The following is a 57,671-nucleotide window of genomic DNA, read 5'->3' on the forward strand; positions in this document are numbered from 1 at the left end:
CCGGCATCTTCCACCACCTGATCACCCTGCCGACGTACCACACCGCCGCGCTGTCCACCGACAACCTGGCCAAAGGTTACTTCGCCGACCAGGGCATGCTGGCCTACGTGAAGGGCGTTCAGCGTCAGGAGCTGCGTCAGGGTATCGCCTGCGTCAAGCACCAGAACATGGCTGGCTCCGACATCGGTGACAACCATAAGGAGTACTTCGCTGGCGAAGCTGCTCTGAAGGCCAGCGGTAAAGACAACACCATGAACCAGTTCCACTAAGAACGGTTCCCTGCTGCGGGCCACGCACCCGCAGCAGACGCTTGCCTAATCCGCCCCGGCTTGCCGGGGCTTTTTTTGCCTGAGACTTTCCTGGCCAGACAAAGCCTCGCCATTGAAGAACGCCACGACTGCGCCTCTGGGCGACCTCATGCACCTCCTCCCATGGGCGCACCTGGAATTTCGCCTGTGCCACGCAGAGCTGATCGAGACACCGATAAACACATCGCACAGGCGCAAGAACCGAGCGAAGTGCCAAATGCTACGAAATACCAGCAACAGCAGGCTGACACCTCATGCGCGGAGGTAACTTGCGCACATCGGCATACTGCTTTCGCCTTAACACCAAAGTGGCAGCGAAATGCTCATCTTGCCGAGGCTAATCACCTGACGAAATGAGGCAAATTAGTCAGCTGAATAGGTGTGCGAATTGCACAGCGTTCGCACTAGGCTATAGTCCTGAAGGCGCATGCCAGATGCCTGGCTCAAGATCGGCATCATCGAAAGAAGTCAATAACAAGCTCGACAGAAATGATCAGACTGCAAGAATAATTTTTCTTTGAAAAATTTACTTACAGATTCCCTGCACATAGTATTGTATACACACTTTGCGTCAGCACCCCTTGGTGGTGCTTGTCAGCTAAATCAATTAAAAGCCGTTCCTTAGTTCAAGGAGTACCGGCATGCCTGATGCGGTAACGACCATGTCCCATAACTGGGCCTTCGCTGTGTTTTTGCTAGGTGTCTGCGGGCTCATCGCCTTCATGCTCGGCCTTTCCAGCCTGCTCGGCAGCAAAGCCTGGGGGCGCAGCAAGAACGAACCCTTCGAATCCGGCATGCTCCCTACCGGCAGCGCACGCCTGCGCCTGTCAGCCAAGTTCTATCTGGTCGCGATGCTCTTCGTGATCTTCGACGTTGAAGCCCTCTATCTCTTCGCTTGGGCGGTCTCGGTGCGCGAAAGCGGCTGGGCGGGCCTGATCGAAGCTACAGTTTTCATAGCAATTCTGTTGGCAGGTCTTGTCTATCTTTGGCGTATCGGGGCGCTCGACTGGGCTCCCCAGGGACGTCGTGAACGGCAGGCGAAGCTAAAACAATGAGGCTTTGGCGATGCAATACAAACTTACTCGGGTCGACCCGGATGCGCCCAACGAGGCGTATCCGATCGGCCAGCGGGAGGTCGTTTCCGACCCGCTGCTAGAGGACCAGGTTCACAAGAACATCTACATGGGCAAGCTCTCGGACGCGCTCAACGGCGCGGTCAACTGGGGGCGTAAGAATTCCTTGTGGCCGTACAACTTCGGCCTGTCCTGCTGCTATGTGGAAATGACCACGGCCTTCACCGCCCCGCACGACGTCGCGCGTTTCGGTGCGGAAGTCATTCGCGCATCACCGCGCCAGGCTGACTTCATGGTCATCGCCGGCACCTGTTTCATCAAGATGGCGCCGGTCATCCAGCGTCTCTATGAGCAGATGCTGGAACCCAAGTGGGTCATCTCCATGGGTTCATGCGCCAATTCCGGCGGCATGTACGACATCTACTCGGTCGTTCAGGGCGTGGACAAGTTCCTCCCCGTGGACGTCTACATTCCCGGCTGCCCGCCCCGCCCCGAGGCGTTCCTGCAAGGCTTGATGCTGCTGCAGGAATCCATCGGCCAGGAGCGCCGCCCGCTATCCTGGGTCGTAGGCGACCAAGGCATCTACCGTGCCGAAATGCCTTCGCAGAAGGAACAGCGCCGCGAGCAGCGAATCGCCGTTACCAACCTGCGTAGCCCCGACGAAGTCTGAGCCGATGCTTGCCTACGCAAGCATCACGCCTACTTTCTACGTTGATCGACAGCGACCGAGACCATGACTCAAGACACCGTTGTGTCCATACCGCCTTACAAGGCTGACGACCAGGACGTCGTCGCCGAACTGCACGCCCGCTTTGGCGACGACAGTTTCACCCTGCAAGCCACCCGCACCGGCATGCCGGTACTCTGGGTCGCCCGTGAGCGCCTGATTGAAGTGCTCACCTGCCTGCGCAACCTGCCGCGCCCCTACGTGATGCTTTACGACCTGCACGGCGTCGACGAGCGCCTGCGTACCCAGCGTCGTGGCTTGCCGGATGCCGATTTCACGGTGTTCTATCACCTGATGTCGCTGGAGCGTAATAGTGACGTAATGATCAAGGTCGCCTTATCCGAGCGCGACCTCAACCTGCCCACCGCCACCGGCATCTGGCCCAACGCCAACTGGTACGAGCGCGAAGTCTGGGATCTGTACGGCATCACCTTCACCGGCCACCCGCACCTGAGCCGCATCATGATGCCGCCGACCTGGGAAGGTCACCCGCTGCGCAAGGACTACCCGGCGCGCGCCACCGAGTTCGATCCGTTCAGCCTGACCCTGGCCAAGCAGCAACTGGAAGAGGAAGCTGCGCGCTTCCGCCCCGAAGACTGGGGCATGAAGCGCGGCGGTGAGCACGAGGACTATATGTTCCTCAACCTCGGCCCCAACCACCCCTCTGCCCACGGCGCCTTCCGCATCATCCTGCAGCTCGACGGTGAAGAGATTGTCGATTGCGTGCCGGAGATCGGCTACCACCACCGTGGTGCCGAGAAGATGGCCGAACGCCAGAGCTGGCACAGCTTCATCCCCTACACCGACCGCATCGACTACCTCGGCGGGGTGATGAATAACCTGCCCTACGTGCTTTCGGTGGAGAAACTCGCTGGCATCAAGGTGCCGGCCCGTGTCGACTTCATCCGCGTGATGATGGCCGAGTTCTTCCGTATCACCAGCCACCTGCTGTTCCTGGGTACCTACATCCAGGACGTCGGCGCCATGACGCCGGTGTTCTTCACCTTCACCGACCGCCAGCGTGCCTACAAGGTGATCGAGGCCATCACCGGCTTCCGCCTGCACCCGGCCTGGTATCGCATCGGTGGCGTCGCCCACGACCTGCCACGTGGCTGGGACAAGCTGGTCAAGGAGTTCGTCGACTGGCTGCCCAAGCGCCTCGACGAATACGAGAAAGCGGCGCTGAAGAACAGCATCCTCAAGGCCCGCACCATCGGTGTGGCGCAGTACAACACCAAGGAAGCGCTGGAATGGGGCACCACCGGTGCCGGCCTGCGCGCCACTGGCTGCGACTTCGACCTACGCAAGGCTCGTCCCTACTCCGGCTACGAGCACTTCGACTTCGAGGTGCCGCTGGCGGCTAATGGCGATGCCTATGACCGCTGCATAGTGCGCGTCGAGGAGATGCGCCAGAGCATTCGCATTATCGACCAATGCCTGAAGAACATGCCGGAAGGCCCGTACAAGGCCGATCACCCGCTGACCACGCCGCCGCCGAAAGAGCGCACGCTGCAGCACATCGAAACCCTGATCACCCACTTCCTGCAGGTTTCCTGGGGCCCGGTCATGCCGGCCAACGAAGCCTTCCAGATGATCGAGGCGACCAAGGGCATCAACAGCTATTACCTGACGAGCGACGGCAGCACCATGAGCTACCGCACCCGGATTCGCACCCCCAGCTTCCCCCACTTGCAGCAGATCCCCTCGGTGATCCGCGGCAGCATGGTGGCGGACCTGATCGCCTATCTGGGCAGTATCGACTTCGTCATGGCCGACGTGGACCGCTGATCATGAAGACGCTAATTCAGACCGACCGTTTCACCCTCAGCGAAACCGAGCGCTCGGCCATCGAGCACGAGATGCACCACTACGAAGACCCGCGCGCGGCCAGCATCGAAGCGCTGAAGATCGTGCAGAAAGAGCGTGGCTGGGTGCCGGACGGCGCCGCTGACGCCATTGGCGCGATCCTTGGCATCCCGGCCAGCGACGTCGAGGGTGTGGCTACCTTCTACAGCCAGATCTTCCGCCAGCCGGTGGGCCGTCACGTGATTCGCGTATGCGACAGCATGACCTGCTACATCGGTGGCCATGAGCCGGTGCTCAGTGAAATGCAGAAGCAGCTCGGTATCGGCCTTGGCCAGACCACCAGCGATGAGCGCTTCACCCTGTTGCCGGTGTGTTGCCTGGGCAACTGCGACAAGGCCCCGGCGCTGATGATCGACGACGACACCTTCGGCGACGTTCAACCAGGCGGCGTCGCCAAGCTGCTGGAGGACTACAAATGAAAACCCTGACCTCCATCGGCCCAGCCAACCGCATTGCCCGCAGTGAAGAAACCCACCCGCTGACCTGGCGCCTGCGTGACGACGCCCAGCCGGTATGGCTGGAGGAGTACCAGCAGAAGAACGGCTACGCGGCCGCACGCAAGGCACTGACCGAGATGGCCCAGGCCGAGATCGTGCAGACCGTCAAGGAATCCGGCCTCAAGGGCCGTGGCGGCGCAGGCTTCCCCACGGGCGTGAAGTGGGGCCTGATGCCGGCCGACGAATCCATGAACATCCGCTACCTGCTGTGCAATGCGGATGAAATGGAGCCCAACACCTGGAAAGACCGCATGCTCATGGAGCAGCTGCCGCACCTGCTGGTGGAAGGCATGCTGATCTCGGCACGCGCGCTCAAGGCCTATCGCGGCTACATCTTCCTGCGTGGCGAGTACGTCGATGCGGCCGCCAACCTCAACCGCGCCATCGAGGAAGCCAAGGCCGCCGGTCTGCTGGGCAAGAACATCTTTGGCAGCGGCTTCGATTTCGAGCTGTTCGTGCACACCGGTGCCGGCCGCTATATCTGCGGCGAAGAAACCGCGCTGATCAACTCGCTGGAAGGCCGCCGCGCCAATCCGCGCGCCAAGCCGCCCTTCCCCGCTGCCGTCGGCGTATGGGGCAAGCCCACCTGCGTCAATAACGTCGAGACCCTGTGCAACGTGCCGGCCATCATTGGCCAGGGCGTGGACTGGTACAAGAGCCTCGCCCTCCCCGGCAGCGAAGACCACGGCACCAAGCTGATGGGCTTCTCCGGCAAGGTGAAGAACCCCGGCTTGTGGGAACTGCCGTTCGGCATCACCGCCCGCGAGCTGTTCGAGGACTATGCCGGTGGCATGCGTGATGGCTTCAAGCTCAAGTGCTGGCAGCCTGGCGGCGCCGGTACCGGCTTCCTGCTGCCCGAACACCTCGAGGCGCAGATGTACGCCGGCGGCATCGCCAAGGTCGGCACGCGCATGGGCACCGGCCTGGCGCTGGCGGTGGACGACTCGATCAACATGGTCTCCCTGCTGCGCAACATGGAAGAGTTCTTCGCTCGCGAGTCCTGCGGCTGGTGCACGCCGTGCCGCGACGGCCTGCCGTGGAGCGTGAAGATTCTCCGTGCCCTGGAGCGCAAGCAAGGCAGCGCCGAGGACATCCAGACCCTGCTTGGCTTGGTCAATTTCCTCGGCCCGGGCAAGACCTTCTGTGCGCATGCGCCGGGTGCCGTGGAGCCGTTGGGCAGTGCCATCAAGTATTTCCGTGAAGAGTTCGAGGCTGGTGTAGCCCAGGTGGCGACTACGCCCCGCACGCCAGCGACCGCGAGCTGAACAGACGAATTCCCTTAGCCAGCCGCCTTAACCAGCGGGTAAACGAAGACTTAAAGAAATGGCCACTATCCACGTAGACGGCAAAGATTTCGAAGTCGATGGAGCAGACAACCTCCTGCAGGCCTGCCTGTCCCTCGGACTCGATATCCCCTACTTCTGCTGGCACCCGGCGCTTGGCAGCGTCGGCGCGTGCCGCCAGTGTGCGGTCAAGCAGTACAGCGATGAGAACGACACCCGTGGTCGTATCGTCATGTCCTGCATGACGCCAGCCACTGACAACACCTGGATCAGCATCGACGACGAGGAGTCCAAGGCGTTTCGCGCCAGCGTCGTCGAATGGCTGATGACCAACCACCCGCACGACTGCCCCGTGTGCGAGGAAGGCGGTCACTGCCACCTGCAGGACATGACGGTGATGACCGGGCACAACGCCCGTCGTTATCGCTTCACCAAGCGTACCCACCAGAACCAGGAACTCGGCCCCTTCATCGCCCACGAGATGAACCGCTGCATCGCCTGCTACCGTTGCGTGCGCTACTACAAGGACTACGCCGGCGGCACCGACCTGGGCGTCTACGGCGCGCACGACAACGTGTACTTCGGTCGCGTCGAGGACGGCACGCTGGAAAGCGAGTTCTCCGGCAACCTGGTCGAGGTCTGCCCGACTGGCGTGTTCACCGACAAGACCCACTCCGAACGCTACAACCGCAAGTGGGACATGCAGTTCGCCCCGAGCATCTGCCATGGCTGCTCCAGCGGCTGCAACATCAGCCCCGGTGAGCGCTACGGCGAACTGCGCCGCATCGAGAACCGCTTCAACGGCTCGGTGAACCAGTACTTCCTCTGCGACCGTGGCCGCTTCGGCTATGGCTACGTCAACAACGCGGATCGCCCGCGTCAACCGCTGCTGGCCGGCCAGGCCATCGGCATCGATGCCGCGCTGGACAAGGCCGCCGAGCTGCTCAAGGGCAAGCGTGTGATCGGCATTGGCTCGCCGCGTGCCGGCCTGGAATCCAACTTCGCCCTGCGCGAACTGGTGGGCGCCAGCAACTTCTATAGCGGCATCGCCGCTGGCGAACTGGCCAATATCCGCCTGATCCGCGACATCCTGCAAAACGGCCCGCTGCCGACGCCGACCCTGCGCGATGTCGAGTTGCATGACGCCATCTTCGTCCTCGGCGAAGACCTGACCCAGACCGCCGCGCGCCTGGCCCTGGCCCTGCGCCAGGCGGTCAAGGGCAAAGCCACCGAGATCGCTGCCGGTGCACGCATTCAGGACTGGCACATGGCGGCGGTGCAGAACGTCGCCCAGCACGCCCTGCACCCGCTGTTTATCGCCAGCGTAACGGAAACCCGCCTGGACGATGTAGCCGTCGAAAGCGTACACGCCGCGCCGGCCGACCTGGCTCGTATCGGCTTCGCCGTGGCTCACGCCATCGACCCCAGCGCACCGGCCGTCGGCGGCCTGGATGCAGAAGCCGGCGAACTGGTGCAGCGCATCGCCGACGCCCTGCTGGCAGCCCAACGCCCGCTGATCGTCTCTGGTGCTTCGCTGGGCGACAAAGCCCTGATCGAAGCTGCCGCCAATATCGCCAGCGCACTGAAGAACCGTGAGAAGAATGGCTCGCTGAGCCTGGTGGTGCCCGAAGCCAATAGCCTGGGCCTGGCACTTCTTCTGGATAAAGAGCAGGGCGGCGACTCCGTTGATGCCGCACTCGATGCTCTGAGTGGCGGCCAGGCCGATGCCGTGATCGTGCTGGAGAACGACCTGTACCGCCGCGCCGATGCGGCCAAGGTCGATGCCGCGCTCAGCGCCGCGCAGGTGGTGATCGTCGCCGATCACCAGCGCACCGCCACCAGCGAACGCGCCCAGCTGTTGCTGCCAGTGGCCAGTTTCGCCGAAGGCGACGGCACCCTGGTCAGCCTCGAAGGCCGCGCCCAGCGCTTCTTCCAGGTTTATGAGCCAAGCTACTACGACAGCAATATTCTGATCCGCGAAGGTTGGCGCTGGCTGCACGCGCTGCACAGCACCCTGCAGGGCAAGGCCCTGGACTGGACGCAGCTGGATCAGGTCACCGCAGCCTGCGCCGCCAGCAATCCGCAGCTGGCCGGCATCAAGGACGCCGCGCCGAGCGCCTCGTTCCGCATCAAGGGCCTCAAGCTGGCGCGCGAGCCGCATCGCTACAGCGGCCGCACCGCCATGCGCGCCAACATCAGCGTGCACGAACCGCGTCAGCCACAGGATCAGGACACTGCCTTCGCCTTCTCCATGGAAGGCTACGCCGGCAGCAAGGAAGACCGTCAGCAGATTCCGTTCGCCTGGTCGCCGGGCTGGAACTCGCCACAGGCCTGGAACAAGTTCCAGGACGAGGTCGGTGGTCATCTGCGTGCTGGCGACCCTGGCGTGCGCCTGCTCGAAGCCGCTGGCAGCGCCCTACCCTGGTTCCCGGTGAATGCAGCGTTCAACCCGGCAGCCGGCACCTGGCAGGTGGCGCCGCTGCACCACCTGTTCGGCAGCGAGGAAAATTCCGCACGCGCCAAACCGATCCAGGAACGCATGCCCGAGCCCTACGTGGCCCTGGCCCGTGAGGAAGCGGCACGCCTGGGCGTGAACGACGGTGCGCTGCTGACCCTGCGCGTCAACGGCCAGGCACTGCGCCTGCCGCTGCAGGTACGTGACGATCTGGCCGTCGGCCTGGTCGGCCTGCCGCTTGGCTTGCCGGGCATTGCCGCAACGCTCGCCGGTGCCAGCGTCACCCTACTGCAGGAGGCCGCGCAATGAGCTGGTTGACGCCCGAACTGATCGAGATCGTCATCGCGGTACTCAAGGCCATCGTCATCCTGCTGGTGGTGGTGGTCTGCGGCGCGCTGCTGAGCTTCATCGAGCGCCGTCTGCTCGGCTGGTGGCAGGATCGTTACGGCCCCAACCGTGTGGGGCCGTTCGGCATGTTCCAGATCGCCGCCGACATGATCAAGATGTTCTTCAAGGAGGACTGGACGCCGCCGTTCGCCGACAAGTTCATCTTCACCCTGGCGCCGATGATCGCCTTCGCCGCGATGCTGATGGCCTTCGCCATCATCCCCATCACCCCGAACTGGGGCGTGGCGGACCTGAACATCGGCATCCTGTTCTTCTTCGCCATGGCGGGCCTGTCGGTCTACGCGGTGCTGTTCGCCGGCTGGTCGAGCAACAACAAGTTTGCCCTGCTCGGCAGCCTGCGCGCCTCGGCCCAGACCATCTCCTACGAGGTGTTCCTGGCCCTGGCGCTGATGGGCGTGGTGGCACAGGTCGGCTCGTTCAACATGCGCGACATCGTCGATTACCAGGCGCAGAACCTGTGGTTCATCATTCCGCAGTTCTTCGGCTTCTGTACCTTCTTCATCGCAGCGGTGGCCGTGACTCACCGTCACCCGTTCGACCAGCCGGAAGCCGAGCAGGAGCTGGCCGATGGTTACCACATCGAATACGCCGGGATGAAATGGGGCATGTTCTTCGTCGGCGAGTACGTGGCCATCGTCACCGTATCGGCGCTGTTGGTGACCCTGTTCTTCGGCGGCTGGCACGGCCCGTTCGGCATCCTGCCGCAGATCCCGTTCTTCTGGTTCGCGCTGAAAACGGCCTTCTTCATCATGATCTTCATCCTGCTGCGCGCGTCGATCCCACGCCCGCGTTATGACCAGGTCATGGCATTCAGCTGGAAGTTCTGCCTGCCGCTGACTTTGATCAACCTGCTGGTGACCGGCGCCGTCGTGCTGGCCATGGCCCAGTAAGGAGAACCACAGAATGTTCAAATACATATGGGACGTGCTGGTTGGTACCGGCACCCAATTGCGCAGCCTGGCCATGGTCTTCAGCCATGGCTTTCGCAAACGCGACACCCTGCAATACCCGGAAGAGGCGGTCTATTTGCCGCCGCGCTACCGTGGCCGCATCGTCCTCACCCGCGATCCCGACGGCGAGGAACGCTGCGTAGCCTGCAACCTGTGCGCCGTAGCCTGCCCGGTGGGTTGTATCTCGCTGCAGAAGGCCGAAACCGATGACGGTCGCTGGTACCCGGAGTTCTTCCGCATCAACTTCTCGCGCTGCATCTTCTGCGGCCTGTGCGAGGAAGCCTGCCCGACCACCGCGATCCAGCTCACCCCGGATTTCGAGATGGGCGAGTTCAAGCGTCAGGATCTGGTGTACGAGAAGGAAGACCTGCTGATCAGCGGCCCCGGCAAAAACCCGGACTACAACTTCTACCGCGTTGCCGGTATGGCCATCGCCGGCAAGCCCAAGGGCGCCGCGCAGAACGAGGCCGAGCCGATCAACGTCAAGGGGCTGTTGCCATGACTCGTTCTTACTCTCTCCCCCAGCCTCTCTCCCTCAAGCGGGAGAGAGGTGCAATGAGGAGCTTCTGATGGAATTCGCGTTCTACTTCGCCGCCGGTGTGGCGGTGGCAGCGACGGTGGGGGTGGTCACCAACACCAACCCGGTGCATGCCTTGCTCTACCTCATCGTCTCGCTGCTGGCGGTGTCGATGGTGTTCTTCGCCCTCGGCGCGCCCTTCGCTGGCGCGCTGGAAATCATCGTCTACGCCGGCGCCATCATGGTGCTGTTCGTCTTCGTGGTGATGATGCTCAACCTCGGCCCGGCTGCCGCCGAGCAGGAGCGCAAGTGGCTGACGCCTGGCATCTGGGTCGGCCCGGCGATTCTCAGCGCCCTGCTGCTCGGGCAGTTGCTCTACGTACTGCTCAACCACGTCAGCGACGCCCACATCGGCCACACCACGGTCGAAGCCAAGGCCGTCGGCATCAGCCTGTTCGGCCCCTACCTGCTGGCCGTGGAGCTGGCCTCCATGCTGCTGCTCGCCGCACTGGTCGCTGCCTACCACTTGGGCCGCCACGACGCCAAGGAGCCAACCGCATGATCGGCATCCCACTCGAACATGGCCTGGCCCTGGCCGGCGTACTGTTCTGCATCGGCCTGGTCGGCCTGATGGTGCGGCGCAACATCCTGTTCATCCTGATGAGCCTGGAAGTGATGATGAACGCGGCTGCGCTGGCCTTCGTCGTGGCCGGTGCCCGCTGGGGCGCGGCTGACGGCCAGGTGATGTTCATTCTGGTGATCACCCTGGCAGCCGCCGAGGCCAGCATCGGCCTGGCGATCCTGCTGCAGCTGTATCGCCGCTTCAACACTCTGGATATCGACGCTGCCAGCGAGATGCGCGGATGAACCTTCTAGCCCTGACTCTATTCTTCCCGCTGCTCGGCTGGCTGCTGCTGGCCTTCGCGCGCGGACGCTTCTCGGAAAACACCAGTGCGGTGATCGGTGTCGGCTCCATCGGCCTGGCGGCTGCCAGCGCTGCCTGGGTCATTGCCGCGTTCCTCGGCAGCACGCCGTCCGGCGGCGCCTACAGCCTGACCCTGTGGCAGTGGATGAGCGTCGAAGGCCTGGCGCCGAGCTTCACCCTGCACCTGGATGGCCTGTCGGCCACCATGCTCGGCGTGGTCACCGGCGTGGGTTTCCTGATCCACCTGTTCGCCAGCTGGTACATGCGCGGTGAAGAAGGCTATTCGCGCTTCTTCGCCTACACCAACCTGTTCATCTTCAGCATGTTGCTGCTGGTACTCGGCGACAATCTGCTGGTGCTGTTCTTCGGCTGGGAAGGCGTGGGCCTGTGCTCGTACCTGCTGATCGGCTTCTACTACAAGCACGTGCCCAACGGTAACGCGGCGCTCAAGGCGTTCATCGTCACCCGCGTCGGCGACGTGTTCCTGATGATTGGCATGTTCCTGCTGTTCATCAACCTCGGCACCCTGAACATTCAGGAGCTGATGGTGTTGGCGCCGCAGCAATACGTGGCCGGCGACGCCTGGCTGTGGGTCGCCACGCTGATGCTGCTGGGCGGCGCGGTGGGCAAATCCGCCCAGTTGCCGCTGCAGACCTGGCTGGCCGATGCCATGGCAGGCCCGACGCCGGTGTCGGCGCTGATCCACGCGGCGACCATGGTCACCGCTGGCGTGTACCTGATCGCCCGCACCCATGGCCTGTTCCTGCTGACCCCGGAGATTCTCGAACTGGTCGGCATCGTCGGCGGCGTGACTCTGGTGCTGGCCGGCTTCGCCGCGCTGGTACAGACCGACATCAAGCGCATCCTCGCCTACTCGACCATGAGCCAGATCGGCTACATGTTCCTCGCCCTGGGCGTTGGTGCCTGGGACGCGGCGATCTTCCACCTGATGACCCATGCCTTCTTCAAGGCCTTGCTGTTCCTCGCTTCCGGCGCGGTGATCAATGCCTGCCACCACGAGCAGAACATCTTCAAGATGGGCGGCCTGTGGAAGAAGCTGCCGCTGGCCTACGCCAGCTTCATCGTCGGCGGTGCGGCGCTGGCCGCCCTGCCGCTGCTGACCGCCGGTTTCTACTCCAAAGACGAAATCCTCTGGGAAGCCTTCGCCAGCGGCCATAGCGAGCTGCTCTACGCCGGTCTGGTCGGTGCCTTCCTGACCTCGATCTACACCTTCCGCCTGATCTTCATCGCCTTCCACGGCAAGCAGAAGACCGAGGCGCACGCTGGTCATGGCATCGCCCACAACCTGCCGCTGCTGGTGCTGATCGTGCTGTCGACTTTCATCGGCGCCTGGATCACCCCGCCGCTGGCCGGCGTGCTGCCGGAAAGCGCCGGGCATGCCGGTGGCGAGGCCAAGCACAGCCTGGAACTGCTGTCGGGGCTGATCGCAGTGAGCGGCATCGTCATTGCCGCCCTGCTCTTCCTCGGCCAGCGCCGCGTCGCCTCCGCCGTAGCGCAGAGCGTGCCGGGTCGCCTGCTGAGCGCCCTGTGGTTCGCCGCCTGGGGCTTCGACTGGCTCTACGACAAGCTGTTCGTGCGCCCTTACCTGCTGCTCTGCCACCTGCTACGCCGCGACCCCATCGACCGCAGCATCGGCCTGATCCCGCTGCTCGTACGCGGCGGCAACGCCGCACTGGTGCGCAGCGAAACCGGCCAGGTGCGCTGGTACGCCGCTTCGATCGCCGGGGGCGCCGTGCTGGTGCTCGCCGCCATCCTATTTTTGAGTTAAGGAAAACAGCCTGATGATTCTGCCCTGGCTAATCCTGATCCCCTTCATCGGCGGCCTGTTGTGCTGGCAAGGCGAGCGCTTCGGCCATGTTCTGCCACGCTGGATCGCCTTGATCACCATGGCTCTGCTGTTCGGCCTGAGCCTGTGGCTGTGGGTCAGTGGTGATTTCACCCTGGCGCCCGCCCCGGACGGCGGCCCGCGCTGGGCCCACGAGTTCGTCATCGACTGGATCCCGCGGATGGGCATCACCATCCACCTGGCGATGGACGGCCTGTCGGTACTGATGGTGACGCTCACCGGTCTGCTCGGCGTGCTCTCGGTACTGTGCTCGTGGAACGAGATCCAGAACCGCGTCGGCTTCTTCCACCTCAACCTGATGTGGATTCTCGGTGGCGTGGTCGGCGTATTCCTCGCGGTCGACCTGTTCCTGTTCTTCTTCTTCTGGGAAATGATGCTGGTGCCGATGTACTTCCTCATCGCGCTCTGGGGTCACAGCGGCAGCGACGGCCGTACCCGCATCACTGCCGCGACCAAGTTCTTCATCTTCACCCAGGCCAGCGGCCTGATCATGCTGGTGTCGATCCTGGCCCTGGTGTTCGTGCACTTCAACCAGACCGGCGTGCTCAGCTTCAACTACGCCGACCTGCTGAAGACCGAACTGACGCCGGGTACCGAATACCTGCTGATGCTCGGTTTCTTCGTCGCCTTCGCGGTGAAGTTCCCGGTGGTGCCGGTGCACTCCTGGCTGCCGGACGCCCACGCCCAGGCGCCGACTGCCGGCTCGGTGGACCTGGCCGGCATCCTGCTGAAAACTGCCGCCTATGGCCTGTTGCGCTTCGCCCTGCCCCTGTTCCCCAACGCCTCGGCGGAGTTCGCGCCCATCGCCCAGTGGCTCGGCGTGTTCGCCATCGTCTACGGCGCCCTGCTGTCGTTCGCGCAGACCGACATCAAGCGCCTGGTGGCTTACTCCAGCGTGTCGCACATGGGCTTCGTGCTGATCGCCATCTACTCCGGCAGCCAGATCGCCCTGCAGGGCGCGGTGGTGCAGATGGTCGCCCACGGCCTGTCCGCTGCCGCGCTGTTCATCCTCTGCGGCCAGCTCTACGAGCGCGTGCACACCCGTGACTTGCGCCAGATGGGCGGGATCTGGGCGCGCATGCCCTGGCTGCCGGCCATCAGCCTGTTCTTCGCCGCTGCGGCGCTGGGCCTGCCGGGCACCGGCAACTTCGTCGGCGAGTTCCTGATTCTGCTCGGCAGCTTCCCCAGCGCGCCCTGGGTCGTGGTGCTGGCCGCCTGTGGCCTGGTGCTCGGCTCGGTGTACGCCCTGGCGATGATCCATCGCGCCTACTTCGGCCCGGTGCAACAGGAAGCGGCATTGCCCGGTCTGAAAGCCCGCGAGTTGGCCATGGTGCTCGGCCTTGGCGTGCTGCTGATTCTGCTTGGCGTTTACCCGCAACCGGTGCTCGACACCTCCGCTGCCAGCATGCATGGCGTGCAGCAGTGGATGGCTGGCGCCCTCGATCAACTCGCCTCGGGCCGGTAAGGGTAAGGATTAGAGACTCATGGAACATCACGCTGTCGAATTCACCCTGCAACACCTGATCGCCCTGCTGCCGCTGCTGGTGACCAGCCTCACCGCCGTGGTGGTGATGCTGGCCATCGCCGCCAAGCGCAATCACACGGTCACCTTCATCCTCTCGGTAGTCGGCCTGAACCTGGCGCTGCTGTCGCTGATTCCAACGCTGGAAGTGGCCCCGCTCGAGGTCACCCCGCTGCTGCTGATCGACAAGTTCGCCTGCTACTACATGGCCCTGGTGCTGGCGGCAAGCCTGGCCTGCATCACGCTGATCCATGCCTACCTGGGTGGCGATTCGGGCAAGGGCTATCCGGGCAACCGCGAGGAGCTGTATCTGCTGGTACTGCTGTCCGCCGCTGGCGGTCTGGTACTGGTCAGCGCGCAGCACCTGGCCAGCCTGTTCATCGGCCTGGAGCTGCTGTCGGTGCCCACCTACGGCATGATCGCCTACGCCTTCTTCAACAAGCGCTCGCTGGAGGCTGGCATCAAGTACATGGTGCTGTCGGCGGCAGGCTCGGCCTTCCTGCTGTTCGGCATGGCGCTGCTGTATGCCGAGTCCGGCAACCTGGCCTTTGCCGACATCGGTATCAGCCTGATGCGCGAGAGCAGCCAACTGGTGCAGATCGGCATCGGCATGATGTTGATCGGCCTGGCCTTCAAGCTGTCGCTGGTGCCCTTCCATCTGTGGACGCCGGATGTCTACGAAGGCGCCCCGGCGCCGGTGGCGGCCTTCCTCGCCACCGCCAGCAAGGTAGCGGTGTTCGCCGTGCTGCTGCGCCTGTACCAGATTTCCCCGGCCATGGGCGGCGGCTGGCTGAACGAGCTGCTGACCCTGATCGCGATTGCCTCGATCCTGTTCGGCAACCTGCTGGCACTGCTGCAGAACAACCTCAAGCGCCTGCTGGGTTACTCGTCGATCGCCCACTTCGGCTACCTGCTGGTGGCGCTGATCGCCAGCAAGGGCCTGGCCGTGGAAGCCGTGGGCGTGTACCTGGCCACCTACGTACTGACCAGCCTCGGCGCCTTCGGCGTGATCACCCTGATGTCCACGCCCTACAGCGGCCGTGATGCCGATGCCTTGTACGAATACCGCGGCCTGTTCTGGCGCCGCCCGTACCTGACCGCCGTACTCACGGTGATGATGCTGTCGCTGGCCGGCATCCCGCTGACCGCTGGCTTTATCGGCAAGTTCTACGTGATCGCCGCCGGTGTCGAGGCGCAACTGTGGTGGCTGCTCGGCGCCATGGTGCTGGGCAGCGCTATAGGCGTGTTCTATTACCTGCGGGTGATGGTCACGCTGTTCATGCGCGAGCCCAACCTGCATCGCCATGATGCCCCCTTCGACTGGGGTCAGCGCGCTGGCGGCATCATGCTGCTGGTGGTCGCCCTGCTCGCCTTCTTCCTTGGCGTGTATCCGCAGCCGCTGCTGGAGCTGGTGCAGCAGGCCGGACTGGTCGCCCTGGCACGCTAAGCGCAGCCTCGCAAAGGAAAAGCCCCCGCAGATGCGGGGGCTTTCTTTTAAGGATCGCGGCTAAAGCCTCTCCCACCAGTCACTCCAACCCCGTGGGAGGGGCTTTAGCCGCAACAGCCTGTTGCGCTAACGCCGGGCCACCAGAAACAGCCGCGGAAACGGCAACAACACCCGACCATCGGCCTGCGCCGGATAGGCCTCAGTGATCGCCGCCTGATAGCGTTGCAGAAATGCGGCCTGTTGCCCGGCATCCAGCGGCTGCAAAAACGGCAGCAACGCCGTGGACTTGAACCACTCCACCACCGCCGCCGCATTATCCAGCACATGGAAGTAGGTGGTGCGCCAGATATCCAGCTCACTGGCGTGGGCACCGAGGATGTCGTAGTAGGCCTGCGCACTGTGCCGCTCAGGGTGGCGCACCTCGCCGATTTGCCCTGCCCACGGTCCAGCGGCCGCCACTTCACGGGCCAGGCGGTGCGCCGGCTCCTGCAGATTGTCCGGCGTCTGAATCGCCAACCAGCCTCCAGGTGCCAGCTGCGCGAGCAATCTGGGGTACAGCTGGGGATGATCCGGCAGCCATTGCAACGACGCGTTGGCCAGGATCAATTGCGGCGCGTTCTCGGCCTGCCAGTGCTGGATATCCGCCAACTGAAAGGTCGCCTGCGGCAGCCGTTCGCGCGCCGCACGCAACATGTCTTCACTGATGTCGATACCGATCAGTTGCGCTTCAGGTACATGCGCCTGCAACACGGCGGTGGAGTTACCAGGGCCACAACCCAGGTCAACGGCCAACTCGACACCATCACGCGGTACCGCCGCCAGTAGGTCATGTACCGGGCGTGTGCGTTGACGTTCGAACAGGGAATATTGCTGCGCGGACCAACTCATTGAAAAACGCCTAAGCTTCACTCGACCGGCAGAGGATAGCAGGCCGCGCACACGGCCTATCAACCGGCAATTTTCCGCCGAACAAAATGCCATCACATGGCGGCTATCCGCCATACCTTGTGCGCCAGATCACAGGGTTTCTACCAACCCAGGCAGGCTGGCGGAAATTCGCCACACTGGCATAACCCTTGCCCTATAAGTATCAGCTCTGAACTGTCTGGGGCGCTGCCAACCTCCCCCCAGCAGAACAGTGGAGCGACCAAATGATGACGCCCGAAGGCGTCGCAACCGACAAGAAGAAAAGGAAGCAGTATGTTCAATCCAGTCCGCGCCCTGGCCGCCTGCGTCTTGGCGTTAGTCTCCTTTGGTGCCACTACGGCACTGGCCGATGAACCTATCCTGATCAAGTTCTCCCACGTTGTCGCCGACCACACGCCCAAGGGCCAGGGCGCACTGCTGTTCAAAAAACTGGTCGAAGAACGCCTGGCCGGCAAGGTCAAGGTCGAGGTCTACCCGAACTCCAGCCTCTACGGCGATGCCAACGAGCTGGAGGCCCTGCGTAACGATGACGTGCAGCTGCTGGCGCCATCGCTGGCCAAGTTCGAGCAGTACACCAAGCAGTTGCAGGTGTTCGACCTGCCCTTCCTGTTCGATGACATCGAAGCGGTCAACCGTTTCCAGAAGCGCTCCAAGGGCCGCCAACTGCTGCGCTCGATGGAAGACCACAACATCGTCGGCCTGGCCTATTGGCACAACGGCATGAAGCAGCTCTCGGCGACGCGCGCACTGCACACCCCTGGCGATGCCAACGGCCTGAGCTTCCGCATTCAGCCCTCGGCGGTACTGGAGGCGCAATTCCGCCAGGTTGGCGCGAGCACGCAGAAGCTGCCCTTCTCCGAGGTGTTCAAGGCGCTGCAGAGCGGCCAGGTACAAGGCGCCGAAAACCCCTGGTCGAACATCTACAGCCAGAAACTGCATGAAGTGCAGCCCTTCATCAGCGAAACCAACCACGGCGTGCTGGACTACATGCTGGTGAGCAACTCGCGCTTCTGGTACCGCATCCCGCATCAGGTCCGCGTGGAGCTAGAAGCCATCATCGATGAGGTCACCTATGCGGTGAACAAACAAGCTGAAGCCGCCAACCAGGCCGACCGCCAGCGCATCATCGATTCGGGTCGCAGCCAGCTGATCACCCTCAGCAGTGAAGAGCGCGAAGCCTGGCGTAACGCCATGCGCCCGGTGTGGCAGCAGTTCGAATCAGCGATCGGCAGCGACGTGATCAAGGCGGCGCAGACGGTCAATCGCAAGCAACGCAAATGATGGCGGGATTCCGCCAAGCCCGGTCAGCTGGGAATTTGCTCGGGCGGTAGCGGATGCCCGAGCAAGTAACCCTGCAGGGAGTCACAACCCAGTTTGGTAAGGAACGCCTGCTGCTCGGGCGTCTCCACACCCTCGGCGACGATGCGCAGGTCCAGCGCCTGGCCCAGGGCAACGATGGCGGAGACGATGGCCATGTCGTCGCCGTCATGCTCCAGATCACGCACGAAACCGCGATCGATCTTCAATTCATTGGCCGGCAGGCGCTTGAGATAGAGCAGGCTGGAGTAGCCGGTACCAAAATCGTCGATGGCGATGTCCACCCCCATTTCGGCAAGCTGCTCGAGAATCTCCTGGCTGCTGCTGACGTCATGCATGGCAGTGCTTTCGGTGATTTCCAGGGTCAGGCAATTAGCCGGCAGTGCATGCCTGTCCAGGGTCTTGCCAACCGTTTCGACCAACTCTCCGTGGCAGAACTGTAAAGCCGAGAGATTGACTGCCACGCGCCAGTCCCGGTGCCCCTGCTCATACCACAGACGCATTTGCCGACAGGCCTCATCCAGCACCCATTCACCGATGGGAATGATCAGCCCGGTCTTCTCAGCCAGCCCGATGAAGCTGACCGGCGCCAACAACCCCTGCTGTGGGTGCTGCCAACGTAACAAGGCCTCGGCGCCGAGCATTTGACCAGAGCCGCTGGCGAACTTTGGCTGGTAGTACAGGCGCAGCTCGCCATGTTCCAGGGCTACACGCAGGTCCTGCAGCAACTGCAATTGCTGTCGTGCATTGGTGTTCATCGAGCTCTCGAAGAAGCTGTAACCATTCTTGCCCAGGCTCTTGGCGTGGTACATCGCCGCGTCGGCGTTGATCAGCAACTCCTGCTGGTCAATGCCATCCCCCGGATACAGCGCGATGCCCACGCTGGTGGAGACTCGCAGTTCGTGGCCGTCGATGTTGAACGCCTGGCCAAGCAGCCCCACCACATGGCTGGCCACATGAGCCGCATCATCCGGATGGCGCAACTCGGCCAGCAGCACGAACTCATCGCCGCCAATGCGCGCCAGACTGTCGTTGGCGCGCAGATGGACACGCAGGCGCTGCGCCACCGCGACCAGCAACTGATCGCCAACATGATGACCGAACGCATCGTTGACCGGTTTGAAGCCGTCCAGATCCATGAACAGCAGAGCGAAATGCCCACCGCTGCGCTGCACCTTGAGGATGTTCTGGCTGACGCGGTCTTCCAGCAGCAGACGATTGGGCAGCTTGGTCAGACCATCATGCAGGGCCAACTGAGTCAGTTCGGCATTGGCCTTGGCCAGCGAACTGCTCAACAGCTCCGTGCGCGCCTCCAGACGTGCATCGAGAATCGAGGTCAGCAAGGCGATGGCCAGCACCGCAAGAGTGGTGACGATCACCAGGCTTGCCAGCCAACTGCTGTTCAGGCCGCTGAAGGCCGCACCACAGAAACTGCCTTCGGGGAAATTCGCGGCCGCCATGCCGGTGTAGTGCATGCCGACGATGGCAAAGCCCATGATCACCGCCGCCCCGCCACGCAACAGGCGCACATGGGGTGTATGACGGCGCAGGCGGAAGGCGATAAGCAGCGCCGCCCCGGAAGCCGCCACGGCGATCAGCAGCGATAGCGCGAAAAGCAGCGGGTCATAGACGATACCCGGCTGCATGCGCATCGCGGCCATGCCGATGTAGTGCATGGCACCGATGCCGGCGCCCATGGCCAGAGCCCCCAGACCAAGATGCCAGGCAGGCAGTTCGGGCTGGCTGACCAGCCACAGCGCGAAGCCCGAGGCGAGCATGGCAATGGCCAATGAGAGCAGCGTGATGGTGAGGTCGTAGCCAAGCTCTATCGGCAGGCTGAAAGCGAGCATGCCAACGAAATGCATGGACCAGATGCCAAAGCCCATGGCCAGCGCACCGCCGCCTATCCACAGTGCACGCACTCGGCCACTGGCGCTGGCGATACGCCCCGACAGGTCGAGGGCGGTGTAGGACGCCAGGATCGCCACGCACAGTGAAAGCAGGACCAGGGCAAAATCGTAACTACCAGTCAGCATCGAGGCACTCTGAGTAAAAAGATGCACGACCGAAAGGCGATGTCTGCCGACATTGCCGTTGGCCAATTGCGATCACTTAAAAACCAGCGCGGATCTTAACGGAAACCTGGCCCGCAGATCAGGATTAATGGTGCGAGCAACAAGGCCGCTCTAACGCCCCTCGCTGGCCTCACTATCGTGCAGTTGCTGCAACTGCCAGCCGCCGCCGAGGGCCGCGATCAACTGCACGCTGGCGGTCAGTCGGCTGCCGAGCAAGGTGAGGTTGGTGCGCTCGTTGTTCAGCGCCGTCGCCTGCACGGTGACCACGCTGCTGTAGTCGACGGTGCCCGCACGGTACTGGTTCTCGATCAGACGCAACGACTCGCGCGCTGCATCCAACGCTTCCTGCTGCACCCCGCTCTCCTGCTCCAGCACGCGCAATTGCACCAGGTAGTCCTCGACTTCGCGGAAGCTGTCCAGCACCGCCTGGCGATATTGCGCAACGGTCTGATCATAGGCCGCTTCACTACGTTCGAGCTCCGCGCGGCGGGCGCCGCCGTCGAACAGGGTCAACGCCAATTGCGGGCCCAGCGACCAGAAACGATTGGGGACCTCGATCCAGTCGGCGAAGCTGCTGCCCCGGTAGCCGCCGCTGGCCGAGAGCGTCAGATCCGGGAACCAGGCCGCCTCGGCTACGCCGATCTGCGCGTTGGCAGCCATCACCCGACGCTCGGCCGCGGCGACATCAGGACGCCGTTCGAGCAGCTGCGAAGGCAGCGCCACAGGCACCTCGGGCAATGCCGGCAGGCTCTCGCGCGGTGCGATGGACAGCTCGGCCGGGCTCACGCCGACCAGTACGGCAATGGCATGTTCGAGCTGCGTGCGCTGCCACTGCAGGTCGATGGCCTGCGCCTGGGTGCTCTTGAGCTGCGTGGTGGCCTGGGACACATCGGACTTGGGCACGATGCCGGCGCGGTACTGGTTCTCGGTCAGACGTAGCGAACGCGCATAAGCGGCGACGGTGGCGTCGAGCAGGCGCTTCTGTTCGTCGAGAACGCGCAGCTGCAGGTAGTTCTGCACCAGCTCGCTCTGCAGGCTCAAGCGCGCCGCTGCCAGATCCGCGGCGCTGGCATCGAACTCGGCACGGCTGGCCTCCAGCCCCCGGCGCAGCTTGCCCCAGAGATCCAGCTCCCAGGCGGCATTGAGGCTGAGGTCATAGTTCTTGGAGATGCGCGACGCCCCCGAACCACTGATCGCGACACCGTCGGCGCTGCGTATGGTGCCGTCACCGCCGCCCTGCCCGGCCCGCGTCACCCCGGCACTGGCGGACAGCGTCGGGTAGAAACTGGCTCGCGCACCGCGCACCAGGGCACGCGCCTGGCGGTACTGGGCCTCCGCGGCCGCCAGGTTCTGGTTGGACAACTGCAGACGCTCGACCAAGGCGTTGAGCTCGGCATCGCCGTATAGCGCCCACCACTGGCCACGCTCCAGCGCGTCGGCCGGCGCCGCGCTCTTCCAGCCCTCGACCTGCTTGAACTGCGCCGGCGCCGCCAGCTCGGGGCGCTCGTAGTCAGGCCCCAGGGCGCAGCCACCCAGCATGCCGGCCAGCAGCAGGGAGACGAGGGTTCGGGCGTAGGGAGCTCGGTTCATAGCGGATTTTCCAATGAAGCATCGGTACGTACGCCGCGCCAGCGATTGACCCGATGGCGCAGGCGGTCGAAGTAGAGGTAGACCACCGGAGTGGTGTAGAGCGTCAGCATCTGGCTCAGCACCAGGCCACCGACGATGGTGATACCCAGCGGCTGACGCATTTCCGAACCTTCGGCGCTACCCAGCACCAGCGGCAAGGCGCCGAGAATCGCCGCCAGGGTGGTCATCATGATCGGTCGGAAACGCAGCAGGCAGGCCTGACGAATGGACTCCTGCGGGCTCAGGCGCTCGCCGCGCTCCAGCTGCAGGGCCAGGTCGACCATCAGGATGGCGTTCTTCTTGACGATGCCGATCAGCAGGAACAGCCCCAGCAGCGAGATCAGGCTGAACTCCATGCCCACCAGTTGCAGGGCGAGCAAGGCGCCGACTCCGGCAGACGGCAGGGTCGACAGAATGGTCAACGGATGCACGTAGCTCTCGTAGAGCACGCCCAGCACCAGGTACACCACCACCAGCGCCAGCAGGATCATCAGCGGCTGGTTGTCCTGTGCCTTCTGGAAGGCCGCGCCGGTGCCGCCCAGCGTGCCCTGCACCTTGGTCGGCAGATTGAGCCGCGCGATGGCTGCGTCGATGGCGCGGGTGGCCTGATCCAGGCTGACGCCCTCGGCCAGGGAGAAACCGATGTTCTCCACGGCGAACTGGCCCTGGTGGCTGACCCGGTCATTCTCCAGGCTGCGCTCCCAGTGGGCGAAGGTCGACAGCGGCACCCGCGCGCCGTCGCCGGTGATCAACTGGATCTGATCCAGCGCCTCGGGATGCTGGGCGTACTTGGGATTGATCTCCATCACCACGCTGTACTGGTTCAGCGCCTGATAGATGGTCGACACCTGGCGCTGGCTGAAGGCGTTGTTCAGCACCGACGTGACCATCGCCATGTCCACGCCCAGGCGGCGCGCCGTGTCACGGTCCACCACCAGGCGAATCTGCTGTGCGCCCTCGGTTTCGCGCGCGTCGATACCGGTCAGCTCGGGCAACGCGCGCAGCGCCTCGCGCACCCTCGGCAGCCAGGTACGCAAAGCGTCGAGGTCATCGGACAGCAGCATGTATTCGTTTTCCGAACTGCGCCCCTGGCGCCCGCCCATCTGCAGGTCCTGGTCCGGCATGAGGAACATGCGCCCGCCCGGCACCTTGGGCACCGTGTTGCGCAGGCGATTGATCACATCCTGCGCCGAGTCGCTGCGCTCGGCGATCGGTTTCAGGCGCACGATCATGAAGGCGTTGTTGATGCCGCTGCTGCCGCCGATGAAGCCTGCCACGCTCTCAACCGCCGGGTCGGCCAGCACCGCATTGCGGAAGATCTCCATCTTCGGCTGCATGACCTGGAACGACAGGCCGTCGTCGCCACGGATGAAACCAATCAGCTGGCCGGTGTCCTGCTGCGGCATGAAGGTCTTCGGCACGCTGACGAACAGGTAGACGTTCAGTGCGATGGTGGCGAGGAAACTCAGCAGCATCAGCAGCGAGTGGCGCAGGGCCCAGTCCAGGCTGCGCGCGTAGAAGGCCAGCACCCGCGCCTGGACCCGGTCACCCCATTGCTGCAGGCGGCTGCGTGATTGTTCCTCCTCGGCCTTGAGCCAGCGTGCGCAGAGCATCGGCGTCAACGTCAGCGACACCAGCAGGGAAATCACCACCGCGACCGCCAGGGTCAGGGAGAACTCACGGAACAGGCGCTCGACGATGCCACCCATGAACAGGATGGAGATGAACACTGCGACCAGCGACAGGTTCATCGACAGCAAGGTGAACCCCACTTCGCGCGTACCCTTGAGCGCCGCCTCCAGCGGATGCTCGCCATTGCGAATGTGCCGGGAGATGTTCTCCAGCACCACGATGGCATCGTCCACCACCAGCCCGGTGGCGATGATCAACGCCATCAGCGACAGGTTGTTCAGGGAGAAATCCAGCAGGTACATGGCGGCGAAGCTGCCGATCAGCGACACCGGCACCGCCAGCGCCGGAATCAGCGCCGCCCGCCAACGGCCGAGAAACGCCAGCACCACCAGCATCACCAGGCCCACGGCGATCAGCAGGGTCTGCTCGGCTTCGTGCAGCGTGGCGCGGATCACCGGCGAGCGGTCCATGGCCACCTCCAGCTTGACGCTGGCCGGCATCACCTCGCGCAAGGCCGGCAGCTCGGCGCGAATGTCGCTGATGGTCTGCAGGATGTTCGCCCCGCTCTGCCGGTTGATCACCAGCAGCACTGCTTCCTGGTCGTTGTAGAAACCGCTGTTGTAGCGATCCTCGACGCCATCGGTCACGCTCGCCACGTCGCCCAGGCGCACGGCCGCACCGTTCTGGTAGCGGATGATCATCGGCATGTAGTCTGCGGCCTTGGCCAACTGGTCGCTGGCCTGCACCTGCCAGCGGCGCTGCGGATCCTCCACGGCGCCCTTGGGTTTCAGCGCATTGCTGGCGGCGATGGCCTGACGCACCTCGTCGAGGGCGATGCCGTACTGATCGAGCAGGCGCGGCTCCAGCGCCACGCGCACGGCGGGCAGCGAACTGCCGCCGACCTGCACTTCGCCCACCCCTGAAACCTGCGACAGCTTCTGCGCCAGGATGGTCGAAGCGACGTCGTACAGCTGCCCCTTGTTCAGGCTATCGCTGGTCAGCGAGATGACCATGATCGGCGCTTGCGAAGGGTTGATCTTGCGATAGCTGGGCATGCTGCGCATGCCGCTGGGCAACAGCTCGCGTGCCGCGTTGATCGCCGCCTGCACCTCACGGGCTGCGGTGTTGATGTCCTTGTCGAGATCGAACTCGACCATGATCCGCGTATTGCCCTGGCTGCTGTTGCTGTTCATCTGGTTGACGCCGGCGATGCTGCCCAGCGAGCGTTCCAGCGGCGTGGCCACCGTGGCCGCCATGATCTGCGGGCTGGCCCCGGGCAGACTGGCCTGCACGGTGATCACCGGGAAGTCCATGTTCGGCAGCGGCGATACCGGCAGCAGACCGAAGCTGACGCCGCCGAGCAGCATGATCGCCAGGCTCAACAGCAGCGTGGCCACCGGGCGACGGATGAAGGGCGCGGACAAATTCATGCGTGATTGGCCCCGCCAAGGCTTCGCCAATCCTGTAGGAGCGGCTGGGCGGCATTCCGCTTCAGTCGCGAACAGGCCGTTGCGGGATATTCGCGGCTGAAGCCGCTCCTACGCCCAGAGCTCATACCGTCACTCCAGCGGCGCTGCGCCCGCTGAAACGCCGCGATAGGCGATCGAAGTACAGGTAGATCACCGGCGTGGTGAACAGCGTCAGCACCTGGCTGACCAGCAACCCGCCGACCATCACCAGGCCCAGCGGCTGGCGCAGCTCGGCGCCGGAGCCCGACGCCAGCATCAGCGGAATGGCGCCGAACAGCGCCGCCAGGGTGGTCATCAGAATGGGCCGGAAGCGCAGCAACGCCGCCTGGTAGATCGCCGCCTCCGGCGCCATACCCTGATGGCGCTCGGCCTCGAGGGCGAAGTCGATCATCATGATCGCGTTCTTCTTGACGATGCCGATCAACAGGATGATGCCGATGATGGCGATCAACCCCAGGTCGTTACCCGTCAGCAGCAACGCCAGCAGCGCGCCGACGCCCGCCGACGGCAGCGTGGAAAGGATGGTGATCGGGTGGATGTAGCTCTCGTAGAGCACGCCGAGCACGATGTACATGGTGACGATGGCCGCCAGGATCAGCAGCAAGGTCGACGACAGCGATGCTCGGAACGCTTCGGCAGCGCCCTGGAACTGGGTGTTGATGCCGCCAGGCAAGCCGATTTCCTGCTCGACCCTTTCGATCACCTCGACCGCTTCACCCAGCGATACGCCCGGCGCCAGGTTGAACGACAGGGTCACCGCCGGGAACTGGCCGATATGGTTGATCAGCAAGCTGGCCGGGCGCTCTTCGATGTGCGCCAGGGACGACAGCGGCACCTGCTGACCGTCGCCGGTGGCCACGTAGATCTGGCTCAGCGCGGCCAGGCCGATGCGCCCACCGTCGCGGCTTTCCAGCACCACGCGGTACTGACTGGCCTGGGTGTAGATGGTACTGATCTGGCGCTGGCCGAACGCGTCGTACAACGCATCGTCGATATGGCCGACGTTTATACCCAGGCGCGCGGCCGCATCGCGGTCTATATCCAGGTACACCTGCAGGCCACGGTTCTGCAGGTCGCTGGCCACATCGGTCAGCTCCGGCTGCGCGCGCAGGGCCTCGACCAGGCGCGGCGTCCAGGTCTCCAGCAGCGGGCTGTCGGGGGATTCCAGGGTGAACTGGAACTGGGTGCGGCTGATGCGATCCTCGATGGTCAGGTCCTGCACCGGCTGCATGAACAGCTCGATGCCAGGAATCTTCGCCAACTGCGGACGCAGCCGTTCGATCACCTCGCTGGCGGTGACGTCACGCTCGGCGTGGGCCTTCAGGTTGATCAGCAGACGGCCGCTGTTGAGCGTCGGGTTGTCACCATCCACACCAATCGACGAGGACAGGCTGGCCACCGCCGGATCGCGCAGGATCACGTCGGCCAGGCGCTGTTGGCGCTCGCTCATGGCGCTGAAGGAAATCGACTGCGGTGCCTCGGAAATACCCTGGATCACCCCGGTGTCCTGCACCGGAAAGAAGCCCTTGGGCACGGCCAGATACAGCAGTACGGTCAGGCCCAGCGTGGCGACCGCCACCAGCAGGGTCAGCGGTTGATGCTTGAGCACCCACTGCAGCCACACGCCATAGCGCTCGATCATGACGTCGATGACGCCGCCAGCCGCCTGGTAGAACCGCCCTTCGCTGCCGGGTTTTTCCGCCTTGAGCAGGCGCGCGCACATCATCGGCGTCAGGGTCAGCGACACCACCAGGGAAATCAGGATGGCCACCGCCAGGGTGATGGCGAACTCGCGGAACAGCCGGCCTACCACGTCGGCCATGAACAGCAGCGGAATCAGCACGGCGATCAGCGACAGGGTCAGCGAGACAAGGGTGAAACCGATCTGCCGCGCGCCCTTGAGGGCGGCATTGAGCGGCGTCTCGCCCTCCTCCAGGTGACGGGCGATGTTCTCCAGCATGACGATGGCGTCGTCGACCACGAAACCGGTGGCGATGGTCAGCGCCATCAGCGTCAGGTTGTTGACGGTGAAGCCGGCCAGGTACATCACGCCGAAGGTGCCGATCAGCGACAGCGGCACGACGATGGACGGGATCAGAGTCGCCGACAGCTTGCGCAGGAACAGGAAGGTCACCATCACCACCAGGGCGATGGCCAGCAGCAGCTCGTGCTGCACGTCGCGCACCGCCGCACGGATGGTCTGGGTACGGTCGGTGAGCACCTTGACCTCGACGCTGGCCGGCAGGCCCTCGGTCAGGTGCGGCAGCAGGCTCTGAATGCGGTCGACCACATCGATGACGTTGGCGCCGGGTTGGCGCTGCACATTCACCAGTACCGCCTGGTTGCGATTGGCCCAGGCGGCCAGGCGCTCGTTCTCGGCGCCATCGATGATCTCGGCGACATCCTTCAGGCGCAGCGCGGCGCCGTTGTCATACTTGAGGATCAGCTCGCGGTACTCATCCACCGATTTCAGCTGGTCGTTGGCATCGAGCTGCGAAACCCGCGTAGGCCCATCGAAGTTGCCCTTGGGCTGATTGACGTTGCTGGCGGTGATCAGGTTGCGTACGTCGGCCAGGCTCAGGCCATAGGACGCCAGCGCCTCCGGGTTGACGCGAATGCGCACGGCCGGGCGTTGCCCACCGGCCAGCGTGACCAGGCCGACGCCGCTGGTTTGTGCCAGCTTCTGCGCCAGACGGGTGTCGACCAGATCGTTGACCTGTGGCAGCGGCAGGGTCTTTGAGCTCACCGCCAGCGTCAGCACTGGCGTATCGGCCGGATTGACCTTGTTGTACACCGGCGGCGCCGGCAGATCGCCGGGCAACAGGTTGCTCGCCGCATTGATCGCCGCCTGCACCTCCTGCTCGGCCACCGCCAGGGAAACGTCCAGGTTGAAGCGCAGGGTAATCACCGAAGCGCCGCCAGAGCTGGTCGAGGACATCTGCTTGAGCCCGGCCATCTGCCCGAACTGGCGCTCCAGCGGCGCCGTCACGGCACTGGTCATCACATCCGGGCTGGCGCCGGGATAGAGCGTCAGCACGCGGATGGTCGGGTAGTCCACCTCCGGCAACGCCGACACCGGCAGCAGGCGATAGGCGATCAGGCCGCTGAGGAAGATCGCCACCATCAACAGCGTGGTCGCGACCGGCCGCAGGATGAAGGGCCGCGAAATGTTCATGCGCCGCTCTGCATGGTGGCCTGGCCAGGCTCAGCCTGCGTCGGCTGCGCAGCATTCGGTTCGACCACGTCTACCTCGCTGCCATCACGCAGGCGGTCGGTGCCTTCCGTCACCAGCCGCTCGCCCCGCTGCACACTGTCGTTGACCATGCTGCGCTCGGCATCGCTGGCCAACACGGTAACCGGGCGGATGCTCACCTTGTTGTCGCCGTCGACCACATAGACGAAGGTGCCCTGGGTGCCGAACTGCACTGCAGCGGACGGAATGATGGTGGCCGCCTCACGGGTATCGACGCGCAGGCGCACGTTGACGAACTGATTGGGGAAAAGCATCTGCTCGGCGTTGTCGAAACGCGCCTTGAGCTTGACGGTACCCGTGGTGGTGTCGATCTGGTTATCCAGGCTCTCCAGCACACCCTCGGCCAGTTTCAGGCGCTCGCCACGGTCCCAGGCCTCGACCGCCAGGGTGGCGCCGTCGCGACGACGTTGCAGCACGGCAGGCAGGTCGCCCTCGGGAATGGTGAAGATCACTGCGATCGGGTCGGCCTGGGTGATCACCACCAGCGGCGTGGTATCACCGCTGCTGACCAGGTTGCCGACATCCAGCTGCCGCAACCCCAGGCGGCCATCGATGGGCGCGCGAATCTGGGTGAAGTCGAGGTTCAACTTGGCCGTGGCGACATCGGCCTGGTTGCTCTGCAGGCTGCCACGATACTGATTGACCAGAGCCTCCTGGGTATCCAGGGTCTGCTTGGCGATGCTGTCCTCGGCGTACAGGCCTTTGTAGCGCTGCAGATCCAGCTCGGCGTTCTTCAGTTGCGCCTGGTTTTCCTGCAGCGCCCCCTGCGCCTGCTGCAATGCGACCTGATAAGGGCGCGGATCGATCACCGCCAGCAAATCGCCGGCCTTGACCTGCTGCCCCTCATCGAACAGTACCTTGACCAATTCGCCGTCGACTCGCGAGCGCACATTGACCGTGTTGTAGGAGGTGACCGTGCCGAGCGCCTTGAGCTCGATGGCGAACTCGCCCTGCTCGACCTCGGCCACACGCACCGGTACCGGCCCCATGTCACCGAAGCGACCACGCCCCATCTGCTGGCTTTGCGGTCCGCTCGGCCAGAACCACCAGAGCAGCAGTAGCAGCACGGCGAGCAGCGTCAGGCCGATCAGCCATTGGCGGGAGGTGTTCGAGGAGGACGAGGAAGCATTCGACATGGCAGGCGCGCGGTCACTTTTGGTGGGAGTCGGAACGATAGTCACTGGCCCGCGTCAAGCAAAGCCTATTTACCCGCTTTTTACGCTCCCCTTACGTTACTAACTGTTTGTGTCCAGCCATCCCTGGCGGCCACCCTTCGGGCCGTCGCGGGCGACGTCAAAAAACGCTCCAGGCGTTTTTTTGAGGCACAAATAAAAACGGCCTGCTAGGCAGGCCGTTCTGCAACACCAGCAGTGCGTTACTTCAGCACAGCCAGGGCAGCGGCATAGTTTGGCTCGTCGGCGATCTCGCCAACCAGCTCGCTGTGCAGCACCTTGTCGCTTTCATCCAGAACCACCACGGCGCGCGCGGCCAGACCGGTCAGCGGGCCGCTGGCAATGGCCACGCCGTAGTTCTTGAGGAACTCGGCACCACGCAGGGTGGACAGATTGACCACGCTTTCCAGGCCTTCGGCACCGCAGAAGCGCGCCTGGGCGAACGGCAGGTCAGCGGAGATGCACAGCACCACGGTGTTGTTCAGTTGGCTGGCTTCGGTGTTGAACGTGCGCACGGAGGTGGCACAGGTCGGGGTATCGACGCTCGGGAAGATGTTCAGCACCTTGCGCTTGCCGGCCAGGCTGGCCAGGGTGACGTCGCTCAGGTCGCCAGCGACCAGGCTGAAAGCCGGAGCCTGTTGGCCGGCCTGTGGCAGTTGACCGTCGACCTGCACCGGGTTGCCTTTGAGAGTGACTTGCGCCATGAGAGTTTCCTTATCGTTCAGGGAGTTGAAGGGCAAATGTGTGACATGGGGTTCGCCGTGGCGAATGCTCCATCGAATGGCAGGTCACGGCCCGACCATCCGTCCAGACTAGCGCAGAAGCGCTGCCGATACACCCGAGACCCTGTAGGGATTTAGCGAAATATCGCGCAGCCATCAGAAATCCCGCCGATAGAACAGGTCGAGCGAACTGGCCAGGCCGCTGGCGGCCTCCAGATACAGCCGTCGACTGAGTTCATAACGCAGGGCGATGGTGTTGGCCGGCTCGAACACACCCACGCCGTAACGCAGACTCAAACGCTCGGTGATATTGCCGCTGGCCACCACGCTGGTGGTCACCCCACTGCCTTCGGTATCGAGCTGGAAATCCTGAATGCCCAGGCGATTGGCCAGGCTGGTGGTGAGCGAACTGCTGCCGGCCAGGCCGAGCGCCAGCGCAGCCTGACCGAGCATGTTGTTGTCACCCGAGCTCTGCCCCAATGGTCGCCCCAGCACCAGATAGGACAGCGCCTGCTCCTGGCTCATGGCCGGTTCGGAAAAGACCGTGGTGTTGGGCTGATCAGCGCTACCGGACAGACGAATGCCGGCGACGACCGTGTCGACGCGGCGAATCGCCTCGACATCGAGAAATGGCTGATCGATCGGCCCGGTGAACAGCAAACGCGCGCGGCGTATGCTCAGGCGCTGACCATAGGCACGATAGCGGCCGTTGACCAGATCCAGCTCACCGCGAGTATCGAGGTTGTCACCGATGTGCACGCGCCCACGAAGGTCGGCGCTCAAGCCGAACCCGCTGAACGCCAGCTTGTCCTGGCCGACGTCGACATCGACATCCATGGCGATACCCATGCCCTGTTCGGCTTCCGGGGTATCACGGCCGACCACCCGCGCGTCAGCGGACACCTTCACCGTCGACGGCGGCAGCTCCCGCACGCTGATCAAGCCGCGCGGCACGCCGACCTTGCCGCTGACGGCCATGTGCTGGTCACGCAACTGCAGCTTCAGATCGGGCTCGACCTCCAGCTCGGCATAGGGCTCGACCTTGACCGGCAGGCGCTGCCCCTGCAGCGCCAGATCGCCGCTCAGCCCCTGGGTCCAGGTCAGTTGGCCGCGCAGGCTGCCACGGCCCTGCTCGCCATTGCGCCAGTCGCCCGACAGCTGCACCTGTTCGCCGGCGATCAACGCTTGCAGCTGCAACCCCTCCAGACTGACCGGCAACTGGCTGCCGGACAGCTCACCACCATCCAGGCGCAGTTGGCCGTTGATCTGCGGTGCCAACAGGTGGCCGCCGATATTGCCGTTACCCTGCAGCTTGCCTTCGAGCTTGTCCGCCATGGGCACGAAGGGACGCAGCACGGCCAGGTCGAAGCCACTCAGGCGGAACTCGCCGCTGACCGGTTTGTTCGCCGGGCGCGGATCGATACGAGCCTGCAACGCCAGGTCGCCCAGACGCTCGCTGACGAAACGCAGCTCGCTGTCCACCCGCTGTGGGCGCAGGGTGCTGTCCAGACGCAGGCTGTCGTAGGGGAAGTCCAGCCATCGCTCTTCATCCGGCTGGCGAATGCGCAGGTTGCCGCCGCCCGCATCGAGCGTGATCTGGCCGTTGGGGCCGCTTTCGGGCAGCTCGACTTTCAGCTGACCGTCCAGGCGCCCCTGCCAGGCGAAATCCTCGGGCAGCCAGGGCTGCAGGCTGGCCAGGGGGAAGTTCTGCAGGCGCCAGTCCAGGCTCGGTTGCGGCATCAGGCGCTGCTGGCCGCCGCAGAGACTGGCATCGCCGGACTGCCAGCAATGCGCGCCCAGGTTCAGGCGGCCACTGGCCAGGCGCTCCAGGCTCGCGGCCTGCTGCAGCTGCCAGTCCTGGCCGCCGCTCTGTACGCGGCCAGTGGCGATACGCCCACGCCAGTCGCCCTGCTCGCTCAGGTTGCCATCCAGGGCCAGGGCCAGTTGCAACAACGGGCCTTGCAGGTCGATATCCAACGCCTGGCGCCGCTGATCGCCACGGCCATCAGCCTGCAGCCGCCCGAGGTAGGTGTCGCCGATACGGATACCGCGCAGATTCAAACCGACACGCGCCTGCTGGCGGGCATCCAGCGTCGCGTCCAACTGCAGGCGGCGCAGACTGGGGTCGCCGAAGGCCAACCGCTCCCCACTCAGCGAAAGCTGGCCCTGCGGCGCCTGTAGCGAACCGGCCAGCGACAGCTGCCCCTGCACCTGACCTTGCAGGCCCGGCCAGAGCTGACCCAGGCGTGGCAGGGCCAGTTGCAGCTGACCTTGCAAGCGTTGGTCAAGCGCGCCCTGCCCGCTGACGCGGTTATCGCCCAGACGCACCAGCAGCCTTTGCAGCTGCCACTGCTCGCCGCTACCGGCGCCCTGCACCTGCAATTGCGCCGGCTGGCCGCGCAGACGGCCATTGAGGTCGATATCGGCCTTGGCCTGCAATGCACCGGCGTTGAAGCGCCCCGAGGTGTTCAGCGGGCCAGCCAGATTACCCGGCATTTGCGCCAGCCAGTAACCGGGGTCGAGGTCGCTCAGCTGCAGCATGGCCTGCCAGTCGATGCCGTCGGCGAAGCCGACCTTGACCACCCCTTCGGCGCGCCCCTGTCCCGCCAGCAGCTGCAATTGCGGCAGGCTGACCTGGCCATGATCGCCGCTGAGCGGGCTGCTCAGGCTGAACTCACCGGCCGGCCCCTGCAGTTGCGCGGCGAAGTTGCCCAGATAGTTGCCTTGGCTGTAGCTGACCTCCGCCTGCAGGTTGCGCAAAGCCACCGGTGGCGGCTGGTCCAGCGGGTACAGGCGTTGCCAGGGAAAGTCCAACCAGTCCAGCTGCGCCTCGGCGCTGAAGGCCTCGTTCCAGGCCAGTTTGCCCTTGACCTGCAGGTGCTGCTCTTCGGCCTGAATACGCAGCGACTCGATGTCAGCACCAGCGGCGTCCACCCGCGCACTGAGTTGCAGTGGCATCGGCGCCTGCTCCGCCGGCAGATTGGCGCTGCCGTCGATGCGATAGCCAGCCGCAAGGTCGCCTTTGGCCTGAAGTTGCAGATCCTGCAGGCGCAGGGTTGGCGGCAAGGCGCTACTGGCCTGGAAGTCGCGACTGGTCAGGCGCAGCTCGGTTGGCAGATGCTCGGCCAGCAGCTGCACCTGCCCATCGAGACGAGCGTCGAGATAACCGCGGCTATCGGCCCCGATCGTCAGGCTGCGTTGCACATCGCCCCCCACCTGCAGCGCCACCTGCCAGGCCTTGCCATCGACCTCCGGCAACTGCAGGCGGCCGCTCAGGGCCAGCGGCCAGTCGCCCTGCGGCGTCAGCTGGCCACTGAGTTCCAGACTCAGGTCATCGCGCTGCAAGGCCAGGCGTTGCAGCGCCACACCCTGCTCGTTCCAGCTGGCGACCAGTTGCAGATCGCGCAGCTGCGTCTGGCCGTCCAGACGCAACTCGCCCAGCTGAATATCGCCGAGCTGCAGGCGCAACGGCAGTTTGAGGTTCGGCAGGCTCAACGGCTCGTCGCTGGCTTCCCCGCTCTGCGGCAGGGTCACGGCCACCTGCTGCAGATGCAGGCGATCCAGGCACAAGGTCAGTCGCAGCAGGCAGGCAGGCGACCAGGCCATGTCCGGCTGCTGCAGCTCCACATGCATGTCACCCTGCTGCCAGCGCAGCGCATCGGCCTGCCAGGCGCCGCCCAGGCGCCCAGCGAAATTATTGACCTGCAGGCCAGGCACCTGCGCCAGCAACCAACGGCTGCCGCCCTGAGTACCGAGCAGTGCCCACAGAGCCGCGACGAGCAGCAACACCAGGGCGAGCACGCCGCCGGCCAACCATTTCATCAGGCGCCGGGTCATAGTTCAGGCCCCATGGAGAAATGCAGACGCACGCCACCGTCGTCGTCCAGTGCGTGAGCGAGGTCCAGACGCAACGGACCAACCGGCGAAACCCAACGCACACCGAAACCGACGCCGGTCTTCAAGGTGGGGATGTCCAGCGAATTGAAGGCGTTGCCCTGGTCGATGAAGGTCGCCAGGCGCCACTTGTCGTTGAGGCTGTACTGGTATTCGGCGCTGGCAGCGAACAGGTAGCGGCCACCGACCTTGTCACCACGGTCATTCTCCGGCGACAGGCTCTGATAGTCGTAACCACGCACGCTCTGATCACCACCGGCGAAGAAGCGCAGCGACGGCGGCACGGCCGAGAAACCGTTGGTTTCGGTACCACCGAACTGCACGCGGCCAAGCAGGCGGTGATTGTCGAATACGGTGGTCAGGCCCTTGAGCATGATATTGCCGTGCAACACATTGGCATCGGACAGCACGCCATCGACGGCACCGCGCAGGTCGAATTGCACCCGGTAGCCCTGGTTCGGGTCGAGCCGGTTGTCGCTGCGCAGCAGCGAATAGCTGACACCCGGCATCAGTAGCGTGCTGAGCCCGGAGTCGTCACCCAGGCGATATTCTTCGCGCTGCCACTTCACCGACAGCACGCGCTGCCAGCCGCCAGAGCGCTGGCTGTGCCATTCCGGGCCTAGGGTCAGCAGGCGGCTGAGGCTGTCGCTGCTGGCCAGTTCCTCGTATTGATAGCCGCCAGCCAGGCGCAGCTTGTCGGTCAACGGTGGATCGCCGGGAATGTCGTACCACAGGCCGACGTTCTGCCGCGGCGCGGACAGCTCGGTTTCGATGCCGTAGCTGTGCCCCTGCCGATTGCGCCAGTGACGCGTCCAGTTGGCGCGCAGGCGCGGCCCGACATCCGTGGAAAACCCCAGGCCCAGGCCCATGCTGCGCGGCTTGCGTACTTGCAGCGCCACCGCCACCGGAATGCGCAACTGGTTGGCCTGGGTGGGAATGGCATCGACCCGCACGGACTCGAAATAGCCACTGGACTGCAATGCCTGATACAGCTCGGCGATCAACTCGGAGTCGTATGGCGTGTCCGGTTTGAACGGCACCATGCGTAGCAACAGTTCTTCGTCAAATGGAAAGTCACCGTTGAAGGCGATATCGCCCAGGCTGTAGCGCGGGCCGCTGGTGAACACCAGCTCGATATCGGCGACGCCGGCAGCCGGGTCGATTTCCAGGCGCTGGCGGGAGAATCGGCCGTCGAAGAAACCATAACGCGAGGCCTGGTTCTGGATCAGCCGTTTGGCGTCCTCGTAGCGTCCGTGGTTGAGCACCGAACCCGGCTTCAGTCGACTGGCATTAGGCACGCGAAACGCCGACAGCTCGCTGGCCGGGCCTTCGATGCGGATGTCCACGTTGCGCAGGCGAATGCGCTCGCCGGGCTCCACCTCGAGCACCAGGCGCGGCGTTTCCCCCTGTTCGACATGACTGCGGATACGCGCCTGGTAATACCCCAGGGCCTGCGCTGCCTTGTCCGCCTCGCTCTCGGCGATACGGCGCATACGCCGCAGCGACTGGGCGTCACGGCCGTCGAGGCTGCCGACATAACCTTCGATATTGCTCTTGAGAGCCGAATTGCTGGGGGTGATTCGTACGTCGAGTTCGCTCGCTGCGAAGGCACTCGTACTGATCAGCAGCAGGGTCAGGCTGCGCTGAATATGTCCATATACACTCATGGCGGAGGATGCTACCACGGAGCAAAGCTCGCGCTAGCAGGCCTTCGACAAACGACCTGCGAGGCCATTACCGAGCTGAACAGCAGCTCGTGTGCGAGCCGATCCAGGTGCCCTCGTCAAGACGCTCATTGCCGGCACGGCTGCACTGGCTGGCGCGGCTCGCCCTGCTCCTGCATCCATGCTGCACTCGCCTGGGTCTTGCAACCGCCTGCCTAAGCCCTCGGGCTTAGGCCAGACAGACAGCGTTTAGGCGCTGGCCCTGACCACCGGTTGCGGATTGGGGTGGAAGAACACGTGCTCGACCACGGGACCAATGGCCAGTTCACCAATTTCCTCGTACCCCTGGCGCCGGTAGAACTCCAGGTAGCGTGCATTGCCGGTATCCAGCACCACCCCTTGCGAACCAGTGTCCTGCGCGCACCAGTCATGCAGCGCTTCGAGCAGTTGCTCGCCACGGTGCTGGCCCTGGAACTCGGGGTGAATACCCAACAGCGGCAGCACGTGATAAGGCCCAGGAGGCAGGCTCGCGAGCACCGCATCGTGGTATTCGAGGTAGCGTTTGGTGCAGCCGAAGCCGGTGCTCAGCAACATGCGCAACCGCCAATTCCAGCTTTCGGTGATGTCCAGGCGCCGCTGCGGTGGCGCAATCAGCGCGGCGCCGATCAAACGATCGTCGATCAGCAAGCCGATGGCCGGCAGATCTTCGGCAAAGTGCTGCTGCACCAATTCGCGAATCGTCGCGCGCACGCGCTGATCGAAACCCGCCCGCTCGGCTTCGAACAGGTAGGCGAAGGTCGGCTCGTGGCGATAGGCATGGTAGAGCAGCGAACGAACCTCACGGGCGTAGCCACCATCGAGCATGCGCACTTCTGCTGGAGCGTTGTTGGGCATGGCAGACCTCTGCTGTCGTAGGTTGTGCTCAGGCATGTGACAGCCGACTGAGGCCGTTCAAGAAAAGTGCCTGCGCTCGGTGATGCTGCGTTGAAACAGGCCCAAGGCGCTGATGTACACAAGCAGACTCCGCGTCCGTGCCTGTTTTGGCTTTACCCGAGCGTCGCTCGGTAGCTTTTGTACAGACCCTAGCACCGCCGCCCGACGCCCGCCAGGCGCTGGCCGCGAGCGCAAAGGATCGGCTAGCATCACCTTTTGCCCAGGACCCGCTGCCCATGAAAATCGTCTCCTTCAATATCAATGGCCTACGCGCGCGCCCTCATCAGTTGCAAGCTCTGATCGAAAAACACCAGCCAGACGTGATCGGCCTGCAGGAAACCAAGGTAGCCGATGAGCAGTTTCCGGAAGCCGAAATCCGCCAGCTTGGCTACCACGTGCATTACCACGGCCAGAAAGGCCATTACGGCGTCGCCCTGCTCTCGCGCCAGGAGCCGCTGAGCCTGCACAAGGGCTTCCCCGGTGACGCTGAAGACGCTCAGCGACGCTTCATCTACGGCACCTTCGCCGACGCCAACGGCAATCCGGTCACGGTGATGAACGGCTACTTCCCGCAGGGCGAGAGCCGTGATCATCCGCTGAAATTTCCGGCCAAGCAGCGCTTCTATGCCGATCTTCAGCAACTACTGGTCGAGCACTTCGATCCACAGCAGGCGCTGGTGGTGATGGGCGACATCAACATCAGTCCGGAAGATTGCGACATCGGTATTGGCGAGCCCAACCGCCTGCGCTGGCTGAAAACCGGCAAGTGCAGCTTCCTGCCGGAGGAGCGCGAGTGGCTGGCGACCCTCAAGAGCTGGGGCCTGGTAGACAGTTTCCGCCACCTCAACCCCGAGGTGAATGACCGCTTCAGCTGGTTCGACTATCGCAGCCGTGGTTTCGAGGACGACCCCAAGCGCGGCCTGCGCATCGACGTGATCCTGGCCAGCCAGCCGCTGCAGGCGCGCTTCAAGGATGCAGGCATCGACTACGACCTGCGCGGCATGGAAAAACCGTCCGATCATGCGCCGATCTGGCTTGAGCTGAACTGAACTGAACCAGAGGCGCGCGCACGGCACGCGCCCGTCATATCCCTGCAATCTGACTGACTTAATCTGCGCGGCACGTTTCCTCCTAACCCACTAGAAGGTGCCTGCCGCATGCCGCGCGCCCAGTCTGCCATCGACCATGATCTCTGGGGTCGAACCCTGTCACTGCTGCTCATCGGTTTCATCTGCTACGCCCTGCCCCTTTCGGTATTCGCTGCCCTGCCCGCCTCCGACGGCAACCGGCCGGTGCTGCGCATCCAGGGCTCCAACACCATTGGCGCCAAGCTCGGCCCCGAACTGGTCAAAGGGCTGTTCGAGGCACAAGGGCTGCACGACATTCGCAGCGAGCACGGCGCCCATGAAAACGAGCAACGCCTGCTCGCACGCCAGGCCGACGGCCGCCAGGTCATCGTCGAGGTCGCCGCTCACGGTTCGGGCACCGGTTTTACCTCGCTCAAGGATGGCAGCGCAGACCTGGCGGCTTCTTCGCGACCGATCAAGGACGGCGAGGCCACCGCGCTGGCACCGCTGGGCGACCTGCGCAGCCCGCAGAGCGAACAGGTCATCGCCATCGACGGCCTGGCGATCATCGTGCATCCGTCGAACCCGCTAACAACACTCAGCGTCGAGCAGATCGCGCAGCTGTTCTCTGGCGAGATCGATGACTGGGCGGCGCTGGGCGGCAACCCCGGCAAGGTTCACCCCTATGCACGCGATGACAACTCCGGCACCTACGACACGTTCAAGGAGCTGGTGCTGGTGCCGGGCGGACGCGCACTGGCGGCCAATGCGCAACGCTTCGAATCGAGCGATCAGCTGTCTGACTCGGTTAGCTCCGACCCCAACGGTATCGGCTTCATCGGCCTGCCCTACATCCGCCAGGCCAAGGCTGTCGCCGTCGCTGCTGGCGACTCCCAGCCGATGCCGCCGAGCACCACGCTGATCGCCACAGAGGATTACCCGCTGGCGCGTCGCCTGTTCATCTACAACGATCCGCATCAGGAAAACCCCTGGGCGCGCGCATTGATCGACTTCACCCAAAGCCCCCGCGGCCAGGCAATAGTCGACCGCAGCGGCTTCATCGCTCAGACCGTCGAGGCGGTGAAGGTCACTGCCGATACGCAGATGCCCACCGATTACCAGCAACTGGCACAGCAGGCGCAACGCCTATCGGTGAACTTCCGCTTCCAGGAAGGCAGCGCGACCCTGGACAACAAGGCCCAGCGCGACCTGCAGCGGGTGCTGGATTACTTAAAACAGCACGACAAGCTGCAGAACAAGGTGGTACTGGTCGGCTTCGGCGACGCCAAGAGCGACCCCGAACGCGCCGAACTGCTGTCGAAACTACGGGCCATGGCTGTCCGCCGCGAACTGGCCAGGCAGGGCGTGCTCTTTCGCGAAATCACCGGAATGGGCAGCGAGCTGCCAGTGGCCGCCAACGACCAGAACATCGGGCGCATCCGCAATCGCCGGGTCGAAGTCTGGGTCTACTGACAGCTGAAAAATAATCCCCGCCAGGGGGCTTGGCAGCTTGTCGAGCCGGCGTTAATCTCCGCCGCGCGTGACGCCGGGCCCCTCTGGCGGTGAGTTTCTCACCGTGATGTCGGAGTCACTGAGTCGATTTCTTCAACTCAGGCAGACATATAGGGAGGGCTCATGGACGCTCTACTTGCCTTTTTGACATCCCCCATCTTCGGTACCCCCGGCTGGTTCTGGCTGGCATTCCTGGTACTGATCATCACCCTTCTCGTACTTGACCTCGGCGTCCTGCATCGCGATCAGCATGAAATCGAGATGCGCGAAAGCCTGCTGCTGTATTCCGGCTACTTCAGTGTCGGCGTCGCCTTCGGCGGCTGGATCTGGTGGCAGCTTGGCGGCACCAAGGCGATGGAGTACTACACCGGTTTCCTGGTGGAGCAGTCGCTGTCGATGGACAACGTTTTCGTCATGGCGATGATCCTCGGCTACTTCAAAATTCCGCGTAAGTACCAGCATCGCGTGCTGTTCTGGGGCATTCTCGGGGTAATCGTGCTGCGTGCGATCATGATCGGCCTGGGCACGGCGCTGGTGCAGCAGTTCGACTGGATTCTCTACATCTTCGGCGCCTTCCTGCTATTCAGCGGCATCAAGATGCTGCGCAGCGGTGGTGACGAAGAGTCGCATCCGGACCTGGCGCAGAATCCGGTGATCCGCTTCGTGCGCAAGCACATTCGCGTCAGCGACGACCTGCACGAAGGCAAGTTCCTGGTACGCCTTAAGGACAAGGTCAGCGGCAAGCCACTGCTCTACGCCACCCCGCTGCTGCTGGCGCTGGTGCTGATCGAGCTGGCCGACCTGGTGTTCGCCGTCGACAGCGTGCCGGCCGTGCTGGCCATCTCGCAGGATCCGTTCATCGTCTATACCTCGAACATCTTTGCCATTCTCGGCCTGCGCGCGCTGTACTTCGCCCTGGCCGCACTGATGCACCGCTTCATCTACCTGAAATACGCCCTGGCACTGGTGCTGATGTACATCGGTGGCAAGATCTTCCTGCACGACCTGATCAAGGTTCCCGCCCTGCTCTCACTTGGCGTAACCTTGGGTCTGCTGGCTGGCGGCGTGCTGCTGTCGCTGCTCAAGACACGAGACAAGGCCAGCACCACCTAAGGAGGGGGCGATGCCCGACGTCTGCATAGAACTCATCGAGCGCCAGGGCCAACGGCTCTGGCAAGTGAGACTCGGACGACGCGCATTGACCTTTCAGGAAGAACTGGCGGCACGTACCTTTGCCGCACAACTGCATATGCGTCTGGGCTGGCTGGACGAAGAACAACGCTCGGACGACAGATTGCCCTGAACGTGCAGACATAGAAGAAGGTTCTTCGCATTCTCGCAGGGAGGATACGCTTGACGCCGGACTGGCAAGTTTGTGTGCGTATCGGTTACTGACTTGGCACTCTCCGTTACCGCGCCTGCTGAACGTTTGGGTTGCGCCCCTTACGGGCGCCACACCTTGATTCGCTGCGCTCACCCTTCGGGCCAGCCTGCGGCTGTTACTGCGCTTCTCGCTCCGGTGCTGCTCGGCCGCCTGAAGGGGACCTGGTCGCGAGCTTGCGACATCTCCGGAAGATCAAAGTCGGTAGCGTTTGGCTTTTGCTCTTGAAGCGCGATCTAACAGACGACGCCCAAGTCCCCTTCAGGAGGCCGAGTGGAATCGCCGCGTAAGGGGTTGAGCGACATGGATGTCGCGAGAGCTGCGACGGGCCAGGGATGGCCCTTCGCAGCGTGCCCCTGGAGTGGTGATGGAGCGAGGGAACCCCGGCGCAGCCGGGGCCGGATGTCGGGGTGCCCTTCTCTTTGGTTACTTTCTCTTGGGCAAGCAAGAGAAAGTGACTCGCCCGTGAGGGGCGAAACGAAGACGAAAGATCGACACGCTAATGATCTTGGCCCGGAGATAAATAGCGCTGCGTACAGAACACACAAACTTGCCAGTCCGGTATCAAACAGCATGTCCCCAAAGCTGTGCGAAGAACCGAAAAGAAGAGGCCCGCATCAGCGGGCCTCTTCTTTATATGGAGCCGCTGAATCAACGGCTGGCCTTCATCACGTCGCGCGGTACGTACTTGCCGATTTCGTACTTGCCGATAGCCGCGCGGTGCACTTCGTCCGGGCCGTCGGCCAGGCGCAGGGTGCGCTGCATGGCATACCAGTATGCCAGCGGAAAGTCATTGGAGACCCCGGCGCCGCCGTGCATCTGGATCGCCCGGTCGATAACCTTCAGTGCCACGTTGGGCGCCACTACCTTGATCTGAGCGATCTCGCTGGCGGCGATCTTGTTGCCCACGGTATCCATCATGTAGGCCGCGTTGAGGGTCAGCAGACGTGCCTGGTTGATCTCCATGCGTGAGTCGGCGATGTGATCGATATTGCCGCCCAGGCGCGCCAATGGCTTGCCGAAGGCGCTACGGCTCACCGCACGCTTGCACATCAATTCCAGAGCGCGCTCGGCCATGCCGATCGAACGCATGCAGTGGTGGATACGGCCTGGACCGAGGCGGCCCTGGGCAATCTCGAAACCACGCCCCTCACCCAGCAGCACGTTCTCATAGGGCACCCGCACGTTCTCGAACAGCACCTCGGCATGGCCGTGCGGCGCATCGTCGTAGCCGAACACCGGCAGCGGACGCAGCACCGTGACCCCAGGCGCGTCCATCGGCACCAGAATCATCGAATGCTGCTGGTGGCGCGGCGCGTCCGGGTTGGTCAGACCCATGAAAATCATCACCTTGCAGCGCGGATCGCAAGCGCCGGAAGTCCACCATTTGCGGCCGTTGATCACCCACTCGTCACCCTCGCGACGCGCGTTGGCCTGCATGTTGGTGGCGTCCGAGGAGGCCACGCCCGGCTCGGTCATGGCGAAGGCAGAGCGAATCTCGCCGGACAGCAGCGGCTCCAGCCACTGCTGCTTCTGCGCCTCGTTGCCATAGCGCACCAGTACCTCCATGTTGCCGGTATCCGGCGCGGCGCAATTGAACGGCTCCGGGCCGATCAGCGAGCGGCCCATGATCTCGGCCAGTGGCGCGTATTCGGTGTTGGTCAGGCCCGCACCGTAGTCGGACTCGGGCAGGAACAGGTTCCACAGGCCTTCGGCTTTGGCCTTGTTCTTCAGCTCCTCCATGATCGCGGTCGGCTGCCAGCGATCACCCTCGGCCACTTGCTGCTCGAATACCGCTTCGGCCGGATAGACATGCGCTTCCATGAATGCGCTGACACGCTCACGCAGTTCTTGAACCTTCGGGGAATAGGCGAAATCCATGGGGTTACCTGTTTGTGACAAAGGGTGAGAGGTTGTGGAAATGATGCTAGAACAGCGCTTAAGATTTATCGAACCTATTTTCAGCGTGTATGAACATTCATAACCGATATATGATCGATTGATATCGACGCCCCTGGAGCACTGCCGGCATGAACCTGACCAAGGTGGATCTGAACCTCTTCATCGTCTTCGACGCCATCTACACCGAGGCCAACCTGACCCGTGCCGGACAGATCGTCGGCATCACCCAGCCGGCAGTGTCCAACGCCCTCGCCCGCCTGCGCGAAACCTTCAACGACCCGCTGTTCGTGCGCACGGCCCAGGGTATGGTGCCGACGCCCATGGCGCAGAACATCATCGGTCCGGTGCGCAACGCCCTGCAGTTATTGCGCGTATCCGTGCAGGAAAGCCGCACCTTCAACCCGCAGCAGGCCGGCAAGACCTATCGCATCAGCATGACCGACCTCTCCGAGCAGATCCTCCTGCCGCCGCTGTTCCAGCGCCTGCGCCGCCTGGCGCCCAGCGTGTGCATCGAGAGCTTCCTGGCCAAGCGCCGCGAAACCACCAAGGAACTGGCCGCCGGCCGCCTCGACTTCGCCGTCGATGCGCCACTCAACACCGACCCACAGGTTCGTCACGTCAAGCTGCTGGATGATCGCTACGTCTGCGCCATGCGCCCCGGCCACCCGCTGGCCAAGCAGAAGATCAGCCTCGAGGAATACCTGTCGCTGACCCACATTCATATCTCCAGCCGTCGCAGCGGTCTCGGCTACGTCGACCTGGCATTGGGCAAGATGGGCATCCAGCGCAAGATTGCCCTGCGCTCGCAGCACTACCTGATGGCCAGCAGCGTGATGCAACAGACCGACATGGTGATGACCGTGCCGGAACGCTTCGCCCGCCGCCACAACCTGCACCATGTGACTTTGCCAGTCGGTGACGTGCCCACGCTGGAAACCCACCTGTATTGGCACGAGAGCACCGATCAGGACCCGGCCAACCGCTGGATGCGCGAGCAGATGATCGAGCTGGCGCAGCAAGTCACCGCGCAGGAGAAGAAGGCCGAACCAGCCCCTGCCGCATGATGGCCCGCCCCAGAACGCAAGAAGGCCCGCAGATGCGGGCCTTCTCGTTGTTGCCGGGGAGAATCAGCGAGCGAGCTTGCTGTCGATCGACAGCTTGCCGGCACCTTCGAACACCAGCGCGACGCTGATGGCCAGCAGGGCCAGGGCGAACTCGTAACCGTTGTTGCTCATGAAGAAACCGTTGGCCAGGTGCACGCTGAAGATCGCCACCAACATGGTCACCGCCAGCACCGCGGCAGCCGGGCGTACCAACAGACCGATGATCAACGCCACACCACCGAAGAACTCGGCGCTACCGGCCATCAACGCCATCAGGTAGCCCGGCGCCAGGCCGATGCTCTCCATCCACTGCGCGACACCGGCCAGACCGTAGCCGCCAAACCAGCCGAACAGCTTCTGCGAGCCATGAGCAGCAAAGGTAATGCCGGCGACGATACGCAGGATGGTGATACCCAGGCCGGCTTGGCTGGCGGTGATGCTTTTGATCAGGTTGTTCATTGCAAGGCTTCCTTCGTTGTGTGGGGTAGATGGCGCACAGAGTATCCAGATTATTCGATTTAAAAACGGCAAAATACCGCTTATCAAAATCGACTATTTCGATATTTAATTGGCTGTGACACGCCGCCCCTGCGGCTCAAGCAAATAGCGTTCACGGTCATAAGCAAGGTAGTACTTGTTCACCGCATTCACGTAGCTCACCACGCCCATACCCATCTGCTCCATGGCCACACGCTCGACCTGGAAGAACCACTGATTGGGATTGAGCCCACGCCTGCGTGCCTCGGCACGCAGGCTCTGCACCCGTTGCGGGCCCAGGTTGTAGCCCGCCAGCACGAAGGCCATACGTTCACGCTCGTTGAGTTGCGGGCTGTTGAAGAAGTTGCGACGGATCATCGCCAGGTACTTGCTGCTGGCCTGGACGTTGCCGTCGAGATTCTGGATGTTGCTCACCCCGACGCTGCGCGCCGCCGCCGGCGTGATCTGCATCAGCCCGGTCGCCCCACTCGCGCCGCGCGCCGACGGGTTCAAGGTCGACTCCTTGAAGGCCAGCGCAGCCAGCATCAGCCAATCGAACCCCTGCTGCTCGGCGTGCTGCTGCAACACCGAACGCACTTTCTCCAGACGCTGGCGTTCGTTGCGCCCCAGGGGCGAATGAACCTTGTACAGCCGTCGATAAACGCGCTGGAACGCAGCATCCTGATCGGCCGGGCTCTGATAGCTGCTGAAGAAACGATCGATGCTGGCGCGCAGCATCGGCGCATCCGGGCGCACGAACCACTTCATGTCGCCATCGCGCGCCAGCACCAGATGCTTGTCGACACGCAGCTTGGGCATCACCTTGGCCCAGCGCTCGGCAATCGGCAGCTCTACCGCGGTGCGCTCGAAAATGCCAGCCTGGACCATTTCCAGAACGTCCTCGACGGCCAGGCTGGGGTCGACCCACTCGACCACGATGGGTGGCAGCTTGCGATCAGCCAGCTGTTGGTTGATCCGTCGTAGCGCCTCACCTACGGCGCTGCCCGCCGGCAACGAGAGGCTGCGTCCGGCCAATTGCTCGAGGCTGCGGTAGTGCCGGTTACCCTGCTTCGACACCAGCACCAGCGGCACTTGCTTGCGAATCGCCGTACTGGCACTGACATCATGCCCGGTGCGCACATCGAGCAGTTCGCCGGGCGCGACCAGGTCACCCTCGCCGCGCTGCAGGGCGCCGAGCAACTGATCCTTGGCTTTAGGGATGATCCTCAGCGTGAGGCTGCGCCCGTCTCGGGCGTTGCGATTGAGGTACTGCTCGAACGCCCGCAGGCGGTGGTACTCGACGCCAATGCTCTGCCCCTTGACCGAGCCTGAGCTGTTGCGGCTCTGATTGACCAGCACGCGCAACTCACCACTGCCGCGAATGGCCGGTAGATCACGGGTGCTGCGAGCCTGGCCACCGACCTCCGGTGGGCCGGCCAGGCGCGCGCTGGCCGGCAGCGGCAGCATGGCCAACAGGCACAGGATCAGCAGCAATCGCGACATCGACTCTCCAGGGAAGGCGTTTGACCGCCGAAGCCTCACCGGTCGTGGCCTGCTGTTCGCCGATGCGCGACAGACGGCTACAGACCGTAGACCCGCCAAACAGGCTGCCAAGGCCGGCAGGGCGCGGAGATTCGCACAGCCAAGCGCTACAGCGCCAGCCCACAACCTTGCATCAACCTTAAAAACAGCGAACAACTTATTGTTTTAAATCGGCTTTCTGACGAACGGACGGCGTCTGCTATTCTGCCCATTCGCGCTCAACAGGTGGCACCATGCAACTCATCGATATCGCCGTCAATCTCACCCACCCCAGCCTCGCTGCGCAGGCCGAAGCACTGCTCGAACGCGCCTATGCAGCCGGTGTGTGCCAGATGGTACTGACCGGCACCAGTCTGAACGAAAGCGAGGCCAGCCTCGTACTTTGCCGACAGCTGGACGACAGCGGCCAACGTCTGTTCAGTACGGCAGGGGTTCACCCGCATGATGCCAGCTCCTGGAACGGCGCCAGTAGCAGCGCGCTCAAGGCATTGCTGGCCGAGCCACAGGTGCGCGCCGTAGGCGAGTGCGGCCTGGATTTTGACCGTGACTTCTCGCCGCGCCCGGCCCAGGAAAAAGCCCTGGAAGAACAACTGGCATTGGCTGTCGAGCTACAGATGCCGGTATTTCTTCATGAGCGCGAGGCCAGCCAGCGCCTTCTGGAAATCCTGCGCGGCTATCGCGACCAGCTGCCGGCCGCCGTGGTGCACTGCTTCACCGGCGAGCGCCGCGCGCTGTATGCCTATCTCGATCTCGACCTGCATATCGGCATCACAGGCTGGGTCTGCGACGAACGCCGCGGCACCCACCTGCATCCGCTGCTCAAGGACATTCCGGGCGAGCGCCTGATGCTGGAGACCGATGCGCCTTTCCTGCTACCACGCAGCCTGCGGCCGAAACCCAAGAGCGGGCGCAACGAACCCGCATTTCTCGGCGAGGTGCTGCGCGAGGTGGCGCTGCACCGCGGACAGAGCGAGCAAACGCTGGCAGCACAGAGCACGGCCTGTGCCCGGGCGTTCTTCGATATGCCAGCCATACTAAGTGGTGACGCAGCAGAGTTTTGATTGACGTCAAGACTCTGGCTATCCACCAAGGCATACTGCTGGCACTTGGCCAATAGCGAACGCAACGAAACGGATAACAATAGCATGGGCGCCTGGATCAGCAATCTTTCACTCAAGTACAAATTCTGGGCGGTCAACGCCGTGGCTTTTGTCATCAGCTTGATGCTGGTGCTGTTCGCCCTGGATACCGAACAGCAGGCCCGTAGCGCCGATGCGCGACAGGCCGCCGCTGCCCAGGCAAGCCTGTTGCAGCAGTGGCCACAGCAGGCCGCATTGCCCAACGCCGCCAATATTCAGGTCGTGCAAGGCAACCTGCCGGGCGCGCAAGGCGCACCCGACGCCAGCGGCTGGCAGGCACTGGAGCATGACGCCTGGTTCAGCGAATCACCGGTGATCGGTGCCCAGCGCCTTGCCCTCGGCGATGGACGCAACCTGGCGATCATGGCGCGCGCGCCCAGCCTGCTCGATCTGTTCGCCCAGCACGCTTTGACCTATGCCGTCGCCGTCGCGGTGCTGATGCTCCTGCTGCTGGCCGCTTCGCAGCTGTTGATCCGCTTTCTGCTCAGCCACCTCAACACGCTCAAGGATGTGATGCTGCAAGCCGAGCGCAGCGGCGATCTGTCCCTGCGCGTTCCCCTCGATAGTCGCGACGAAGTCGGCCAGATGGCTGCCGCCTTCAACGCCATGCAAGCCGGCTATCAGCGCGTGGTAGGCACCGTCGGCCAGGTGGCCAGCGAACTGGACAGCGGCACCCGCAACATGGCTGAGCGCATGGGCTCCGTGCGCCAGGGCATGCTCAGCCAGCAGAGCGAAACCGATCAGGCCGCCACCGCGATCAACGAGATGTCGGCGACCGTCCAGCACATCGCCGATCACGCCGGCACTACCCGCGACCAATCCCTCAATGCCGATCAGCTGGCGCGCGCCGGCCAGCAGGTGGTCGAACGCGTCGAACAATCCATAGCGGCACTGTCGCAAGGCGTACGCCAGAGCGCCGGTAGCATCGAACGCCTGGCCGAAGACAGCCAGCACATCAATCGCGTCGTCGGCGTGATTCACGGCATCGCCGAGCAAACCAACCTGCTCGCCCTCAACGCCGCCATCGAGGCCGCCCGCGCCGGAGAAATGGGCCGTGGCTTCGCCGTGGTCGCCGATGAAGTGCGCAACCTAGCCAAGCGGGTACAGGACTCCACCGACGAAATCACCCAGATGATCGGCAACCTGCAAGGCGGCACCCGCGACGCAGTGGAGTTCATGCGCGAAAGCTCGGAGAGCGCCAATCACTGCGTAGAGCTGGCGCAGGAAGCCGGTGAGTCGTTGGCCGCTATCACCGCCGCCGTGGCGCTGATGCGTGACAGCAATACGCAGATCGCCGTGGCGGCGACGCAACAGAGCCAGGTGGCCGAGGAGATGAGCCGCTCGGTGGTGGGCATCCGTGACGTTACGGAGCAGACGGTTGGCCAGACTCTGGAATCGGCAGCGACCAGTCAGCAGCTCGCGCAATTGGCTGGCGAGCTGAACAAGGCCATCCGCCAATTGCGCTTGTAAGCCACTGCGATAAAGCGCGCAGCCAGGCAGGAAGCTATCTGCGCCATAGCCAAGGCCAATTCGTCGCACGCTCGCAGCCGCCCTAGACTCGCCCCATCGAGTCGAGGACAGCAGCATGAACAACGGTCACCCTGGTCCCTTGAGCTGGCGCTACAGCGCCAACCAGCACCGGCATCCCGCCAACCTGGCGCTGCGCCTGATCAGCGCGCCGCTATTGCTGCTCTCGCTACCCCTCCTGCTGATCGGGTTCTGGCAAGCGGGTTTCGTCCCGCTCAGCCTCGGCGCCATCGGTCTCTACGCAGCACTGGCCATAGAACTTCATGGCCGCCACCTTGAGCGCAAATAAGCCGAACCCTTCCCCGAAAAGCACGACCTGTGCACGCCTGCGCTTTTATAGCAGGGCGTGACCATTCCAGGCTTGCCGCTCTGCGCGGCCGGCCTGAAGCAACGCAGCCGAATGTCCGCTCGTCAGGCGGTTTGAGGATTATGGGCGCAATGAGATAGAGTCGACAAAAAATTGGCCAAAGACAGCAGTATGTCGCAGTATCGACATTTTTTTGTCACTTTATTTTTGACACTTCTTTGCCAGTTGCACGCTAATGCCGAGCCCGCGCCCTACCCGCTGGATCGTCCGGCATTGACGGTGCATCTGGCCGATGGCCGGCACCTGGCGTTCAGCCTGGCTCAGCTCCAGCAAATGCCGCAGGCTTCGATACGTTTGAGCACCCCGGAGGGCGCGCAGCAACATTGGCGGGGTGTGTCCCTCAAGCAATTGCTCGAACGCATTCCTGGCGCTGACACCGGCCGGCCGCTGCACACCACTGCGCTCAATCATTATTCGGTCCTGATTCCCTACGACGATATCCAGCGCTACGACCCGCTGGTGGCCTACCTGCTCGACGGCCGCTTCATTTCCATTCGCGACTACGGCCCGCTCCATCTGATCTACCCCTTCGACGACCACTCTGAACTGCGCCAGCAGATGTTCTACAACCGCTCCATCTGGCAGCTCAGCGAGATCCATGTCGAGTGAAGCCCATGTCAGACAACCCCGCCGCCACCGTGCAGGTCAGGAACTCGCGCCTCAAGCTCATCGCCCTGACCGTGCTGGTGCTCGCCATGACGCTGACCGTCGCCGTATCGCTCTGGCTGGTCCAGAAGAAAGCCCGAGAGCTGGCCTTGCCAACCCTGCACAGCGAGCTCTGGCAGGCCTATCAGATTCACATGGAGATGGATCGCCTGCTGCTGGCCTCCCAGGCGTTGTTGCAAGGCAGGCTGGAGCCTGACGATCTGGTGGTGCGCACTCAGGTACTGCGCAGCCTGACCCAATCCCTGGAAGGCCAGCATCTGTTCGACTTTCTCCCCGAAGCTCGCCCTGCGGCCGAGAACACCTTGCAGCGCATCATCGCCCTCAGCCGCCAATGGGATGAGCAGGCGCAATGGGGCAATAGCGTTGCGGCACGGCAAGTCGCCGAGCAGGCCGTTAAAAGCCTGCCGCCACTGCAGAAGCCAATGCATGAAGTAATGGTGGCCACCAACATCTCCCTGGCCAATGAGCTCGATGCCGAGCGCCAACACCTGTACGGCTACTTCACCGGTCTGGGCTGGGCGTTGCTGGGGCTGCTGGTGGGGGTTTCCCTGCTGGTGCTGCGCCTGATCGGCAACTACCGTGAGGCCCATGAGCTGTCGCACAACCTGACCGAGCTGAACCAGCACCTGGAGCAGCGAGTCTGCGAACGCACCCTCGAACTGGCCGAAGGCCAGGCCCTGCTCAAGCAGATTCTCGATGCCAGCCCAAGTGACGTGGTGCTGACCGACAACAGCGGCAAGCAGGTGTACTTCGTCAACCAGCGCCTGATGCAGCGGCTGAGCCTGGACAAGGCCGGCGACTTCTCGCTCAATCGCCTGTTCTGCAACGCCCGTGAAGCCCTGCACTTTCGCGAAGCATTACTGGCACGTCACCGCGTCGATGACTGGGAAGGCCTGCTCGCCGGCGACCCGCCCTATTGGGGCGTGCTCTCCGGGCGCTTGCTGGAATACCGCGGCGGTCCGGCGCAACTGATCTGGAGCTACGACATCAGCGTACGCAAAGACATGGAGCAGGAGCTCCTGATGCTGGCGACCACCGATGCCCTGACCGGCCTGAGCAATCGCCATGCCTTCATGCAGCGTGCCCAGGAGCTGCTCAAGACCGCCGAGCGCTTCGAGCAGCCCTGCACGCTGCTGATGCTCGATATCGACCACTTCAAGCAGATCAACGACACCCACGGCCATCAGGTCGGCGACAAGGTGCTGGCCACCCTGGGGGAATTGCTCAGGAAGGAACTGCGCGAGGTCGACATCATCGGGCGCCTGGGCGGCGAAGAGTTCGCCGCACTGCTGCCGCAGAGCGATCAAATCGAGGCAGCACGGGTGGCCGAACGCCTGCGCGCCAGTGTCGAAGCCATGCCACAGCCCTGCGCTGGCGGCGCGCCATTGCGCATGACCCTGAGCATCGGCCTGGCCAGCCGACACCCGGCGGAACCCCTGGAAGGCCTGCTCGGACGAGCAGATACGGCGCTCTACAAGGCCAAGAGCGCCGGACGCAACCGCGTGGTTCGGGCCACTAGCTGACGCGTGTGACCACTCAGGCAAACACCGTCACAGTCTGCCGACTCAGGGCGATCAGCTCACCGCGCGGGCTCCACATCGCCGCAGCCACATGCCCGTAACCATCGCGGGCATATTCGATGTCCGCGCGATACAGGCACCAGTCTTCACTGCTGAGGGTGTGCAGGGGCTGGACGAACTCGATGGTCCAGGTCAGCGAGCTACCCGGCGCCGGGCTTTTCAGATGCGGCAGCACGGCCGGCGGCCATGCGTCGACCAGCGCCAGCAAGTGGGCCTCGCTGAGCACCTGCGGCTCGCGCTCACCGCGCAAGCGCACCCAGCCCCCCATTTGCCGCGACGGCGTGTTGCTGAACGGCATGCCGCCAATGCCCCAGCGCATGGCCAGAAAGCGGGTGAACTCGGGCGTGACGTTGCGCACGTAGGGCAACTCCTGACACTGCTCAGCCGGCGCAACCTGCGGCGCGGGCAGCGCCTCCACGGCGATAGCCGAAGGCCGCGCCGCACCGAAACTGCCCTGCACCACGGTCACCACCTGGCCATCTTGAACCGCGCGCAGGAGCATCTGGCTGACCGCCCGCCCCTCGCGCAGCACCTCGGCCTGGAAACTGACTGGAACATCCGACGCCACCGGCCCGACGAAGGTGATGGCCAACGAGCGTACCGGTCGCCCCTGCGGCACCTTGGCGCACATGGCCTCGAACGCCAGCGCGGCCACCAAACCACCGAAGCTGGCGCGCCCCTGCCCCCACTCAGCCGGAATCACCACGGCGTCGGGGTCGCGGCGTACCGCTTCGAGCATTTCAGAAAAGATCATACGCACCTCGGCATTCATCGATGGCGAGGATCTTAGGGGATGGCAGCCGCTGAACGATAGCCAGAAAGAAAGCCTATTCGGTCATATTGGCGGCGAAAATGACACCTTACCCTGCATCGGGTAGGTCACCATAGAGCGCCAGCAACGCCTCATCGGCGCGTCCCTCGGCAACCTGCATGGCCTGCAGCCAGACGGTTCGGCAAGGCTGCAGCGACGGTATTGCCTGCGCTTGCGCCAGCCACTGCAGACAGTCGTGCCAGTCGCCCAGTGCGCTTTGCGCGCGCTTGAGCCGCTGTTGCGCGGCCTTGCTCAAACGGCTCTGCTCTGGATAGGTTTCAGCGGCGTAACGTACGCGCTTGATCAACAAGCGCAGACGGTGGCGGTCGTGCGCCGGATCGCGCAATGCGCGGGCCAGCTGCCGTTGCTGGCGGCGCAAACGCCGGCGGATATGCTTATCTATATCGCTCAACTGGCCCTGCCTGGCAGCTTCACGCCAGTTGGCCGGCCAGCCATCGAGCAACAGCATCAGGTCGGCCAATTCACGGCTACCGGCAATGGCAGCGTAACCCGAGGCGCGTTGCGCCTGATCGACAGGCGCCAGATGAGCCAGGTCCATGCGCACCAATTCGGCCAGCAATACTTCACGATCACGTAGCGGGCCGCTGATACGCCCCAATACTGCCGCGCCCTGCTCCAGCGCATCCACCGCAGGCAGGCCGCGCAGCGGCCGCAACAGGCTGCGCAGTTGCCGCAGGGCGATGCGCAGATCATGCAGCGCCTCCGTGTCGGTGCAGTCGGCCAACCGTGCCTGGCAGGCGTACAAGCGCACCTGCAGGGCCAAGACCCGCTCAAGGCAATGCTCGATGAAATCGCTCATGCTCACTTCTCCTGAACGACGACAGGCCAGGCTAACACCCTGGCCCCAGGTTTCGCCCGTGACCGCTTGTCGCTAGCGCGACAAACGCCAGGGCAGTGCTCTACGCAACGCTTTCAATGCCCGCATCAACGTCGCGCGCGAAGCGGGTCCAGCGGCGTAACGCTGCTGTTCGAAACAATGGGCGAAGGCCTCGATCTGCTGCGCCTGCTCAGGCAGTTGCCGTGCGGCACGCATCGCGAAGGTGCGCGGCCCTTCACCGCTCTCTCGGCGCACATCGTGGCGCGCCAGCAGGCGTTCGAACGTGCGAAATGCCTCGCGCTGCGGATCAGAACGTTGTTGCCAGGGCTTGAGCAGCCAGAATGCCAACAGGCCGAGCAACAGCGTCCCCGTACCGACCAGAGCAAGCGCCAGACGCTGCCAATCCAAACTGCCGAACCAGTTCTGCAGCAGCTTCAGTTGCTGCTCGCCCTGATAACCCAGCACCCAGCGTTGCCAGCCATAGTTGAGATTCTCCCAACTCATGCGCAGCTGGTTGAGCCAGGCCAACTCACGGTAGCGCAGCGGCGAGAACGGCTGGTCGTCGAGAAAGCCATCCTCCTCGCTCAAGGCCTCTTCCAGACCTCGCTCGATACGCTCGGGAGCGACCTGGAAGGTCGGATCCACGCTGCGCCAGCCCTGCCCTGGCTGCCAGTACTCGACCCAGGCATGGGCATCGAACTGACGCACCTGAATGTAATTGCCATTGGGATTGAACTCACCGCCCTGATAACCCGCGACCACCCGCGCAGGAATGCCCGCAGCGCGCAGAACGAAGGTCATGGCCCCGGCATAGTGCGCGCAGAAACCGCGCCGAGTGTTGAACAGGAAATCGTCGATGCTGTCCTGCCCCAGAGGTTGCGGACGCAGCGTATAGGCGAAAGGCTGTTGATTGAAATGCTGCAGCAATGCCGCGACCAGCGCATCGCTCTGCGGGTATTGCGCCTTCAACTCGGCCGCCCACGCACGACTGCGCGGGTCGCCCTGCTCGGGCAACTGCAGCGCCTGACGGATACCCAGCGGCTCGCCCTGCGCCTCACGCACGGCCTCTGGCCAGGAGCGCACCTGATAGAGCAGCGGCCGATCCACCGGCCTTGTCCTCTGCCACCGGAAATCGCTCATCATCCGTCCACTGTCCTGGCCCATCTCGCCGACGTCCAGGGCGAACAACCAGCGTTTACCGCTGGGCTGCATGACGATGCTGTAATCGAGCGGCTCGCCAGCCTTGCTCCATTTCGGACTGATCGGCACATCGGCGTAGCTGGATTGCGACCAACGCCTGCCGTCGAAGCGCTCCAGGGTCAGAGCCCGCCAATACAGCTGCCCTCGCGGTGGCACCTGACCCTCGAAGCTGGCGCGAAAGGCCAGCGCCGAGGAGCGACTGAGCTCGGCGATATCGGCTGGCGCCATGCTGTCCGAAAGCCCCGTGATGCCCTTGTCGCTGGGCAGCGGCAGCGACCACAACGGCCCCATCCGCGGGAAGAACACGAACAGCAGCACCATCAGCGGCATTGCCTGCAACATCAGACCGCCCGCCAGGCGCAAGGTAGGCCAGGGACGCTCGGCAAAACCGCTGCGCTGCAGGCCGACCAGAGCAGCCAGCAGCCCCGTGACCGGCAACAGGCTGTAGAGCGCGGCCAGGATGCCATCCTCGAACAGGTAGGCGGTCACCACGCAGAAGAAACCGAGGAAGATCACCACCAGCGCGTCACGCCGCGTGCGCATCTCGAGCAATTTGAGAGTGAAGGTGGCGATCAGCAACACCACCGCGGCATCCAGCCCCACCAGCGTGCCCCGCGACAGCAGGATGCCGGCCAGCACCAGCAGCACCAACCCACCTTTGGCCCAGCCATTGGGGTAGCGCGCGCGCATGCGCAAGATCTGCACGCGCCAACCGGCAGCGCCGAGCCACAGCGCGATCATCCACAACGGCAAATGCACCAGGTGCGGCACGATCACCAGCGCCTGGGCGACCAGTAGCCAGATCAGGGCGATTCTTGGGATGCCTGGCACGTTGCTCATGCGCGCCCCCCGAACAGGGCCAGGGCACGCAGACAGGCATCACGATGGCCGTCGCCATAATCCGCTGCGATCACCTGCCCCGGTAGTTGCAGACCGAATGCCTGCTGACGCTCGGAGAGCTGCAGCACCCAGTGACAGAGCAGCGACAGACGCATTTCGCTGTCGCCACCGAGACTGTCGAAGTCCAGCCACAGATCACGTCCGCTGAGCATGGCGAAATCCTTGACCAGCAGGCCCTGGCCACGCGAATAGGCTTTCCAGTGCAGGCGCCGTTTCGAGTCTCCCGGCTGATATTCACGCAGGCCCTGAAAATCGTCGGCACCCTGAGCGCGAGCACGCATACCCTGCTCTTCCTCGTCATCGCCCAGGCCCGCCGACAACGGCAGGTCGCCTTCCAGTGGCCGCGGATAGACCAGCAGCGCCTGATCCAGATCGACCCAGCTCCAGGCCACCAGCAAGCCCAAGGGAAAACGGCTTTCCACCCGCAGCCGCTCGGGTCGCAACCAGCCGCGCCGCTCGGCCAGCAGGCTCAGCTCGACTTCCGTCTGGCCTTCACGCGGCACGTCACTGACCACCAGTTCAGCAGGCGGCCAACCCAGCGCGACGGCCTGGTGCTCACGTTCGCGACTTTCCAGGCGAACGCGAAAGCGTGCCTGCTCGCCAACGAACACCGCCCCGCCGCCGCCTGCCTTGAGCACCAGCCCAGCCAGGTTGCGGTAGGTATGCAAGATGGTGACGACGAACACCGCCATCAGCAGGAAGGTCAGGCCGTAGGCCAGGCTGTTCTGGTAATTGATACCCACCAGCAGCATCAGCAGCAACGCAACGGCGAAGGCAGCACCGACCCGGCTGGGCAGAATGAAAATACGCCGCTGATTCAGGCGCACGCTCGCTGCTGGTGGAATACGTCTGGCCAACCAGCGTCGCCAGAGTGGTTTCAGCGCTGCACGCATCAGAGCGCGGGCACTTCGCGCAACAGCCATTGCACTAGGCTGCCGCCACCATGACCGCTAGGATCGGCGCGCTCACGCAGGCGATGGCCGACCACCGAGGGCAGCACCGCCTGCACGTCTTCGGGAATCACATAGTCACGCTCGGCCAGCAGCGCCCAGGCCCGAGCGGCGGCGAGCAAGGCCAGGCTGGCACGCGGCGATAGCCCCCAGGCGAACTGCGGCTGACTGCGCGTCGCCTCGACCAGACGCAACACGTAGTCGATCAAGGCATCGCTGGCCCGCACCTTGGGCACGAGCGCCTGCAGGCGCGCCAGCTCGGCGTGATCGAGGATCGGCTCGAGCCGTGGCAACAGATCGCGCCGGGCGCCACCCAGCAGCAGCGCCCGCTCTGCGGCCTGCGCCGGATAGCCGAGCGACAGGCGCATGAGGAAACGGTCGAGTTGGGACTCGGGCAAGGCGAAGGTACCGCCACTGCTGACCGGATTCTGCGTGGCGATGACGAAAAACGGCTCAGGCAGTGGCCGGGTCGCGCCCTCGATGGTCACCTGCCCCTCCTCCATGGCTTCGAGCAATGCGCTCTGGCTTTTCGGTGTGGCGCGGTTGATCTCGTCGGCCAGCACCAGCTCGGCGAAGATCGGCCCGGGATGGAAGACGAACTGCCCGCTGTCCTTGTCGAACACCGAGGTACCGAGAATATCGCCGGGCAACAGGTCGGAGGTGAACTGGATGCGCTGGAAGCTGAGCCCCAGCACCCGTGCCAGGGCGTGACTGAGCGTGGTCTTGCCCATGCCCGGCAAGTCTTCGATCAGCAAATGACCACGCGCCAACAGACAGGTCAGCGCCAGGCGCACCTGCGCCTCTTTGCCCAACAACACCTGATTGACCGAGTCGAGGCAGGCATCCAGTTTGGTTCGCATCGTTTACTCCTTATGCAGAAGGTCGATGCTACTGGGGCGCCCGCTGACGGCAAAGCGCTATGAAATTTTTGCTCACGAAACTGTGAGGCCAGACGCTATGTAAGCCGGAAATGCCCCGCCATTCCCTGAAGCTCGCGCCCCAGTTCCGCCAACTGGATACTCGACGCGGCGGTTTCGTCCATGGCCGTAGCCGACTGGTCGGCGATATCACGGATCGAGGTAACGCTGCGATTGATCTCTTCGGCCACCGCGGTCTGCTCTTCGGCCGCTGCGGCGATCTGCTGATTCATCTCGGAAATCAGGCTTACCGCTTCGGCAATGGCCGCCAGGGCGCCCTCGGTCTGATTGGCATCGCCGACCGTCAGGCCGACCAGACTGGAGCTCTGCTCCATGTCCGCCACGGCACGGCGGCTGCCCTCGCGCAGAGCCGCAATCAGCGACTCGATTTCGGCGGTGGATTGCTGGGTGCGCTTGGCCAGCGCCCGCACCTCATCGGCGACCACCGCGAAACCGCGTCCCTGTTCACCCGCGCGCGCCGCCTCGATGGCCGCATTGAGCGCCAGCAGGTTGGTCTGCTCGGCCACGCTCTTGATCACATCGAGCACGGCGTCGATACGCTGGGTGTCCTGGCTCAGGCGCTGGATGCTCGCGGTGGTCGCCTCCATCGCGCCGGCCAGTTGTTCGATACGCTGCAGGGTCTGGCGTACCACCTGATTGCCGCTACCGACACGTTGATCAGCCTGCTCGGTGGAGGCTGCTGCCGCTTCGGCATTACGCGCCACCTCATGCACGGTGGCGGTCATCTGGCTCATGGCGGTGGCGACCTGGTCGGTCTCCATCTTCTGTCCATTGACGCCTTGGCGCGTCTGCTCCGCAGTGGCCGATAGCGTCTGCGCAGCGCCGGAAATCTGCGCCACACCGCTCTGCAGGCGGCCAACCATATCGCGCAAGTTACCGGCCATGCCTTGCATCGCCGCCAGCAACTGGCCGATCTCATCGCGGCGGTCCTGCTCGATATGTACGCTGAGGTCGCCACTGGCGATGGACTCGGCCAGGCCGATCACGCGCTTCAAGGGTCGCACAATGGCCAGACTGATCATGATCGCCGCACCCAGGCCGAACAGCAGAGCCAGAGCGGCCGCTGCGATGATCAGGCCGCTGCTGGCCTGACGTTCGGCCTGCATGGTCTGACGCTGGGTTTGCACAGCCAGGTCGACTCGCTGGAGCAACTGGTCGACCTGCGCCACCAATTGCGCATAGACCTGTTTCTGCTGCTGCAACTGGGTGGCGTATTCCTTCAGGCGTTCGTTGAAGGAG

Annotated in this window: 44 protein-coding genes and 1 pseudogene (2 of these 45 running past the window's edge); 25 read left to right on the top strand and 20 right to left on the bottom strand. The window is 63.8% G+C overall.

Annotation, left to right across the window (positions count from 1 at the left end):
* From ACN8M7_RS08440 to nuoN, 14 genes are all read left to right on the top strand, one after another.
* Nucleotides 1–269, top strand: partial view of an isocitrate lyase gene (locus ACN8M7_RS08440; protein WP_061239290.1) — the 3' end only. It extends 1,327 nt beyond the left edge of the window; 269 of the gene's 1,596 nt are visible here — the last part of the coding sequence; the start codon falls outside the window, past its left edge; it ends in the stop codon at nt 267–269.
* A gap of 680 nt (nt 270–949) precedes the next feature.
* Nucleotides 950–1,363 carry an NADH-quinone oxidoreductase subunit A gene (locus tag ACN8M7_RS08445; RefSeq protein WP_061239289.1) on the top strand — a complete coding sequence of 138 codons (414 nt, stop codon included), beginning with the start codon at nt 950–952 and terminating at the stop codon, nt 1,361–1,363.
* A gap of 10 nt (nt 1,364–1,373) precedes the next feature.
* Nucleotides 1,374–2,051 carry a NuoB/complex I 20 kDa subunit family protein gene (locus ACN8M7_RS08450; RefSeq protein WP_036999426.1) on the top strand — a complete coding sequence of 226 codons (678 nt, stop codon included), beginning with the start codon at nt 1,374–1,376 and terminating at the stop codon, nt 2,049–2,051.
* A gap of 63 nt (nt 2,052–2,114) precedes the next feature.
* A complete protein-coding gene (gene nuoC, locus ACN8M7_RS08455; RefSeq protein WP_061239288.1) occupies nt 2,115–3,896 on the top strand; it encodes an NADH-quinone oxidoreductase subunit C/D in 1,782 nt (593 codons plus the stop codon).
* Between the two features lie 2 nt (nt 3,897–3,898).
* Nucleotides 3,899–4,393 carry an NADH-quinone oxidoreductase subunit NuoE gene (gene nuoE, locus ACN8M7_RS08460; protein WP_490260465.1) on the top strand — a complete coding sequence of 165 codons (495 nt, stop codon included), beginning with the start codon at nt 3,899–3,901 and terminating at the stop codon, nt 4,391–4,393.
* On the top strand, nt 4,390–5,736 hold the full coding sequence (gene nuoF, locus ACN8M7_RS08465) for an NADH-quinone oxidoreductase subunit NuoF (RefSeq protein ID WP_061239286.1): 1,347 nt from the start codon (nt 4,390–4,392) through the stop codon (nt 5,734–5,736). The genes nuoE and nuoF overlap by 4 nt, the downstream gene beginning before the upstream one ends.
* A 58-nt stretch (nt 5,737–5,794) precedes the next feature.
* Complete coding sequence (gene nuoG / locus ACN8M7_RS08470) at nt 5,795–8,518, top strand: NADH-quinone oxidoreductase subunit NuoG (protein ID WP_490260466.1); 2,724 nt, start codon at nt 5,795–5,797, stop codon at nt 8,516–8,518.
* Complete coding sequence (gene nuoH / locus ACN8M7_RS08475) at nt 8,515–9,507, top strand: NADH-quinone oxidoreductase subunit NuoH (RefSeq protein WP_490260467.1); 993 nt, start codon at nt 8,515–8,517, stop codon at nt 9,505–9,507. The genes nuoG and nuoH overlap by 4 nt, the downstream gene beginning before the upstream one ends.
* A gap of 13 nt (nt 9,508–9,520) precedes the next feature.
* Entirely contained in the window at nt 9,521–10,069 is a 549-nt protein-coding gene (nuoI, locus tag ACN8M7_RS08480; RefSeq protein WP_061239283.1) for an NADH-quinone oxidoreductase subunit NuoI, read from the top strand.
* A gap of 67 nt (nt 10,070–10,136) precedes the next feature.
* Complete coding sequence (nuoJ, locus tag ACN8M7_RS08485; protein WP_017360843.1) at nt 10,137–10,646, top strand: NADH-quinone oxidoreductase subunit J; 510 nt, start codon at nt 10,137–10,139, stop codon at nt 10,644–10,646.
* On the top strand, nt 10,643–10,951 hold the full coding sequence (gene nuoK / locus ACN8M7_RS08490; protein WP_061239282.1) for an NADH-quinone oxidoreductase subunit NuoK: 309 nt from the start codon (nt 10,643–10,645) through the stop codon (nt 10,949–10,951). The genes nuoJ and nuoK overlap by 4 nt, the downstream gene beginning before the upstream one ends.
* Entirely contained in the window at nt 10,948–12,798 is a 1,851-nt protein-coding gene (gene nuoL / locus ACN8M7_RS08495) for an NADH-quinone oxidoreductase subunit L (RefSeq protein ID WP_490260468.1), read from the top strand. Before nuoK ends, nuoL begins: the two co-directional genes overlap by 4 nt.
* A 13-nt stretch (nt 12,799–12,811) precedes the next feature.
* A complete protein-coding gene (gene nuoM, locus ACN8M7_RS08500; protein WP_490260469.1) occupies nt 12,812–14,341 on the top strand; it encodes an NADH-quinone oxidoreductase subunit M in 1,530 nt (509 codons plus the stop codon).
* Between the two features lie 19 nt (nt 14,342–14,360).
* Nucleotides 14,361–15,845 carry an NADH-quinone oxidoreductase subunit NuoN gene (gene nuoN / locus ACN8M7_RS08505; protein ID WP_490260470.1) on the top strand — a complete coding sequence of 495 codons (1,485 nt, stop codon included), beginning with the start codon at nt 14,361–14,363 and terminating at the stop codon, nt 15,843–15,845.
* Between the two features lie 126 nt (nt 15,846–15,971).
* On the opposite strand, the gene tam is transcribed toward nuoN, so the two are convergent.
* The gene (tam, locus tag ACN8M7_RS08510; protein ID WP_490260471.1) at nt 15,972–16,733 is read right to left on the bottom strand and encodes a trans-aconitate 2-methyltransferase; all 762 of its coding nucleotides are present in this window, start codon (nt 16,731–16,733) and stop codon (nt 15,972–15,974) included.
* Between the two features lie 312 nt (nt 16,734–17,045).
* Here tam and ACN8M7_RS08515 point away from each other — a divergent pair, with 312 nt between their 5' ends.
* Nucleotides 17,046–18,053, top strand: coding sequence for a TRAP transporter substrate-binding protein (locus tag ACN8M7_RS08515; protein WP_490260472.1), 1,008 nt, complete (start codon nt 17,046–17,048; stop codon nt 18,051–18,053).
* A 23-nt stretch (nt 18,054–18,076) separates the two neighbouring features.
* On the opposite strand, the gene ACN8M7_RS08520 is transcribed toward ACN8M7_RS08515, so the two are convergent.
* The 9 genes from ACN8M7_RS08520 to ACN8M7_RS08560 all read right to left on the bottom strand — a co-directional run bounded on the left by ACN8M7_RS08520 (nt 18,077) and on the right by ACN8M7_RS08560 (nt 36,493).
* Nucleotides 18,077–20,125 carry a putative bifunctional diguanylate cyclase/phosphodiesterase gene (locus ACN8M7_RS08520; RefSeq protein WP_490260473.1) on the bottom strand — a complete coding sequence of 683 codons (2,049 nt, stop codon included), beginning with the start codon at nt 20,123–20,125 and terminating at the stop codon, nt 18,077–18,079.
* Between the two features lie 150 nt (nt 20,126–20,275).
* Complete coding sequence (locus ACN8M7_RS08525) at nt 20,276–21,754, bottom strand: efflux transporter outer membrane subunit (RefSeq protein ID WP_490260474.1); 1,479 nt, start codon at nt 21,752–21,754, stop codon at nt 20,276–20,278.
* Complete coding sequence (locus ACN8M7_RS08530; RefSeq protein ID WP_490260475.1) at nt 21,751–24,855, bottom strand: multidrug efflux RND transporter permease subunit; 3,105 nt, start codon at nt 24,853–24,855, stop codon at nt 21,751–21,753. The genes ACN8M7_RS08525 and ACN8M7_RS08530 overlap by 4 nt, the downstream gene beginning before the upstream one ends.
* Before the next feature lie 121 nt (nt 24,856–24,976).
* Entirely contained in the window at nt 24,977–28,069 is a 3,093-nt protein-coding gene (locus ACN8M7_RS08535; protein ID WP_490260476.1) for an MdtB/MuxB family multidrug efflux RND transporter permease subunit, read from the bottom strand.
* On the bottom strand, nt 28,066–29,283 hold the full coding sequence (locus ACN8M7_RS08540) for an MdtA/MuxA family multidrug efflux RND transporter periplasmic adaptor subunit (RefSeq protein WP_490260477.1): 1,218 nt from the start codon (nt 29,281–29,283) through the stop codon (nt 28,066–28,068). The genes ACN8M7_RS08535 and ACN8M7_RS08540 overlap by 4 nt, the downstream gene beginning before the upstream one ends.
* Nucleotides 29,284–29,522: 239 nt before the next feature.
* On the bottom strand, nt 29,523–30,023 hold the full coding sequence (gene tpx, locus ACN8M7_RS08545) for a thiol peroxidase (protein WP_490260478.1): 501 nt from the start codon (nt 30,021–30,023) through the stop codon (nt 29,523–29,525).
* A 174-nt stretch (nt 30,024–30,197) separates the two neighbouring features.
* Nucleotides 30,198–33,878, bottom strand: coding sequence for a translocation/assembly module TamB domain-containing protein (locus tag ACN8M7_RS08550; RefSeq protein WP_490260479.1), 3,681 nt, complete (start codon nt 33,876–33,878; stop codon nt 30,198–30,200).
* Nucleotides 33,875–35,602 carry an autotransporter assembly complex protein TamA gene (locus ACN8M7_RS08555; protein ID WP_061239269.1) on the bottom strand — a complete coding sequence of 576 codons (1,728 nt, stop codon included), beginning with the start codon at nt 35,600–35,602 and terminating at the stop codon, nt 33,875–33,877. Before ACN8M7_RS08555 ends, ACN8M7_RS08550 begins: the two co-directional genes overlap by 4 nt.
* A 246-nt stretch (nt 35,603–35,848) precedes the next feature.
* A complete protein-coding gene (locus ACN8M7_RS08560; RefSeq protein WP_061239268.1) occupies nt 35,849–36,493 on the bottom strand; it encodes a GNAT family N-acetyltransferase in 645 nt (214 codons plus the stop codon).
* Between the two features lie 275 nt (nt 36,494–36,768).
* Between ACN8M7_RS08560 and xthA the strand changes: the two genes are divergently transcribed.
* The 4 genes from xthA (at nt 36,769) to ACN8M7_RS08580 (ending at nt 40,414) form a co-directional block, all read left to right on the top strand.
* Nucleotides 36,769–37,581 carry an exodeoxyribonuclease III gene (gene xthA, locus ACN8M7_RS08565; protein ID WP_061239267.1) on the top strand — a complete coding sequence of 271 codons (813 nt, stop codon included), beginning with the start codon at nt 36,769–36,771 and terminating at the stop codon, nt 37,579–37,581.
* 108 nt (nt 37,582–37,689) lie between these two features.
* Entirely contained in the window at nt 37,690–39,072 is a 1,383-nt protein-coding gene (locus tag ACN8M7_RS08570) for a substrate-binding domain-containing protein (RefSeq protein WP_490260480.1), read from the top strand.
* 162 nt (nt 39,073–39,234) lie between these two features.
* Nucleotides 39,235–40,224 carry a TerC family protein gene (locus ACN8M7_RS08575; protein ID WP_490260481.1) on the top strand — a complete coding sequence of 330 codons (990 nt, stop codon included), beginning with the start codon at nt 39,235–39,237 and terminating at the stop codon, nt 40,222–40,224.
* 10 nt (nt 40,225–40,234) lie between these two features.
* Complete coding sequence (locus ACN8M7_RS08580; RefSeq protein WP_490260482.1) at nt 40,235–40,414, top strand: hypothetical protein; 180 nt, start codon at nt 40,235–40,237, stop codon at nt 40,412–40,414.
* A 729-nt stretch (nt 40,415–41,143) separates the two neighbouring features.
* Here ACN8M7_RS08580 and ACN8M7_RS08585 read toward each other — a convergent pair.
* Nucleotides 41,144–42,373, bottom strand: a complete 1,230-nt coding sequence (locus ACN8M7_RS08585; protein WP_490260483.1) for an acyl-CoA dehydrogenase — start codon at nt 42,371–42,373, stop codon at nt 41,144–41,146.
* 149 nt (nt 42,374–42,522) lie between these two features.
* On the opposite strand from ACN8M7_RS08585, the gene ACN8M7_RS08590 reads away from it, so the two are divergent.
* Complete coding sequence (locus ACN8M7_RS08590; RefSeq protein ID WP_490260484.1) at nt 42,523–43,458, top strand: LysR family transcriptional regulator; 936 nt, start codon at nt 42,523–42,525, stop codon at nt 43,456–43,458.
* 63 nt (nt 43,459–43,521) lie between these two features.
* On the opposite strand, the gene ACN8M7_RS08595 is transcribed toward ACN8M7_RS08590, so the two are convergent.
* Both ACN8M7_RS08595 and ACN8M7_RS08600 read right to left on the bottom strand, forming a co-directional pair.
* The gene (locus tag ACN8M7_RS08595) at nt 43,522–43,956 is read right to left on the bottom strand and encodes a DoxX family protein (RefSeq protein ID WP_061239261.1); all 435 of its coding nucleotides are present in this window, start codon (nt 43,954–43,956) and stop codon (nt 43,522–43,524) included.
* Between the two features lie 105 nt (nt 43,957–44,061).
* A complete protein-coding gene (locus tag ACN8M7_RS08600; RefSeq protein ID WP_061239260.1) occupies nt 44,062–45,477 on the bottom strand; it encodes an MltF family protein in 1,416 nt (471 codons plus the stop codon).
* Between the two features lie 272 nt (nt 45,478–45,749).
* Between ACN8M7_RS08600 and ACN8M7_RS08605 the strand changes: the two genes are divergently transcribed.
* From ACN8M7_RS08605 to ACN8M7_RS08625, 5 genes are all read left to right on the top strand, one after another.
* Nucleotides 45,750–46,577, top strand: coding sequence for a TatD family hydrolase (locus ACN8M7_RS08605; protein ID WP_490260485.1), 828 nt, complete (start codon nt 45,750–45,752; stop codon nt 46,575–46,577).
* Between the two features lie 84 nt (nt 46,578–46,661).
* A complete protein-coding gene (locus ACN8M7_RS08610) occupies nt 46,662–48,125 on the top strand; it encodes a methyl-accepting chemotaxis protein (RefSeq protein ID WP_490260486.1) in 1,464 nt (487 codons plus the stop codon).
* 115 nt (nt 48,126–48,240) lie between these two features.
* Nucleotides 48,241–48,471 carry a hypothetical protein gene (locus tag ACN8M7_RS08615; protein ID WP_490260487.1) on the top strand — a complete coding sequence of 77 codons (231 nt, stop codon included), beginning with the start codon at nt 48,241–48,243 and terminating at the stop codon, nt 48,469–48,471.
* Between the two features lie 243 nt (nt 48,472–48,714).
* Nucleotides 48,715–49,158, top strand: a complete 444-nt coding sequence (locus ACN8M7_RS08620; protein WP_490260488.1) for a putative pterin-binding protein — start codon at nt 48,715–48,717, stop codon at nt 49,156–49,158.
* 5 nt (nt 49,159–49,163) lie between these two features.
* Nucleotides 49,164–50,738 carry a GGDEF domain-containing protein gene (locus tag ACN8M7_RS08625; RefSeq protein ID WP_490260489.1) on the top strand — a complete coding sequence of 525 codons (1,575 nt, stop codon included), beginning with the start codon at nt 49,164–49,166 and terminating at the stop codon, nt 50,736–50,738.
* 13 nt (nt 50,739–50,751) lie between these two features.
* On the opposite strand, the gene ACN8M7_RS08630 is transcribed toward ACN8M7_RS08625, so the two are convergent.
* From ACN8M7_RS08630 to ACN8M7_RS08660, 7 genes and pseudogenes are all read right to left on the bottom strand, one after another.
* Complete coding sequence (locus tag ACN8M7_RS08630; protein WP_490260490.1) at nt 50,752–51,549, bottom strand: acyl-CoA thioesterase; 798 nt, start codon at nt 51,547–51,549, stop codon at nt 50,752–50,754.
* Between the two features lie 106 nt (nt 51,550–51,655).
* Nucleotides 51,656–52,426 carry a CHAD domain-containing protein gene (locus tag ACN8M7_RS08635; RefSeq protein ID WP_490260491.1) on the bottom strand — a complete coding sequence of 257 codons (771 nt, stop codon included), beginning with the start codon at nt 52,424–52,426 and terminating at the stop codon, nt 51,656–51,658.
* Nucleotides 52,427–52,498: 72 nt separating this feature from the next.
* Nucleotides 52,499–54,484: a transglutaminase TgpA family protein gene (locus ACN8M7_RS08640; RefSeq protein ID WP_490260492.1), complete on the bottom strand. Its 1,986-nt coding sequence runs from the start codon at nt 54,482–54,484 to the stop codon at nt 52,499–52,501.
* Complete coding sequence (locus tag ACN8M7_RS08645; RefSeq protein WP_490260493.1) at nt 54,481–55,437, bottom strand: DUF58 domain-containing protein; 957 nt, start codon at nt 55,435–55,437, stop codon at nt 54,481–54,483. The genes ACN8M7_RS08640 and ACN8M7_RS08645 overlap by 4 nt, the downstream gene beginning before the upstream one ends.
* Entirely contained in the window at nt 55,437–56,354 is a 918-nt protein-coding gene (locus ACN8M7_RS08650) for an AAA family ATPase (protein ID WP_061239254.1), read from the bottom strand. The genes ACN8M7_RS08645 and ACN8M7_RS08650 overlap by 1 nt, the downstream gene beginning before the upstream one ends.
* Before the next feature lie 95 nt (nt 56,355–56,449).
* On the bottom strand, nt 56,450–57,325 hold the full coding sequence (locus tag ACN8M7_RS08655) for a methyl-accepting chemotaxis protein (RefSeq protein ID WP_490260741.1): 876 nt from the start codon (nt 57,323–57,325) through the stop codon (nt 56,450–56,452).
* Nucleotides 57,308–57,671 (bottom strand): annotated as a pseudogene (locus ACN8M7_RS08660) (HAMP domain-containing protein); its annotated part runs 746 nt beyond the window's last position; the annotation flags it as partial. The gene ACN8M7_RS08655 and the pseudogene ACN8M7_RS08660, both read right to left, overlap by 18 nt.

Origin of the sequence: Pseudomonas spartinae (assembly GCF_965197125.1) — a bacterium.
In the GTDB taxonomy this organism is placed as follows: domain Bacteria; phylum Pseudomonadota; class Gammaproteobacteria; order Pseudomonadales; family Pseudomonadaceae; genus Aquipseudomonas; species Aquipseudomonas composti_A.

Bases quoted from the DNA above. Each gene is read 5' to 3' on its own strand.
- ACN8M7_RS08600 (WP_061239260.1), bottom strand. From the start codon at position 45,477: ATGTCGCGATTGCTGCTGATCCTGTGCCTGTTGGCCATGCTGCCGCTG.
- nuoL (WP_490260468.1), top strand. From the start codon at position 10,948: ATGAACCTTCTAGCCCTGACTCTATTCTTCCCGCTGCTCGGCTGGCTG.
- ACN8M7_RS08520 (WP_490260473.1), bottom strand. From the start codon at position 20,125: ATGCTGACTGGTAGTTACGATTTTGCCCTGGTCCTGCTTTCACTGTGC.
- ACN8M7_RS08590 (WP_490260484.1), top strand. From the start codon at position 42,523: ATGAACCTGACCAAGGTGGATCTGAACCTCTTCATCGTCTTCGACGCC.
- ACN8M7_RS08525 (WP_490260474.1), bottom strand. From the start codon at position 21,754: ATGAACCGAGCTCCCTACGCCCGAACCCTCGTCTCCCTGCTGCTGGCC.
- ACN8M7_RS08515 (WP_490260472.1), top strand. From the start codon at position 17,046: ATGTTCAATCCAGTCCGCGCCCTGGCCGCCTGCGTCTTGGCGTTAGTC.
- ACN8M7_RS08580 (WP_490260482.1), top strand. From the start codon at position 40,235: ATGCCCGACGTCTGCATAGAACTCATCGAGCGCCAGGGCCAACGGCTC.
- ACN8M7_RS08640 (WP_490260492.1), bottom strand. From the start codon at position 54,484: ATGAGCAACGTGCCAGGCATCCCAAGAATCGCCCTGATCTGGCTACTG.
- ACN8M7_RS08585 (WP_490260483.1), bottom strand. From the start codon at position 42,373: ATGGATTTCGCCTATTCCCCGAAGGTTCAAGAACTGCGTGAGCGTGTC.
- ACN8M7_RS08595 (WP_061239261.1), bottom strand. From the start codon at position 43,956: ATGAACAACCTGATCAAAAGCATCACCGCCAGCCAAGCCGGCCTGGGT.
- ACN8M7_RS08635 (WP_490260491.1), bottom strand. From the start codon at position 52,426: ATGAGCGATTTCATCGAGCATTGCCTTGAGCGGGTCTTGGCCCTGCAG.
- ACN8M7_RS08645 (WP_490260493.1), bottom strand. From the start codon at position 55,437: ATGCGTGCAGCGCTGAAACCACTCTGGCGACGCTGGTTGGCCAGACGT.
- ACN8M7_RS08605 (WP_490260485.1), top strand. From the start codon at position 45,750: ATGCAACTCATCGATATCGCCGTCAATCTCACCCACCCCAGCCTCGCT.
- nuoN (WP_490260470.1), top strand. From the start codon at position 14,361: ATGGAACATCACGCTGTCGAATTCACCCTGCAACACCTGATCGCCCTG.
- ACN8M7_RS08615 (WP_490260487.1), top strand. From the start codon at position 48,241: ATGAACAACGGTCACCCTGGTCCCTTGAGCTGGCGCTACAGCGCCAAC.
- tpx (WP_490260478.1), bottom strand. From the start codon at position 30,023: ATGGCGCAAGTCACTCTCAAAGGCAACCCGGTGCAGGTCGACGGTCAA.
- ACN8M7_RS08445 (WP_061239289.1), top strand. From the start codon at position 950: ATGCCTGATGCGGTAACGACCATGTCCCATAACTGGGCCTTCGCTGTG.
- ACN8M7_RS08630 (WP_490260490.1), bottom strand. From the start codon at position 51,549: ATGATCTTTTCTGAAATGCTCGAAGCGGTACGCCGCGACCCCGACGCC.
- ACN8M7_RS08555 (WP_061239269.1), bottom strand. From the start codon at position 35,602: ATGAGTGTATATGGACATATTCAGCGCAGCCTGACCCTGCTGCTGATC.
- ACN8M7_RS08650 (WP_061239254.1), bottom strand. From the start codon at position 56,354: ATGCGAACCAAACTGGATGCCTGCCTCGACTCGGTCAATCAGGTGTTG.
- ACN8M7_RS08610 (WP_490260486.1), top strand. From the start codon at position 46,662: ATGGGCGCCTGGATCAGCAATCTTTCACTCAAGTACAAATTCTGGGCG.
- ACN8M7_RS08575 (WP_490260481.1), top strand. From the start codon at position 39,235: ATGGACGCTCTACTTGCCTTTTTGACATCCCCCATCTTCGGTACCCCC.
- ACN8M7_RS08535 (WP_490260476.1), bottom strand. From the start codon at position 28,069: ATGAACATTTCGCGGCCCTTCATCCTGCGGCCGGTCGCGACCACGCTG.
- ACN8M7_RS08655 (WP_490260741.1), bottom strand. From the start codon at position 57,325: ATGCAAGGCATGGCCGGTAACTTGCGCGATATGGTTGGCCGCCTGCAG.
- nuoE (WP_490260465.1), top strand. From the start codon at position 3,899: ATGAAGACGCTAATTCAGACCGACCGTTTCACCCTCAGCGAAACCGAG.
- ACN8M7_RS08530 (WP_490260475.1), bottom strand. From the start codon at position 24,855: ATGAATTTGTCCGCGCCCTTCATCCGTCGCCCGGTGGCCACGCTGCTG.
- nuoH (WP_490260467.1), top strand. From the start codon at position 8,515: ATGAGCTGGTTGACGCCCGAACTGATCGAGATCGTCATCGCGGTACTC.
- tam (WP_490260471.1), bottom strand. From the start codon at position 16,733: ATGAGTTGGTCCGCGCAGCAATATTCCCTGTTCGAACGTCAACGCACA.
- nuoC (WP_061239288.1), top strand. From the start codon at position 2,115: ATGACTCAAGACACCGTTGTGTCCATACCGCCTTACAAGGCTGACGAC.
- ACN8M7_RS08560 (WP_061239268.1), bottom strand. From the start codon at position 36,493: ATGCCCAACAACGCTCCAGCAGAAGTGCGCATGCTCGATGGTGGCTAC.
- ACN8M7_RS08570 (WP_490260480.1), top strand. From the start codon at position 37,690: ATGCCGCGCGCCCAGTCTGCCATCGACCATGATCTCTGGGGTCGAACC.
- nuoI (WP_061239283.1), top strand. From the start codon at position 9,521: ATGTTCAAATACATATGGGACGTGCTGGTTGGTACCGGCACCCAATTG.
- ACN8M7_RS08550 (WP_490260479.1), bottom strand. From the start codon at position 33,878: ATGACCCGGCGCCTGATGAAATGGTTGGCCGGCGGCGTGCTCGCCCTG.
- nuoF (WP_061239286.1), top strand. From the start codon at position 4,390: ATGAAAACCCTGACCTCCATCGGCCCAGCCAACCGCATTGCCCGCAGT.
- nuoJ (WP_017360843.1), top strand. From the start codon at position 10,137: ATGGAATTCGCGTTCTACTTCGCCGCCGGTGTGGCGGTGGCAGCGACG.
- ACN8M7_RS08540 (WP_490260477.1), bottom strand. From the start codon at position 29,283: ATGTCGAATGCTTCCTCGTCCTCCTCGAACACCTCCCGCCAATGGCTG.
- nuoG (WP_490260466.1), top strand. From the start codon at position 5,795: ATGGCCACTATCCACGTAGACGGCAAAGATTTCGAAGTCGATGGAGCA.
- ACN8M7_RS08450 (WP_036999426.1), top strand. From the start codon at position 1,374: ATGCAATACAAACTTACTCGGGTCGACCCGGATGCGCCCAACGAGGCG.
- ACN8M7_RS08625 (WP_490260489.1), top strand. From the start codon at position 49,164: ATGTCAGACAACCCCGCCGCCACCGTGCAGGTCAGGAACTCGCGCCTC.
- nuoM (WP_490260469.1), top strand. From the start codon at position 12,812: ATGATTCTGCCCTGGCTAATCCTGATCCCCTTCATCGGCGGCCTGTTG.
- nuoK (WP_061239282.1), top strand. From the start codon at position 10,643: ATGATCGGCATCCCACTCGAACATGGCCTGGCCCTGGCCGGCGTACTG.
- xthA (WP_061239267.1), top strand. From the start codon at position 36,769: ATGAAAATCGTCTCCTTCAATATCAATGGCCTACGCGCGCGCCCTCAT.